The 56,695-nt window shown below is 64.5% G+C and carries 51 protein-coding genes (1 of these 51 cut by a window edge); 25 read left to right on the top strand and 26 right to left on the bottom strand.

Going from position 1 to position 56,695, the window contains the following annotated elements; genetic code table 11:
- The 3 genes from NTD88_RS23090 to NTD88_RS23080 form a co-directional block, all read right to left on the bottom strand.
- On the bottom strand, positions 1-180 hold the 5' end (the start) of the coding sequence (locus NTD88_RS23090) for a TonB-dependent siderophore receptor (protein ID WP_262154454.1). 2,238 nt of this gene lie to the left of the window's left edge; 180 of the gene's 2,418 nt are visible here — the first part of the coding sequence; its start codon is at positions 178-180; its stop codon lies beyond the left edge, outside the window.
- A gap of 81 nt (positions 181-261) precedes the next feature.
- Entirely contained in the window at positions 262-1,209 is a 948-nt protein-coding gene (locus NTD88_RS23085) for a FecR domain-containing protein (protein ID WP_262154455.1), read from the bottom strand.
- Positions 1,206-1,742: a sigma-70 family RNA polymerase sigma factor gene (locus NTD88_RS23080; protein WP_110968817.1), complete on the bottom strand. Its 537-nt coding sequence runs from the start codon at positions 1,740-1,742 to the stop codon at positions 1,206-1,208. Before NTD88_RS23080 ends, NTD88_RS23085 begins: the two co-directional genes overlap by 4 nt.
- A 197-nt stretch (positions 1,743-1,939) precedes the next feature.
- On the opposite strand from NTD88_RS23080, the gene NTD88_RS23075 reads away from it, so the two are divergent.
- The 4 genes from NTD88_RS23075 to NTD88_RS23060 all read left to right on the top strand — a co-directional run bounded on the left by NTD88_RS23075 (position 1,940) and on the right by NTD88_RS23060 (position 6,905).
- Positions 1,940-2,455, top strand: coding sequence for a sigma-70 family RNA polymerase sigma factor (locus NTD88_RS23075; protein WP_262154456.1), 516 nt, complete (start codon positions 1,940-1,942; stop codon positions 2,453-2,455).
- Positions 2,442-3,431 (top strand): FecR domain-containing protein, encoded by a 990-nt coding sequence (locus NTD88_RS23070; RefSeq protein ID WP_262154457.1) that lies wholly within the window; start codon positions 2,442-2,444, stop codon positions 3,429-3,431. The genes NTD88_RS23075 and NTD88_RS23070 overlap by 14 nt, the downstream gene beginning before the upstream one ends.
- A 120-nt stretch (positions 3,432-3,551) precedes the next feature.
- On the top strand, positions 3,552-5,963 hold the full coding sequence (locus NTD88_RS23065; protein ID WP_262154458.1) for a TonB-dependent siderophore receptor: 2,412 nt from the start codon (positions 3,552-3,554) through the stop codon (positions 5,961-5,963).
- Between the two features lie 279 nt (positions 5,964-6,242).
- Positions 6,243-6,905: an OmpA family protein gene (locus tag NTD88_RS23060; protein WP_262154459.1), complete on the top strand. Its 663-nt coding sequence runs from the start codon at positions 6,243-6,245 to the stop codon at positions 6,903-6,905.
- A 236-nt stretch (positions 6,906-7,141) separates the two neighbouring features.
- On the opposite strand, the gene NTD88_RS23055 is transcribed toward NTD88_RS23060, so the two are convergent.
- A complete protein-coding gene (locus NTD88_RS23055; protein WP_262154460.1) occupies positions 7,142-7,375 on the bottom strand; it encodes a hypothetical protein in 234 nt (77 codons plus the stop codon).
- Positions 7,376-7,520: 145 nt separating this feature from the next.
- On the opposite strand from NTD88_RS23055, the gene glsB reads away from it, so the two are divergent.
- On the top strand, positions 7,521-8,441 hold the full coding sequence (glsB, locus tag NTD88_RS23050; protein ID WP_095155306.1) for a glutaminase B: 921 nt from the start codon (positions 7,521-7,523) through the stop codon (positions 8,439-8,441).
- A gap of 59 nt (positions 8,442-8,500) precedes the next feature.
- On the opposite strand, the gene NTD88_RS23045 is transcribed toward glsB, so the two are convergent.
- Both NTD88_RS23045 and NTD88_RS23040 read right to left on the bottom strand, forming a co-directional pair.
- Positions 8,501-11,485 carry an autotransporter domain-containing protein gene (locus NTD88_RS23045; protein ID WP_262154461.1) on the bottom strand — a complete coding sequence of 995 codons (2,985 nt, stop codon included), beginning with the start codon at positions 11,483-11,485 and terminating at the stop codon, positions 8,501-8,503.
- Positions 11,486-11,578: 93 nt separating this feature from the next.
- Positions 11,579-12,490: a LysR substrate-binding domain-containing protein gene (locus NTD88_RS23040; RefSeq protein WP_262154462.1), complete on the bottom strand. Its 912-nt coding sequence runs from the start codon at positions 12,488-12,490 to the stop codon at positions 11,579-11,581.
- A 135-nt stretch (positions 12,491-12,625) separates the two neighbouring features.
- On the opposite strand from NTD88_RS23040, the gene NTD88_RS23035 reads away from it, so the two are divergent.
- The 3 genes from NTD88_RS23035 (at position 12,626) to NTD88_RS23025 (ending at position 16,435) form a co-directional block, all read left to right on the top strand.
- Positions 12,626-13,924 carry an NAD(P)/FAD-dependent oxidoreductase gene (locus NTD88_RS23035; RefSeq protein ID WP_262154490.1) on the top strand — a complete coding sequence of 433 codons (1,299 nt, stop codon included), beginning with the start codon at positions 12,626-12,628 and terminating at the stop codon, positions 13,922-13,924.
- A 46-nt stretch (positions 13,925-13,970) separates the two neighbouring features.
- Positions 13,971-15,059 carry a polyamine ABC transporter substrate-binding protein gene (locus tag NTD88_RS23030; protein ID WP_262154463.1) on the top strand — a complete coding sequence of 363 codons (1,089 nt, stop codon included), beginning with the start codon at positions 13,971-13,973 and terminating at the stop codon, positions 15,057-15,059.
- A 152-nt stretch (positions 15,060-15,211) separates the two neighbouring features.
- Positions 15,212-16,435, top strand: a complete 1,224-nt coding sequence (locus tag NTD88_RS23025) for a hypothetical protein (protein WP_262154464.1) — start codon at positions 15,212-15,214, stop codon at positions 16,433-16,435.
- A gap of 24 nt (positions 16,436-16,459) precedes the next feature.
- Here the strand turns inward: NTD88_RS23025 and NTD88_RS23020 are convergent, their stop codons facing one another.
- Positions 16,460-17,101: a DUF1109 domain-containing protein gene (locus NTD88_RS23020; protein WP_262154465.1), complete on the bottom strand. Its 642-nt coding sequence runs from the start codon at positions 17,099-17,101 to the stop codon at positions 16,460-16,462.
- Positions 17,088-17,675: a sigma-70 family RNA polymerase sigma factor gene (locus tag NTD88_RS23015; protein WP_262154466.1), complete on the bottom strand. Its 588-nt coding sequence runs from the start codon at positions 17,673-17,675 to the stop codon at positions 17,088-17,090. Before NTD88_RS23015 ends, NTD88_RS23020 begins: the two co-directional genes overlap by 14 nt.
- Before the next feature lie 213 nt (positions 17,676-17,888).
- Here NTD88_RS23015 and NTD88_RS23010 point away from each other — a divergent pair, with 213 nt between their 5' ends.
- From NTD88_RS23010 to NTD88_RS22965, 10 genes are all read left to right on the top strand, one after another.
- Positions 17,889-18,176 carry a DUF2282 domain-containing protein gene (locus tag NTD88_RS23010; RefSeq protein ID WP_095155313.1) on the top strand — a complete coding sequence of 96 codons (288 nt, stop codon included), beginning with the start codon at positions 17,889-17,891 and terminating at the stop codon, positions 18,174-18,176.
- Between the two features lie 16 nt (positions 18,177-18,192).
- On the top strand, positions 18,193-19,026 hold the full coding sequence (locus tag NTD88_RS23005) for a DUF692 domain-containing protein (RefSeq protein WP_410017307.1): 834 nt from the start codon (positions 18,193-18,195) through the stop codon (positions 19,024-19,026).
- Positions 19,023-19,778 carry a DNA-binding domain-containing protein gene (locus NTD88_RS23000; protein WP_262154467.1) on the top strand — a complete coding sequence of 252 codons (756 nt, stop codon included), beginning with the start codon at positions 19,023-19,025 and terminating at the stop codon, positions 19,776-19,778. Before NTD88_RS23005 ends, NTD88_RS23000 begins: the two co-directional genes overlap by 4 nt.
- Positions 19,779-19,787: 9 nt before the next feature.
- Positions 19,788-20,255, top strand: coding sequence for a DoxX family protein (locus NTD88_RS22995; RefSeq protein WP_262154468.1), 468 nt, complete (start codon positions 19,788-19,790; stop codon positions 20,253-20,255).
- Between the two features lie 113 nt (positions 20,256-20,368).
- The gene (locus NTD88_RS22990) at positions 20,369-20,791 is read left to right on the top strand and encodes a nuclear transport factor 2 family protein (RefSeq protein WP_262154469.1); all 423 of its coding nucleotides are present in this window, start codon (positions 20,369-20,371) and stop codon (positions 20,789-20,791) included.
- The gene (locus tag NTD88_RS22985; protein ID WP_095155318.1) at positions 20,788-21,540 is read left to right on the top strand and encodes an SDR family NAD(P)-dependent oxidoreductase; all 753 of its coding nucleotides are present in this window, start codon (positions 20,788-20,790) and stop codon (positions 21,538-21,540) included. The genes NTD88_RS22990 and NTD88_RS22985 overlap by 4 nt, the downstream gene beginning before the upstream one ends.
- Before the next feature lie 5 nt (positions 21,541-21,545).
- Positions 21,546-22,793: an NAD(P)/FAD-dependent oxidoreductase gene (locus NTD88_RS22980; RefSeq protein WP_262154470.1), complete on the top strand. Its 1,248-nt coding sequence runs from the start codon at positions 21,546-21,548 to the stop codon at positions 22,791-22,793.
- Positions 22,790-23,602, top strand: coding sequence for a DUF1365 domain-containing protein (locus NTD88_RS22975; protein ID WP_262154471.1), 813 nt, complete (start codon positions 22,790-22,792; stop codon positions 23,600-23,602). Before NTD88_RS22980 ends, NTD88_RS22975 begins: the two co-directional genes overlap by 4 nt.
- Positions 23,577-24,836, top strand: coding sequence for an SAM-dependent methyltransferase (locus tag NTD88_RS22970; protein WP_262154472.1), 1,260 nt, complete (start codon positions 23,577-23,579; stop codon positions 24,834-24,836). Before NTD88_RS22975 ends, NTD88_RS22970 begins: the two co-directional genes overlap by 26 nt.
- A 1-nt stretch (position 24,837) precedes the next feature.
- Positions 24,838-25,326 (top strand): DUF2878 domain-containing protein, encoded by a 489-nt coding sequence (locus NTD88_RS22965; protein ID WP_262154473.1) that lies wholly within the window; start codon positions 24,838-24,840, stop codon positions 25,324-25,326.
- Between the two features lie 5 nt (positions 25,327-25,331).
- Here the strand turns inward: NTD88_RS22965 and NTD88_RS22960 are convergent, their stop codons facing one another.
- From NTD88_RS22960 to NTD88_RS22925, 8 genes are all read right to left on the bottom strand, one after another.
- Positions 25,332-26,870, bottom strand: coding sequence for a cryptochrome/photolyase family protein (locus NTD88_RS22960; RefSeq protein ID WP_262154474.1), 1,539 nt, complete (start codon positions 26,868-26,870; stop codon positions 25,332-25,334).
- Complete coding sequence (locus tag NTD88_RS22955; RefSeq protein ID WP_095155324.1) at positions 26,863-27,405, bottom strand: DUF3833 domain-containing protein; 543 nt, start codon at positions 27,403-27,405, stop codon at positions 26,863-26,865. The genes NTD88_RS22960 and NTD88_RS22955 overlap by 8 nt, the downstream gene beginning before the upstream one ends.
- A 1-nt stretch (position 27,406) precedes the next feature.
- The gene (locus NTD88_RS22950; RefSeq protein WP_262154475.1) at positions 27,407-27,955 is read right to left on the bottom strand and encodes a chalcone isomerase family protein; all 549 of its coding nucleotides are present in this window, start codon (positions 27,953-27,955) and stop codon (positions 27,407-27,409) included.
- A gap of 226 nt (positions 27,956-28,181) precedes the next feature.
- Entirely contained in the window at positions 28,182-29,789 is a 1,608-nt protein-coding gene (locus tag NTD88_RS22945) for a GMC family oxidoreductase (RefSeq protein WP_262154476.1), read from the bottom strand.
- 54 nt (positions 29,790-29,843) lie between these two features.
- Positions 29,844-31,061 (bottom strand): mandelate racemase/muconate lactonizing enzyme family protein, encoded by a 1,218-nt coding sequence (locus NTD88_RS22940; RefSeq protein WP_262154477.1) that lies wholly within the window; start codon positions 31,059-31,061, stop codon positions 29,844-29,846.
- A gap of 1 nt (position 31,062) precedes the next feature.
- Positions 31,063-32,382 (bottom strand): MFS transporter, encoded by a 1,320-nt coding sequence (locus NTD88_RS22935; protein ID WP_262154478.1) that lies wholly within the window; start codon positions 32,380-32,382, stop codon positions 31,063-31,065.
- 109 nt (positions 32,383-32,491) lie between these two features.
- Entirely contained in the window at positions 32,492-33,916 is a 1,425-nt protein-coding gene (gene aldA, locus NTD88_RS22930; protein WP_262154479.1) for an aldehyde dehydrogenase, read from the bottom strand.
- Between the two features lie 183 nt (positions 33,917-34,099).
- A complete protein-coding gene (locus tag NTD88_RS22925) occupies positions 34,100-35,032 on the bottom strand; it encodes a LysR substrate-binding domain-containing protein (RefSeq protein ID WP_095155330.1) in 933 nt (310 codons plus the stop codon).
- A 195-nt stretch (positions 35,033-35,227) separates the two neighbouring features.
- Here NTD88_RS22925 and NTD88_RS22920 point away from each other — a divergent pair, with 195 nt between their 5' ends.
- Positions 35,228-36,406: a hypothetical protein gene (locus tag NTD88_RS22920; RefSeq protein WP_095155331.1), complete on the top strand. Its 1,179-nt coding sequence runs from the start codon at positions 35,228-35,230 to the stop codon at positions 36,404-36,406.
- A gap of 172 nt (positions 36,407-36,578) precedes the next feature.
- On the opposite strand, the gene NTD88_RS22915 is transcribed toward NTD88_RS22920, so the two are convergent.
- The 5 genes from NTD88_RS22915 to NTD88_RS22895 form a co-directional block, all read right to left on the bottom strand.
- Entirely contained in the window at positions 36,579-36,770 is a 192-nt protein-coding gene (locus NTD88_RS22915) for a DUF1737 domain-containing protein (RefSeq protein ID WP_262131012.1), read from the bottom strand.
- 45 nt (positions 36,771-36,815) lie between these two features.
- The gene (locus NTD88_RS22910) at positions 36,816-38,579 is read right to left on the bottom strand and encodes a glycoside hydrolase family 15 protein (RefSeq protein WP_262154492.1); all 1,764 of its coding nucleotides are present in this window, start codon (positions 38,577-38,579) and stop codon (positions 36,816-36,818) included.
- Positions 38,580-38,714: 135 nt separating this feature from the next.
- Positions 38,715-41,105: a TonB-dependent siderophore receptor gene (locus NTD88_RS22905; protein WP_262154481.1), complete on the bottom strand. Its 2,391-nt coding sequence runs from the start codon at positions 41,103-41,105 to the stop codon at positions 38,715-38,717.
- A gap of 85 nt (positions 41,106-41,190) precedes the next feature.
- Complete coding sequence (locus NTD88_RS22900; protein ID WP_262154482.1) at positions 41,191-42,108, bottom strand: FecR family protein; 918 nt, start codon at positions 42,106-42,108, stop codon at positions 41,191-41,193.
- Between the two features lie 5 nt (positions 42,109-42,113).
- The gene (locus NTD88_RS22895) at positions 42,114-42,620 is read right to left on the bottom strand and encodes an RNA polymerase sigma factor (RefSeq protein WP_256587713.1); all 507 of its coding nucleotides are present in this window, start codon (positions 42,618-42,620) and stop codon (positions 42,114-42,116) included.
- Positions 42,621-42,954: 334 nt separating this feature from the next.
- Between NTD88_RS22895 and NTD88_RS22890 the strand changes: the two genes are divergently transcribed.
- Genes NTD88_RS22890 through NTD88_RS22880 form a run of 3 tightly spaced genes read left to right on the top strand, consistent with a single transcriptional unit; the run spans position 42,955 to position 46,757 of the window.
- Positions 42,955-44,313 carry a glutamine synthetase family protein gene (locus NTD88_RS22890; protein WP_262154483.1) on the top strand — a complete coding sequence of 453 codons (1,359 nt, stop codon included), beginning with the start codon at positions 42,955-42,957 and terminating at the stop codon, positions 44,311-44,313.
- A 48-nt stretch (positions 44,314-44,361) separates the two neighbouring features.
- Entirely contained in the window at positions 44,362-45,447 is a 1,086-nt protein-coding gene (locus NTD88_RS22885; protein ID WP_262154484.1) for a polyamine ABC transporter substrate-binding protein, read from the top strand.
- Positions 45,448-45,461: 14 nt separating this feature from the next.
- Positions 45,462-46,757, top strand: coding sequence for an NAD(P)/FAD-dependent oxidoreductase (locus NTD88_RS22880; RefSeq protein WP_262154485.1), 1,296 nt, complete (start codon positions 45,462-45,464; stop codon positions 46,755-46,757).
- Positions 46,758-46,889: 132 nt separating this feature from the next.
- On the opposite strand, the gene NTD88_RS22875 is transcribed toward NTD88_RS22880, so the two are convergent.
- The 3 genes from NTD88_RS22875 to NTD88_RS22865 form a co-directional block, all read right to left on the bottom strand.
- Positions 46,890-49,367, bottom strand: coding sequence for a TonB-dependent siderophore receptor (locus tag NTD88_RS22875; protein WP_262154486.1), 2,478 nt, complete (start codon positions 49,365-49,367; stop codon positions 46,890-46,892).
- A 107-nt stretch (positions 49,368-49,474) separates the two neighbouring features.
- Positions 49,475-50,416, bottom strand: a complete 942-nt coding sequence (locus tag NTD88_RS22870; RefSeq protein ID WP_262131005.1) for a FecR domain-containing protein — start codon at positions 50,414-50,416, stop codon at positions 49,475-49,477.
- Between the two features lie 3 nt (positions 50,417-50,419).
- A complete protein-coding gene (locus NTD88_RS22865; RefSeq protein WP_095155341.1) occupies positions 50,420-50,929 on the bottom strand; it encodes a sigma-70 family RNA polymerase sigma factor in 510 nt (169 codons plus the stop codon).
- A gap of 271 nt (positions 50,930-51,200) precedes the next feature.
- On the opposite strand from NTD88_RS22865, the gene NTD88_RS22860 reads away from it, so the two are divergent.
- Positions 51,201-52,613, top strand: a complete 1,413-nt coding sequence (locus NTD88_RS22860) for a purine-cytosine permease family protein (RefSeq protein WP_262131004.1) — start codon at positions 51,201-51,203, stop codon at positions 52,611-52,613.
- 172 nt (positions 52,614-52,785) lie between these two features.
- Here NTD88_RS22860 and argE read toward each other — a convergent pair whose 3' ends face one another.
- Together argE and NTD88_RS22850 are read right to left on the bottom strand one after the other, a co-directional pair.
- Positions 52,786-53,949, bottom strand: a complete 1,164-nt coding sequence (argE, locus tag NTD88_RS22855) for an acetylornithine deacetylase (protein WP_262154487.1) — start codon at positions 53,947-53,949, stop codon at positions 52,786-52,788.
- Positions 53,942-54,619, bottom strand: coding sequence for a DUF1028 domain-containing protein (locus NTD88_RS22850; RefSeq protein WP_262154488.1), 678 nt, complete (start codon positions 54,617-54,619; stop codon positions 53,942-53,944). Before NTD88_RS22850 ends, argE begins: the two co-directional genes overlap by 8 nt.
- Positions 54,620-54,901: 282 nt before the next feature.
- On the opposite strand from NTD88_RS22850, the gene NTD88_RS22845 reads away from it, so the two are divergent.
- Entirely contained in the window at positions 54,902-56,221 is a 1,320-nt protein-coding gene (locus tag NTD88_RS22845; RefSeq protein WP_262154489.1) for a flavin-containing monooxygenase, read from the top strand.
- Positions 56,221-56,631, top strand: coding sequence for a RidA family protein (locus NTD88_RS22840; RefSeq protein WP_110970182.1), 411 nt, complete (start codon positions 56,221-56,223; stop codon positions 56,629-56,631). Before NTD88_RS22845 ends, NTD88_RS22840 begins: the two co-directional genes overlap by 1 nt.
- Positions 56,632-56,695 lie beyond the last annotated feature (64 nt).

Raw genomic sequence — 56,695 nt, 5'->3', positions numbered from 1 at the left:
GGCGAGGTTGATGCCCGCCGTCGCCGCGAAGCTCGAAAGTGCTTGCCCAAGCGGGCCCGCCGGGATGGAGAAATGCTGAGAAGACGCCGCCATCGACGCCGGGCTCGCGAGCACGCTCAGCGCCAGCGTGGCACCGCGCACCGCGCAGGCAAGGGAAGAATAACCAGATGAAAAACCCATGAACGCTCCGTATCGATAAGACCTGTTTGCTGAAAGGACACGCCAGCGTTGAAAAACAGGACAGGCGATACGAAACTTTTTTCAGACCGAACGGGGCTGCAGCGTGACCCAATAGCGCGTCCGGTACACCACACTGACCGGCAAGGCCCGGGCCACGGCGCTCAGCACCAGATCCGTATCACTCAATTGAAAGGCACCGCTGATAAGCAGGTCGGCAATCTGCGGATCACAGCGCACCCAACCGGGCCGGTAACGGTTCAGTTCCCGGGTGAACGTCGCAAGCGGCATGCGCTCTACCCGCAGCACGCCCATGCTCCAGCCATCACTGCCGGGCACGAGCGGCTGCGCAGCCATCACCTCCTGGCTGTCGAAACGGGCCTGGTTGCCGGCGGTCACGCGGGTGGCCTCGGCGCGGCTGTTCGGGCAGATGTCGACCGCGCCGCCAAACACGCAGACCAGACTGTCGTTATCCTCAAGGCGAACGCTGAAGCGTGTCCCGACGGGGTACACGTTGCCCTGCCCGGTCTGTACCCGCAGCGGCCGGTTGAGCGGATCCCGCCCCGTGGAAACCAGCACTTCTCCCGAGCGCAGGCGGATCAGCCGCTGCTGGGCATCGAAGACGATATCGACGGCGCTGCCGGTGTTCAGGTTCAGACGGGTGCCATCGGGAAGGTCGATCTGTCGCTGCTCGCCGACCAGGGTTCGCTCGTCCGCCGACCAGGCGCCATGGCGCCAGACCATCAGCGCGGCAGGCCCCGCAGTCATCAGCAGTATCAGGGCCTTGAGCCCGGCGCGGCGGCTCAGCCGGTCGGCGCGATCGAGCGTGCGCACCCCGACGCCTTCTGGAATCCCCTTCCACTGCTGGCTGACACGCTGGGCAAGCTGCCAGGCCCGCTCATGATCGGGGTGCTGGCTGCGCCACTGCTCGAAGCGCTTTCGTTGCGCGGCATCAGGCCCGACCTCGTGCAGGCGGATGAACCAGCGCGCCGCCTCGCGAACCACGCTTTGCTCCAGCGGTGCCTCGCTCATAACGCCTCGGTCATCGCCAGCACCATGCACTGCTCCATCGCCTGAGTCAGGTAACGCTGCACGGTCCGCACCGTGACATTCAGCATCTGCGCGATTTCGGCATAGGTATGGCCGTCGAGTTGCGACAACAGGAACGCGCGGCGCACCGCCGGCGGCAGACCGTGCAGCAGTGTGTCAACCGCCTGCAGCGCTTCCCGGATCAGCCATTGCTCCTCGACCGACAGCCCGGTTTGCTCGGTGTATTCAGCCAGCGTCTGCAACCAGGCCTCTTCGACAGAACGCCGCCGGTGCAGATTGAGCATGAGCCGCCTGGCCACCGTCGCCAGATAGGCTCGCGGCTGCCGCAGGTCCGGCGCCAGCGGCGTGGCTGACGTGCGAAACAGGCGCAGAAAGGTGTCCTGCGCCAGATCGGCGGCATCGCTGCGGCAGCGGATACGCCGATACAACCAGTTCTGCAGCCAGGAATGGTGATCGACATAGAGAACGGTGAAATCGCGATGCAATACCGACTCGCGCGACGATGCGCCATCCATTGGAAGACTTCCTGATATTTAGATGCAAGTGCAGACGGTAATGAGTCGCAATGTTAGCAACGTGCCCAAGCACTGACAACGGCCGGTGAGCAGGTCGGGCTGACCTCCGCAAACGCTGGGCACCGCGCATTTGCGTGACGCCTGTTGGCGTGAGTAGAATGCGAGTAATTATCAATCATGTACTTTTCGGGATGCCGATGCGCAGCGACGATACGCTAGGTACTGCAGATCTGGGGCTGCTCTATCGCACCCACCACTCGTGGTTACACGGCTGGCTAAGCCGACGCACTGGCTGTCGCGAAAACGCGGCGGACCTGGCGCAAGACACCTTCGTGCGTCTGCTCAAATCCCGTCAATCAAGCCCCTTGCGCGAACCCCGTGCCTATTTGAGCAGCATCGCCCGCGGGCTGATGATCGATCAGTATCGTCGTCGCGAACTCGAACGCGCCTACCTGGAAAGCGTCGCGTTGCTGCCTCAACAAGAGGTGCCCTCGGCAGAAAGCCGGCTGCTGATTCTCGATGCGCTCGAGCGCGTCGACCGCATGCTCGATCAGCTCAAGCCGAGAGTTCGCCAGGCATTTCTGTTGGCCCAGCTCGACGGTTTGAGCTGCACACAAATAGCCGCAAAGCTCGGTGTATCCCGCGCGACGGTGGAACGCGACCTGACCAAGGCCCTGCAACACTGCTACCGCTTGCGCTATGTCGAAGAGTGAGCCGCAGGCGCTGGATCCGGCGATTGTCGACCAGGCGATCCACTGGCTGGTGTGCCTTCGCTTCAATCAGGCAGATGAGCACACCCGGCGCACGTTCGAGCAGTGGCTGCTCGAGCGCCCGGAGCATCTGCTGGCGTGGCAGCGGGTGGAAACCCTTGGCGATGAATTCGCCGGCATTCCAGCCCAACTGGCCCGACAAACCCTCAATGGCACCCACCGTGGAATGCGTCGACGGCAAAGCCTGAAGCTGCTGGGCCTGCTAGCCACTGTCGGCGGCGCGGCCTGGCTCGGCCGGGATTACACGCCACTGCCGGCCATGCTTGCGCAACAGCACAGCAGCACCGGCGAGCAACGGCACGTCCATCTCGATGATGGCAGCCTTATCCAGCTCAATAGCGACAGCGCGGTCGACAGCGATTACGACGCCCAGCGGCGCCTGATCATTCTGCGCCGTGGCGAAATCATCGTGAATGTCGGCGCCGATGAACACTCGGCGCAAACGCGACCGTTCTGGGTACAAACACGCGACGGAATCATGCGCGCCCAGAGCACCCGCTTCCTCGCCCGCGAGCGTGACGACGGCACCCTGCTCGCTGTTCAGGGCGGAGCGGTCACGGTGTTTCCTGGCTCCAGCCACACCCTTGCCGGCAGCGGCAGCAGCAGCGTCCAGGCCGGACATCAACTGCTGTTCACCGCCAATGGCGCCCGTGAGTTCAGGGATAACGGCCTCGATGTATGGAGCTGGAGCGACGGGGTGATCAGCGCGCGCGATATGCGCCTCGGTGATTTTATCGGGGAGTTGTCGCGCTATCGCCCAGGCGTTTTGCGCTGCGCCGACGCGGTGGCTGATCGTCGGGTCTCCGGCACCTTTCAGCTCGCCGACAACGATCAGGTACTGGCATTGGTCGCACAGTCACTGCGTCTGCGCGTTGATTATCGGACCCGTTATTGGGTGACATTGAGCGCTGCCGGCTGAGTCCAACTGCTCCTTTCTCTTGGCTGAAAAAATAAATGAGGTGATTTCTCATTCTCGCTCGACCTGTAAGGAAGGCCGAAATAGAGGCCAATCAGCCGATACCTTCCATGGAGCGAGAAAATGAGTTCGTCCCCGGTTTCACAGCGCCATCCATTGAATCGTGCCTTACACGGCGCAATCCTGGGTTTGATTGTCAGCAGCCACGCATTGCCGTCGCTGGCGCAAGCGTCCAGCGCTGACCAGCACAATCAGGTCCAGCAGTGGAACATCGCCGCCGGCCCGCTGGCGCCGGCGCTTGACCGCTTTGCCCGCGAGGCTGGCATCAGCCTTTCCTTCGATGCGTCGAGGGTAGCCAACCGCACTACCCGGGGCGTGAACGGCACGTTCGATACCGCGACAGCACTGTCATCGTTGTTGCAGGGCAGCGAGCTGCAGATCGAGCAGCAAGGCCCGAATGCCTACCTTCTGACCCCTCAACCAAAGGCCGCCGGCCCGCTCGAACTCGGCGCCACCGACGTCGAGGACTTCCGCCTCGCGCCCCTGATCGTCAATGCCAAGGTCAAGGTCAATGCCGACGACGACACCAACTCGGTGGTCGCCAAGGAACTCTGGGTCGGCGGCAAAGTGGCGACCAGCATTCTCAACACGCCCGCATCCGTGTCGGTGGTTACCCGCAAGGAAATGGAGCAACGCAGCGTCAGCACCACGGAAGAAGCGTTGCTCTACACGCCCGGCGTGGTCAGCGACTTTTATGGCTCGGACGACCGCAACGACTACTTCCAGATCCGCGGCTTCCAGGCCACCACCTACCGCGACGGCTTGACCCTGAGTTCGATGCGCGGTGTACGCGAAGACCCTTTCGCCTATGAGCGCATCGAGATTCTGCGTGGCGCCAACTCCACGCTGTTCGGCCCGGCGGACCCGGGTGGCTCGGTGAACTTCGTGAGCAAACAGCCGCGCTTCGAGCAGTTTGGCCAGGGCTATGTGACCTACGGCTCCTTTGACCATATCGAGACAGGCGTCGATGTGGGCGATGCCCTGAACGACGATAAAACCGTGGCCGGCCGCTTCACCGCCAAAGTGCAAAACAGCGACCGCGAGTACGACCACTCGCAGGACGACAACAGGCTGGTGATGGGTGGCCTGACCTGGGCGCCCACCGATTACACCTCGGCCACCCTGGTCCTGGACTACCTGAAAACCGAAAGTTCGCCCAACAGCGGCGGCTATCCGCTGGACAAGGAATACGACCGCAGCGATTTCTATGGCGAGCCCAGCTACAACTTTCACGATGTCGAGCGCACCAGCCTCAGTGGCAACGTCACCCATGACTTCGACAACGGCTTCGTGCTGCGCAGCAACCTGCGTTACAGCGAGCTGACCGACGACTATGGCTACGTTTACCTGAGCGATAACGCCTCGCGTGTCGGCACGACGATTCCCCGCTACCTGCTGGGAACCGACAGCGACGCCAACCAGTTCAACGGCAACCTGATGCTGCAATACGATGCCCGCTTCGAGCACATCGACAGCAGCACCCTGGTGGGCGTGGAATATCTCGACTCGTCGACCAAGGAGCGCTCCGTCTACGACCTGGCGTCCTCGATCGACATTGCCAACCCGGTGTTCACTGGCGTTTCAAGCGCACTCACGCCGTATACCGCGAAAAAGAGCGAGGCGACCACCAAGGCGGTATTCCTCCAGCAGAACCTGTCGTTCTACGAGCGTTTCATCGTCACCGCCGGTGTGCGCAACGACTCGATGAAACTGTCCAGCAAGGGCTACAACCAGTTCTCCAGCCCTGTGCAATTTGATGATAAGGACAACTTCTCCGAGACCTCCTACCGCGGCGCGTTGACCTATATCGTCAACGATGAGGTTTCCACCTACGTGAGCATGGTGGAATCCGTCTCGCCGCCTCAGGTTGGCGTGACACCGCAGACGGGCAGGCAGTACGAAGTGGGCGTGAAGTATTCGCCCATGGGGATGGACGCGCTGTTCTCCGCAGCCATTTACGACCTGACCCAGGAAAACGTCACCATCGCCGTGGTGCTACCGAGCGGCATCATCGAGCAGCAAACGGTGGGCGAGTCGCGGGTCCGCGGCCTCGACCTGGAAGCCAAGGCGCAAGTGACGCAGAACGTCAGCCTGATCGGCGGCTACTCCTACATGGAGTCCGAAGTCCTGCGCGGCTCGTTGTACGACGGCAGTTCCCTCAAGGGCAACGAGTTCACCACCGCGCCGAAGCATTCCGCCTCGCTGTGGAGCTACTACAGCGTGCCCGGCACTGACGTCAGCGTTGGCCTCGGCGCGCGCTACGTCGGCGCCTATTACCTGAATGCCGCCAACACCAACAAAAGCGATGGCACCACGTTGTTCGACGCCGCCCTCAACTACCGGATTGCCAAAGGCACCGACCTGGCCGTGAATGTCAGCAACCTGCTGGATGAGCAACACGTGGTGGGTTCCGGCACGGCGAACTTCTACAACCCGGGTCGGGAGGTTACGGCCAAGGTGAGTTACAACTGGTAGGGTGTTTTCCCGGAAGGAAGTGGTGCCCGCTGAGTAGCGGGCACTGTCGGGTTGGCCTGACTGAAATGACACTGGGCGCTGATGACCTACTGCATAAGTCCCCAGCCCCTCTGCTGTCTAACTACTGCTTCAAAATTACAGGTGCCTGCGAACGCTGCCACCCTGACCGCTGAAATCCGATCTAAGCTGTATTCGAGACTAATGTCACCACCGGCCCAGCGCACCCTAACCGTTCCAACTGATCAGCGGCTGTATTGAAGAGACTGAAAGGAGATTGGCATGGAGGCTGAAACAATAAAATTCATAGTGCAGATTGCTGGTGTTGGCGGACTAGGGCTAGCTGTTTTTTTGATTATATTCAGAGAGGTAATTCGTAAGAATATATTCCCTCAACTTCAAAACGAGCACTCTTACCGAATAATACTTGCCATGCTGTCATTTACCTTCGTGATAGCCCTAGCCGGACTTGGATCGTGGGTCTGGATACAAACCAAACCCAATACCCCTGAAAAAAAGGTAAGTGAATGGGATCATTTTGACGGTGAATACAAGCTTATGCTCCTTGATCTCGCAAAAGAGGGTTGCTATTTTTTCAGATGGAATCGAAGCAATATCCTAGAATCTCCTGACTTCATTGAAGAAGCACAACATCAATATGCGGAAAACAAGATATCAACAGCAACAGCAGACGATCCATTACTAGTAGTTGGTTTCAAAGAAACTGGTGGACCATTAGCGTACGCACAAAAAGTGAGTGAGCGGCATGCGGTGACTGTAAAAAACTATCTAAGCAATGAGTTTGACCTCCCTTCAAATGCCATTTCAACTATAGGCATAGGTGCGGCAGGCAATCCGCCGCGCGTGGACAATTATTTCTGTGGAGCAAAACTCGTTTTAGAGTCTGAATACAAAACCATGACAAAATTTGAGCCCGTGAATTAATACATAGCTTAAAACCACGGAGTCCAAACCCAGATTGATCATTAGATAAAATCACCATTAGTGACATGGTCATGTGTGAAGGTTTCCGGGAAAGAGGTAAGCCAGGCTGGATTGGATGCGGCTCAGCGCTTGAATTTGACTCTTCTCATCAACGTAAAGCTGAGCCGACGTCAGGGCGCAGTCATATAAAATGTCGTAACCCACGATCAATAAATACGGCCGAGCGCCCTGCCGGCTCAGGCCTCAGGTATGCCTGCTTCACCGGGCCGTTGCTGGCAGTGAACGGTGGCCCCGCTGCTCACCAACCTCCACAGCGAAGTCGCTTCATCCCGCTCAATAACCCCCTGCGCTTCAAGCCGCTCAAGCGTGTCCACCGCCCGCTGATAACCAAACAACGCGATCCGCTGAACCATCGAGATGCCAAAAGTCTCATGCGCTTTCAGGCGCGCCAGAAGTTCCAGGTCGTTCATGGTTTCTGTCCTTTCATGAAGGGTGTAATCGTGGAATTGACCGAAGCCCTTCAAGGGGTCGATTTGCGTCAGCACCACCAACAATGTGCTCCACCCCCGCCCACCATCGTCTGAACCCACACCTCCGCACCCCAGGCATTTCCCGATGCAAGCACTGCTGCAAGACATCCTCGACCAGGTCCGCCCGCTGCTCAGCCAGGGCCAGGTGGCGCAATACATCCCTGCCCTCGCCCAGGTCGAACCCGACCAGTTGGGCATCGCCGTGCACGGCCTGGACGGTCAGGTGCATTGCGCGGGCGATGCGCACACGCCCTTCTCGATCCAGAGCATTTCCAAGGTGTTCAGCCTGGTCCAGGCGATCGGCCACAGCGGCGAGGCGATCTGGTCGCGGTTGGGCTACGAGCCTTCCGGGCAGGCGTTCAATTCGCTGGTGCAACTGGAAGTGGAAAAAGGTAAACCGCGCAATCCCTTCATCAACGCCGGGGCGCTGGTGATCTGCGATATCAACCAGTCCCGCTACGCCACGCCGACCCTGTCGATGCGCGACTTCGTCCGCCGTCTGGCGGGCAATCCGCGCATTGTCAGCGATGCGCTGGTCGCCGAGTCCGAATACCAGCACCGCGCGCGCAATGCCGCCATGGCCTACCTGATGCAGGCGTTCGGCAACTTCCATAACGAGGTCGAGGCGGTGCTGCGCAGCTACTTCCACCACTGCGCGCTGTCGATGAACTGCGTCGATGTGGCGCGCGCGTTTGCCTTCCTGGCCAACAGCGGTTACTGCCCGCACAGCGGCGAACAGGTGCTCAGCCCGCGCCAGGCGCAACAGGTCAACGCGATCATGGCCACCAGCGGGCTGTACGACGAGGCCGGCAATTTCGCCTACCGCGTCGGCTTGCCGGGCAAGAGCGGCGTGGGCGGCGGCATCGTCGCGGTGGTGCCGGGCCGCTACAGCATCTGTGTGTGGTCGCCCGCGCTCAACGCCTCGGGCAACTCGCTGGCGGGATTGCGCGCCCTGGAATTGCTGAGCGAACGCATGACCGGGTCGGTGTTTTCGGCGGTGCCTTGAGCGGCCGGGGCAGCGATCGATAGTGCCGCGAGGCGGGCCCCCGCGGCACGTTCGTCCGCTTAGAACTTCAGTTCCCACTGCCCCATCAGCGCATGGTTGCGGCTGTTGCTGCCCAGTTCGCCGCTGTAGCCCAGGCCGACGGACTGCCGCGCGCTCACGCCCAACGTCAGTCCGGCTTCGACCACCAGGCTGTCGCGGTCCAGCGCGCTGCCTTCGACGCTGAACGCGTCGCCGCCGGCGAGGAAGGCCTGGCGGGTGCGGGTGTCGAGGCTGCCGTAGGTGTGGCGCCAGCCGAGGCTGGCCCGCGGGGTCAGGCTCATGCCGTTGTCCAGTTGGCCGAGGTGGGCGATGCGCACGCCGAAGGTGCTGGTGAGGTTGTCCTGGGTGTCGGTATCCACTGCCAGCGCGGCGTTGCCGCCCTTTTCGCGGTAGCCGTCGCGGTGGTAGCGCTGGTAGCCGAGGTTGGCGAACGGCTCGGCGTTGAAGCGTCCGCTGCCTAGGGCATAACCCAATTCGGCGAAGGCTTGCTGGCTGTCGGCGTCGTAGTCGCCCTTGATCCGTTCGTTGAAACCGCTGAAGTCCAGGCTGCGCTTGCTGTCGCCGTCGTGGGCGCTGTAGGCGGCACCCAGGCGCAGGGCCAGCGGTCCGCTCTGACGCAAGGCGTAGACACCGGCGTGCCAGCTATTGACCTTGCCGTCCAGACCGGTGGCATCCAGGCGAGTGCGCGAGTAACCGCCCAGCACGCCGAGGCGCCAGTCGCTGCCGACCGCCCAATCGAGGCCGAGCACCAGGCCGCCGGTGCGTTGTTCCAGGGCGCTGCCGCCGTGGCTGCCATCGACCTTGCCGTAGCTGCCGAGGGCTTGGGTCCACAGCCGGCCGCGGGCGTTCGGGTCATTGAGATCACGCACGCCCTGCGGCAGGCCGGTGGCCGCCAGCACCGGGGTGTCTTGCTCATCGAGGCCGACCAACAGGCCCGCCGTGCTGCCCATCGATTGCATCGCACCGAGCATGCTGCCGCCGACCTGCGCGCTGCCGGCCAGGGTCGCGCCGGCAAGGTTGGCGGTGCTGCTGGCGCTCAGTTGCTCGATGGCGTTGCCCGCGGTGGCGGTGGAGGTATTGAGCAGCGCGTTGTACAGCGCGCTGTCGCTGCCGAGGCTGCCCAGCGCTCGGGCCGCGGCGCCGCCGTTGGCGCTTTGCGTGTACTGCGCGAACGATACGTCGTTGCGGGTGTAGTCCAGGCCAACCGAGGTGCCGCTGTAGCTCAGGTTCGGGGTGAGGAAGGCGTAGTCGCTCTCGACCTTGCCGAAGGTGCCTTGCACCGCGCCGGCGTTGAGCACGGTGTAATGGCTCTTCCACGGGTACTCGCCCGCCGCCGGCTGCACGTGCAGGGTCGCGCCGTTGAGGCGGGCGGTGCCGCCGACGCTGATCGGCGCGCTGCTGCCATCGGCATTGACGCCATACACCAGGCTCGCGCCGCTGCCGAAGTTGAGGTCGCCCTTGACCGTGGCCACGCCCAGCCCCTTGTTGGTCTGCAGGCTGCCGTTGACCGTCAGGCCGCCGACCGAGCCGCCACCGGCATAGACGCCACCGGCATCCACCACCAGCGCGCCGAGAATGCTGCCCTGGTTGACCAGGGTCGCACCCGCAGTGACGCTGCCGCCCTGGCTGAAATCGTTCTGGCTGCTGAGGGTCCAGCGACCGCCGCTGACCACCAGCTTCTCGAAGTTGGCGCTGTTGCCGAAGCTGCCACTACCGTCGAGGGTCAGGGTGTCGATCCCCGCCCCGCCGTCCACCAGGCCGTTGAAGACACCGCCGGTGGTGACGATCAGGTGGTCGTTGCCGCCGCCCATGCTCAGCGCCAGGCCATTGCCGCCGCTGAGGGTGCCGCCGTTGGTGACGGTATCGTCGTAGTCGCCGATCAACTTGACGGCGAAACCGCGCTCGCCTTCGATCCTGCCGTAGTTGGTGATGGTAGTCGCGGCGACGCCGGCGCCTTCCGCGCCGTCATCCACCAGGATGCCGTTGTCGACGCTGCGGATCACGCCCGTGGCGGTGTTGACGATACTGCCGCCGCCCATGGCGATGCCTTCGCTGCCGTTGGGCCGGCCGCCGCTGTCGACACCTTTGGCGCCCAGGCCCTGGATCGTGCCTTCGTTGTAGATGTGGCCGATCAGGTCGATGTCCACGCCGTCACCGTCGCCGTTGATCTTGCCGTCGGCAATGGCGCCGGTGATGACCCCGCCGGCGTAGTTGAACACGGTGCCGGAACCGTCGGAGCCGAAGCCCGAGCCGTTGCGCCCGGTGACAGCGCCATAGTTGTACAGGGTGGCGTCGGTCTTCAGGTCGATGCCGTGGCGGTCGGCGCTGACGGTGCCGTAGTTGTAGACGGTGACGCCAGTGGACTCGCCGATCTTGATGCCGTCGTATTTCTGGTCCTTGCCGTCCTTGTCCTGCGGCGCGGTGTCGGTGCGGATCAGGCCGTAGTTGGTAATCACCGCGTTGGAGCCGGTCTTGATCGCGTCGTTGCCCACCGAGTGGATCACGCCCGTGGCCTCGTTGGTCAGGGTGGTGGTGAACTTCGGAGTGTTCAGGGTTTCCAGGTCGATCGCCTGGCCATCCACGGTCGACTCGATGGTGCCGGCGTTGACGATCTTCAGGCTGCCGCCGGCAACCGGGTTGGTCTGGATCCGCAGGCCATCGTTGGTGCCCTGAATCAGCGCGCCGGCGCGGTTGTTGATGACGAAGTGGCTTTCGTCCTCGCCATCGCTCTTGGTGTCGAGGCCGCGGGCGACGGTGGAGCGGATGATCCCGGCGTTGTCCACGCTGACCGTGGTGCCGCTGGTTTGCTTGGGCAGGATCACGCCGTCATCGCTGCCGGCGACGATGCTGCCCTGGGCGGTGACCTTGAGGGTGTCGCCCTTCTTCAGTTCCAGCGTGTCGCGGGTGGCGCTGCTGATCAGGTAGTCCTTGGCGAAACCGGACGGGGCGAAAGAGGCACTGGCAAGTGCGACGCAGAGGGCAAGGCGATGCGGCGTGAAGAGCATGGTGAGCGACCGTTATCCTTATTGAAAGGCGCTCAATATGGCGGCGGGATATGACGGTTTGATTGATCGGCTCTATCGAACCGCACCGGTCAGTTAACCGTCCCGCGAGCCGGTCTGCTCCAGTTGCTCCTCGAACCAGCGCAGCACCGCCTGGCACCCCGGGTGCGCCGCGCCGCTGTCGCGCAGCCACAGCGCGTAGACACCTTCGGTCTTGAGCGGCTCGCCGAACGGCAGGATCAGGTCGCCGCGGGCCAGTGCGTCATGGGCGAGCATGCGGTCGGTCATGGCGACGCCGAGGCCACGGGCCGCCGCGTCGAGCGCCAGGTCATCGAGGTTAAATTGCAGGTGCTTGTAGCTGCGCGGCTGATGATCCGCCTGCGCCTGCAGCCACTGGGTCCATTCGTGGCGCGCGGTCGAGCCGTGGATCAGCGCATGGCCGGCCAGCTCGTCGAGGGAGCGCGGCGGCAACTGACCGTCGCCCAGCACGGGCGCGCAGACCGGAATCAGGTATTCGTCGAACAGCGGCGTCAGTGGGCGGCCGTCGAGGCCTTCGCGCAGGTACAGCACGTAGGCGTCACAGTCGCCGCTGGTGTCCACCACTTCGCCGCTGACCGTCTCTATGGACAGGCACAGCTCCGGGTTGGCCGCGTAGAACGAACTCAAGCGCGGCAACAGCCAGCGCACCGCCAGTGAAACGAAGATACGAATACGGAACGGCCGCTCCGACGACGGCGGCGCGAGCCGTTCGCCGAGGGCGCGCAGGTCCTTGAGGATCGCGCAGGACAACGCATACACCTCGCGCCCCGCTTCGGTCAGAGCGACCTTGCGGCTGGTGCGGTCGAACAGCGCCACCCGGTAATGCTCTTCCAGTTGCTGGATCTGCCGGCTGACCGCGCTCTGGGTCAGGTGCAACTGGCGGGCGGCCTCGGTAAAGCTGCTGCTGTCGGCGACGTGGACCAGCGCCTGCAGGGCCTGGAGCGAGGGTGTGCGAAAGAAGTTATCCATGCGTTTTGAGAATGCCTGAATGAATTTTTAACGTTAGAAGACCGCCGCCAACGCTCGTAAATTAAGGCTTGTCCAGCGTCTGGCGACATCACTTCCGATAAGCCAGGCGCATTGATTGTGGAGAGCCCGATGTCAATTGACAACCGCTGTGGATGGATCGCGCTGGCCGGCGAATCGCCGCCCCGGCAGCGCCTCGAGCGCAACCTGCAGGCCGACTGGCTGATTATCGGCGGCGGGATTACCGGCTTGTCGGCGGCGCACAGCCTGGCGGCGCGGTTCCCCGACCAGCGCATCGTCCTGCTGGACCGCCAGCGCGTGGCGCAAGGTGCTTCGGCGCGCAACTCGGGCTTTGCCGTCAGCCACGAATTGCCGGCGGCGAGCGAACTGCTCGGCACGCCCGGCTTCGCCGGTTATCAGGTCGCCTCGCGGATTGGCGTGGCGGCCGGCCAGGAACTGCGCCGGCGCATCCACGACCTGGGCATCGACTGCGAATTCGATGAAGGCGGCTATCACTTTGCGGTGCACCAGCCGGAGCACCTGCGCCACGCCGAAGCGGCCATCGAAACCCTCACCGCCGTCGGCGCCGACGCCCGTTACCTGGAAGGCGGCGCCTTGCACACCCGCCTGGGCAGTGAGTTCTACGCCCGCGCCATTCATTGCGCCGGCGGCAATGCGCTGCTGCAGCCGGCCCGCTATGTGCGCGGCCTGGCCGACAGCCTGCCGCCAAACGTGGAAGTGTTCGAGAACAGCGCGGTGCTCGACCTCCAGCGCAATGGCGGCCACTGGCACGCACGCCTCGAGGCCGGCGAGGTCCGGGCGACCCGGGTGCTCGGCTGTGTCGGCGCGTTCCTGAACCGGGTCGGCGTGCACCGCAGCGGCACCTTCCCGCTCGAACTGAGCGCCAGCATCACCCGGCCGCTGATCGAAGCCCGTTGGCAGAGCCTGTTTGCCGAGCGCACCTGGGGCGTGCTGTCGACCTTGCCGGGCGGCGCCACGGTGCGCCTGCTGCCGGGTCGGCGCCTGCTGATCCGCAATACCGTGGAATACCGCCAGGCCGACCTCGATCGCGCCGGCTTGCAACGCCGCCAGCACGAACACGTGCGGGGTTTGCAAAAACGCTTCCCCGGCCTCGACGCCAGGGACCTCGAATACACCTGGACCGGCCACCTGAGCGGCACGCGCTCCGGCGAGCCGTACTTCGCCCGGGTCGACCAGGACTTCTACGCCGTGTCTGGCTGCAACGGCTCGGGCGTGGCCCGCGGAACACTGTGGGGCCGCTTGCTCGCGGACATGGCGATCGGCGCCAGCTCGCCGCTGCTCAGCGATGTCCTCGGCCAGGCCCACCCCGGCTACCTGCCGCCACGCCCCTTCTTCGACGTCGGCGCGGTTGCGCGCATGGCCTGGGAAGTGCGCCGTGCCCGGCTGGAACGTTGACGAACCCGGCGCTCGCGCCCCTTGCAACAACAAAAGAGAGAGCAAGATGATCACACGTATCTGCCTGCTCGCCGCCTCGGCGGCGCTGCTCAGCCTCGCGGCGCATGCCGCCGACAGCGTCAATATCGCCAACTGGAGCGGCTATGTCGCCGAGGACACCCTCACCGAGTTCACCCGGCGCACCGGCATCCAGACCACCTACGACCTCATCGACAGCAACGAAACCACCGAAGCCAAACTGATGACCGGCGGCAGCGGCTACGATCTGGTCAGCCCGTCCAACCATTTCCTGCCACGGCTGATCAAGGCCGGCGCCATCCAGGAACTGGACCGCAGCAAGCTGCCCAACTGGAACAACCTCGATCCCAAGCTGATGAAGCTTTTGGAGAGCAGCGATCCGGGCAACCGCTATGCGATCCCGTACATGTGGGTCACCGTTGGCATCGGTTACAACGAGGACAAAATCAAGGCGATCTTCGGCAACACCGACGTCACCCAGTCCTGGCAACTGCTGTTCGACCCGGAAAATATCCGCAAGCTCAGTCAGTGCGGCGTGGCGTTCCTCGACAACCCGACGCAGATCCTGCCGATCACCCTGCGCACGCTGGGGCTCGACCCGCACAGCGAAAGCCCCGCCGACCTGAAAAAAGCCGAGGCTGCGCTGCTCGCGGTGCGTCCTTCGATCAGCTATTTCCATCAGTCCAAGTACGTCAGCGACCTGGCCAACGGCAATATCTGCGTGGCCATCGGCTTCAGCGGCGACGTGCTGCAGGCGATGAGCAGCGCGCAACACGCCAACAACGGCGTGCACCTGAACTACAGCATCCCCCGCGAAGGCTCGACCATCGCCGTGGACATGGTGGCCATCCCGAAAGCCGCGCCGCACCTGGCCGCTGCCTACGCCTACCTGAACTACCTGCTCGACCCCAAGGTGATGGCCAGCATCAGCAACGCGGTGCAATACCCCAACGGCAACGCGGCCTCGCTGCCGTACCTCGACCCGGCGCTGCGCGACAACCCGGCCGCCTACCCGCCACAAGCGGTGCTCGACACCCTGTTCCCGATCCAGACCCTGACGCCCTCGGGCATGCGCCTGAGCACACGGTTGTGGACGCGGGTCACCAGCGGCAAGTGAGTCAGCCGGCGCGTTCAGCCGCCCGCGTGGCGGCTGAACGCGCTCTTTATTACCCGCAACTGTAGGACCCTTCACATAATCGGCAATGAAACTTTACCGGCACCCGCCCTCTAAGCATGATCGACCGCCCGCACCCATGGAGGATCCTGCGCATGCTCGGCGCCCTGCTCGACAAAGTCTTCAACCGCCCCCTCACCCAGGACGGGTTCGCCCAAATATTCATCAAGGCCGCGCGCGACGCCGGCTTCAGTGGCCCACTCACTTATGCGCCGGACGACTTCCGGATCGAACACAGCGAGGGCGCCTACTTCAATCTGCACAACGCCTTCCGTGATTATCAGAACGCTGAGCGCCCGCAGCGGGCTGCTGCGCTTAACGGCTACATAGCGACCTTACTCAGAGCCCGCGACACCGGGCCGCGTTCGTTCGAGGAGGTCAGGTCGTTGTTGCGCCCGGTCGTTCGCAACCTCGGCATGCTTGAAGAGGTCCGCCTGCACACCGTCCGTACCGAAGGACTGGATGCGCCGTACAGCGTGGCCCAATTGCCGGTGGGCAAGGACTGCGTGGCGCTGCTGGCGGTCGACTCTCCCGAAGCCACCTCCACCCTGACCAAAGGCCCCGAGGAACACTGGGGCGTGAACATGGAACAGGCCATGGCGATTGCCATGGACAACCTGCGCGCAACCACTGCGGATGCCTTCGACGAGGTCGTGCCGGGGCTGTATGTCGGGCGCTGGGGGGACGGCTACGACACCAGCCGGGTGCTGCTGCCGGACGTGTTGCAGCGGGCGCCCGTCAAGGGCCGGCCGGTGTTCATGATCCCCACCACGGATGTCTTGCTGGTGGCGGGCGACAAGGACGAGGAGGCGATCCTGCACATGGTCGAAGTCAGCCAGAAAACCATGGAAAACGGCCGCACGCTGTCCAGCCAGGTCTACACCTACGACGATCAGCGCATCGTGCCCTTCCCGCCCGGCAACGAAGCTCTGGAAATACGCCGTGCAAGCCTGGAGCGCGTGCTGCTGCAAGGTGCCTATCACATGCAGAAGGAGTTGCTGGACAAGATCCATGAAGCGCACCAGCAGGACCTGTTCGTCGCGACCTACCAGCTTTTCCGTCAGTCCGAAGACGACGTCCGGACCTTCTCGGCGTGCAGCTGGACAGAAACCGTGGACACCCTGCTGCCGCGCACCGACCGCGTCGCGCTGGTGCAATTGCGCGACGACGGCACTGCCGACACCCGGGTGGTGGAATGGAATGATCTGGAAACCCACCTGAGCGAGTGGCTGCAACCGACGGGCACCTACCCGCCGCGCTACCGAACCCTTGGGTTCGCCACCGCGGAACAGTTGAGTCGGTTGACGCCGCTTAGCTGATTTCCATGCGCCCTGCTGCGCGGGTCACCAGCGCAGCAAGCGCGGCCCGAGCAGCGCGCCCAGCACCGTCGGCAACAACATCCCCAACAGATACCAGAGCCCCCAGAACGGCACGCCCATTTCCGGGCAATGCAGGCAGTAGACCAGCGTTGCCGTGGCGCCGGCCAGCAGTCCGCCGGCGGCACCCGCCTGGCGCAGGCGGGTCGGCGCCAGACCGCGCAGGGCCCAGAACACCGCGATGAAACTGGGTGCCGAGAGCAAGGCGATATTCAGCGGGCAGGTGCGCCAGGTGCGGCCGAAGATCAGGTCGGCGCGGGCCTCGACCGGGGCACCGGCCAGGCTGATCGCCGCCCCCGCCCAGACCAGCACCAGCGGCAGGCCAAGCAACGCCCAGAGTGCGCCGCCCTTGACGCCGGGCCGGGCCAGGCGCTGAGTCAAGCCGATGCCAAGCAGCGCCAGGCTGCCAGGCAAGCCGACCTTGGCCCAGAACAGCGGCGTGCGCGCGACCTCGGCCAGGTCGCCGCGCACGCCGTAAATGGCGATGGTCAGCAGCAACGCGCACGCCACGCCGCCAAGCAGCGCAAGTCCCAGACGCCTCGCCAGCGCATGGCGGTCCACCGGTCCTTCAGCGGCGGCCAACAGGGCAATCAGTTCATCGGTCTTCATCGTCGCCTTTACCTCGAATCAGCTTGGCGAGAGCCTTGAGCCCTCGGTGTATGCCCACCTTGACCGCAGAACCGGAAAGCCCGGTGAGACGCGCGGTTTCCTCGACCGACAGGCCCTCCAGCTTGACGTGGACGATGGGCAGGCGCTGGCGGTCCGGCAGTTGTCCGAGCAACTTGCCCAGGTCGCGACTGGCCTCGGCCGACGCCTCATCGCTGGCGGCGAACAGGTCGCTGTCGTCGTCCAGCACGTCGTGCAGCGAATCACGCCGCGCGTGACCGCGAAAGTGATCGGCCAGCTTATAGCGGGCGATCGCCTGCACCCAGGCGGTCAGCGGCTGTTGCGCCTGGTAGGTATGGCGGGCGTTGTGTACCGCCAGCAGCACTTCCTGCAGCAGGTCTTCGACTTCCGCCGGACGCTGCGCCAGGCGCCGCCGCAGCAAGCCGCGCACATGCACCGCCAATGCCGCGAGGAATTCGCGATAGGCCACGGCATCGCCCGCCAGCCCGTTCAGCAGCAACGTCTGCAGGTGGGACTCGCGTTCGTCCAGCACGTCCTGTGAGTTAGTTCGTTGCATTGGCCGCCAGGGTTACACCAGTGGGTTTCTTTTTTCATCGAAGCATCGCCGTCACCTGCGACGCAAGCGCGAGAAACAATTTCATCACTCCAGGGGCCACCGGAGAATGCTCAAAAAATATTTTCAGGGTGCTGTAACCCGATCGGCCAGCGCGGCGAATTACTCCATGAGCCGCCGGTAGATCACCACGGCACATCCCCTGGAGAAAGCACCATGAACAACTTCACTCGCCTCACCGCCGCCCTCGCCCTCGCTTCGCTGGCAGGTGCCGCCATGGCCGATGACACCACCAGCAAAGCCGCCAGCGGCGCCGCCATGGAGAAGTGCTACGGCGTCGCCATGGCTGGCAAGAACGATTGCAAGGCCGGTGCCGGCACCACCTGCGCCGGCAGTTCGAAGAAAGACTACGACGGCATGAGCTGGAAAAACGTCCCGGCCGGCACCTGCACCTCGATCAAGACGCCCACCGGCATGGGCTCGCTGACACCGACTCAGCACTAAGCGCAGGCCACCGACCATGAACGGGATCAACGCAATGGGCGCCGGACTCGGGCTCAAGGCCGAACACTACGCGCAAGCCCTGGCGTGCGAGGCTGACGGCCTGTGGTTCGAGGTCCATCCGGAAAACTACATGGTCGGTGGCCCACGCCTGGCGTGGCTGGAGCGGATCGCCGAACGGCATAAGCTCTCGCTGCACGGTGTTGCGCTGTCACTGGCAGCCGACGCCGAACCGGATGCGGCGCACCTGCGCCGCCTGCGGGCGTTGATCGACAGGGTCAGGCCGGCGCTGGTGTCGGAGCACCTGGCCTGGTCGACCTGGCGCGGCCAGTACCACCCAGACCTGCTGCCGTTTCCACGCAGCGACGAAGCACTGCAACGCATCACCGACAATATTCTGCGCACCCAGGACGCCCTGGGACGCTGCATCGCCATCGAAAACCCCAGCCATTACCTGCGCCTCGACGGCCACGACCGGGACGAAATCGACTTTCTCGGCGAACTGGTGCGGCGCACCGACTGCTCCTTGCTGCTGGACGTCAACAACGTCCACGTCAGCGCGCACAACCTCGGTTTCAGCGCGGCCGACTACCTCGCACGCTTTCCCGCCCAGGCCATCAGCGAATTGCACCTGGCCGGGCACAGCGAGGACGACCAGGGCGCCCTGTTGATCGACTCCCATGACGCCGCCATCGCCGAGCCGGTCTGGGCCCTGTACCGGCAACTGATCCAGCGCATCGGGCCACGCCCCACGCTGATCGAACGCGACGGCAATATCCCCGCGTTCAGCGAGCTGATCGGCGAACGCGATATCGCCCAGGCCATCCTCGACCAGAACGGAGCCACACCATGAACCTGACCCTCGGCCAGTTCCAGGATGCCTTCGTCGCCTCGCTCTATGGCAACCCCGCAGAGGAGTTGGCGGCACTCACCGAACAACCGGCCTTCGCGGTGTACCGCAATACCGTGCTGGCCGGCGCCGTCGACGCGCTGTGCGCCAACTTCCCCAGTGTCGAGCGGCTGGTCGGCTACGACTGGATGCACGGCGCCGCAGCCGCCTATGCGCAACTCTCGCCGCCGGGCGATCCACGGCTGATCCGGTATGGTGCCGGCTTCCCGGACTTTCTCGATGAGCAGACCGGCGCTCAAGGTACGCCCTGGCTGGCGGACGTTGCGCGCCTGGACTTCGACTGGGCGGCAGCCTTCAGCGCGCCCGTCGACCCCAGCCTCGACCTCACCGAGCTGGCCGGCATGAGCGCCGCCGACCTTGCCCGCTGCCACCTGCGCCCCCGCCGCGGTGTGCGCTGGCGCTGGTTCCCGCTGCACCCGGTATTCAGCCTCTGGCGCCACAACAGAGAGGGCCTCGACTGGCCGCCCGCACAACCGTGGATCGCCGAAGGCGCGTTGCTGACGGGCGGCGCCGAGGGCGTAGGTCACCACCCGCTGGACGCCGGCGGCTGCGCCTTTCTCGATGCCTGCGCTGCCGGCCATGCCCTCGAACAGGCCGCATTGCTCGCGGAAAAAACCCAACCCGACCTGGACTTCAACGACCTGCTTGGCCGGCTGCTCCAGGCCAGGGTCTTCCTGCCCCTCTCACTCGCCTGAGGTTTCACCATGGATATCACCCACCCCACCGCCACCAACCGCTCGCTGCGCCAGCGCTGGAACCGCATCGCCGACTACCTGCAGCACCTGCTGGGCGATAGCGTGTTGTGCCTGGTGGCGCGATTGGGCATCGCCTCGATCTTCTTCCTCTCCGGCCGAACCAAGGTCGAAGGGTTCCTGAGCATCACCGCCAGCACCTACGAACTGTTCCAGAGCGACTACGCCCTGCCGCTGGTCTCGCCGTGGCTGGCGGCGCATCTGGCGACCTACGCGGAACACCTGTTCCCGCTGCTGCTGGTACTTGGCCTGTTCACCCGTCTGTCGGCATTGGCGCTGCTGGGCATGACTCTGGTGATCGAAATTTTCGTGTACCCCGATGCCTGGCCGGTGCATTTGTCCTGGGCGGGGTTGCTCCTGCTGCTGGTCGCCCGCGGCGCGGGAGCAGTGTCGCTGGACCGGTTGTTGCGCGTGCGCTGAGCAGCGCGCGAGAAAAACTGTACAGGGAGTTTGACTTGTACAGTTTTAGTCATACTCTCTAGGTATACCTGTACAAGATTTGTATTTTGTACAAGATTGCCTCGGAGATGCGAATGTCCAGCTACCTGCAATCCTTTGCCAACCGCTTTGCCACGCTGGATGCGGGCAGCCTCTCGCGGCTGGATGAGTTGTACAGCGACACCATCGTGTTTCGCGATCCCCTGCACGAAATCAACGGCCTGCCAGCACTGCGGGCCTACTTCGACCAGCTCTACGCCAATGCGCAGGACATCCGCTACGACTTCCACGACCTGGACGAAGTCGGCGCCGGCCGCGGCTACCTGCGCTGGACCCTGCACTTTCGCCATCCGCGCCTGGAGGGCGGCAAGCTGATCAGCCTGGACGGTTGCAGCCACCTGCGCTGGACCGACCGGGTTCACTTTCACCGCGACTACTTCGATGCCGGCGCCCTGCTCTACGAACACCTTCCAGTGATGGGCAGCCTGATCGGCTGGCTCAAGGGCCGGCTGGCATGAGCCGCTGCTGGCTGACCGGTGCCAGCAGCGGCATCGGCGCCGCGTTGGCGCTGCGCCTGCTGGAGCAAGGCCATCAGGTGGCGCTCGGCGGTCGCAATGCCGAGACGCTGGAGCCGCTGGCCCTGCGCTTCCCCGGCCAGGTGCTGCTGGCCACCGGCGATGTCAGCGACCCGCAGCAGGTCGCGGCCATCGTCACCGAGATCGAACAGGCCTGGGGCGCACTCGACCAGGTGATTCTCAACGCCGGCACCTGCGAGTACCTCGAACCCGGCCATTTCGATGCTGCCCTGGTGGAACGGGTACTGCACACCAACCTGCTGGGCGTCAGCCATTGCCTGCAGGCCGCGCTGCCGCTGCTGCGACGCGGGCAACAGCCGCATCTGGTGGTGACCGGCAGCTCGGTGACCTGGCTGGCCTTGCCGCGGGCTGGCGCGTATGGCGCGTCCAAGGCAGCGCTGCGCTACCTGATCGAGTCGCTGCGCATCGAGCTGATCGCCGAAGGCATCGACGTCACCCTGGTCAATCCGGGCTTTGTCGACACCCCGCTGACCCAGCGCAACGACTTCCCCATGCCACAGATCTGGAGCGCCGAGCGTGCCGCGCGGCATATCGCCGAACGCTTGCCGCGGCGCCCGCTGGAAATCAATTTCCCGACCCTTTTCACCCTGGTGCTGCGTCTGCTCGGCGCACTGCCGGCCCGCTGGCGCCTGAAGCTGGGCCAGCGCCTGGCGCGCAACGAACAGGACTAGAACCCATGCGTATCGCCATCATCGGCAGCGGCATCGCCGGCCTGACCTGTGCCCACTTGCTGTCCCGGCGCCACGAAATCACGGTGTTCGAGGCCGCCGACTGGATCGGCGGCCACACCCACACCGTCGATGTGCAGTGGCAAGGCCAGCACTACGCGGTGGACACCGGTTTTATCGTGTTCAACGACTGGACCTACCCCAATTTCATTCGCCTGCTCGATCACCTCGGCGTGGCTTCGCGGCCGACCGAGATGAGCTTCTCGGTGCACGATCCGCAAACCGGCCTCGAATACAACGGCCACGACCTCGACAGCCTGTTCGCCCAGCGGAGCAACCTGCTGTCGCCGGGTTTCTGGGGCATGCTGCGCGACATCCTGCGCTTCAACCGCCAGGTGCTGGCCGACCTCGACAGCGGACGGATCGACGCCGCCACCACCCTCGGCGACTACCTGCGGGCGCAGCGCTACGGCCAGCGCTTCATCGACCACTATGTCGTGCCCATGGGCTCGGCGATCTGGTCGATGTCGCGCGCCGACATGCTCGGTTTCCCTCTGCAATTCTTCGTGCGTTTCTGCCGCAACCACGGCCTGTTGTCGGTGAGCAATCGCCCGCAGTGGCGGGTGGTCGAGGGCGGCTCGCGCGGCTATATCGAGCCGCTGTGCCGGAGGTTCGCCGAGCGTATCCGGCTGAGCTGCGCGGTAGCCCGGGTCAGCCGTGACGAAGGCGGCGTGACCCTCACCAGCAGCAACGGACCCGAGCGTTTCGACAGCGTGGTGTTCGCCTGCCACAGCGACCAGGCGCTGGCGCTACTCGACGCGCCCAGTGGCGCCGAACGCGAAGTGCTCGGCGCCTTGCGCTACGCCAGCAACGAGGTCGTCCTGCACACCGATACGCGCCTGCTGCCAAGGCGGCGCAAGGCCTGGGCCAGTTGGAACTATCGCCTCGGCGGTACGCAGCAGGCACCGGCCGCGCTGACCTACGACATGAACATCCTGCAGGGCATCGAGGCGCCGGTGACCTTCTGCGTCAGCCTCAACCAGACCGCGCAAATAGACCCGGCGCAGATACTCGCGCGGTTCGACTACGCCCATCCGCAATACAGCCTCGCGGCCGTGGCGGCGCAAGCGCGTCACGCCGAACTACAGGGCCAGCAACACAGCTTTTACTGCGGCGCCTACTGGGCCAACGGCTTCCATGAGGACGGCGTGACCAGCGCACTGCGGGTCGCGGAACACTTCGGAGAACACCTGTGAACAGCAGCCTGTGTCACGGCTGGGTCAGCCATCGCCGCCTGACCCCGCGGGTGCATGCGTTTCGCTACCGGGTCGGCATGCTCTACGTCGATCTGGACGAACAACCGCAACTGCTCGGCCTGTCACGCTGGCTCGGCACCTCGCTGCTGGCGCCGTTGAGCTGGCGCGAGCGCGACTTCCTGCCCGCCCTGACCCGGCAAGGCCAGTCGCTGGCCGATGCTGCGCGCACCCTGGTCGGCCAGGCCACCGGCGAAACGTCCGAAGGCGCCGTGCACCTGCTGACCCAGCCGCGCAGTTGGGGGTTGTCGTTCAACCCGGTGAGTTTCTATTTCTGCCATGACCGCGACGGGCGCCTGGCGGCGATCCTGCTCGAAGTACGCAACACGCCGTGGCGCGAGCGCTTCCACTACGTGCTGCCGGTGCAGGCCGGGCGACCCCGGCAGTTCGCGGTGGCCAAGGCCTTTCATGTCTCGCCGTTCATGCCGCTGGACATGGATTACCGCCTGCGCTTTTTCCTCGATGCGCAGCACATTCGCATCCACATGGAGAACTGGCGCGAGGGCCACAAGGTGTTCCAGGCCGACCTCACCCTCAGCCGCCAGGCACTCACGGCCACATCCCTGCGCCGCCATATCCTGGCGTTTCCGTGGATGAGCCTGCGCACGGTGACCTCGATCTACTGGCAGGCCCTGCGCCTGCTGTTCAAACGCACCCCACTGCATGACCACCACGCCAGCCAGGACAGCCTGGGACTTGGCCGACACACCCGCGAGGAGTCCGAGCATGTCCATTCCCACCCTGACCGTTAGCAAGTCCACCGGGTTGAGCCCGCTGCTCGGCAGCCTGGCCAGAACCGCGGTGCTCGCGCAACTGCGGCGCTTGCGCCAGGGTCACCTGCGCCTGACCTGCAATGACCGCCAATGGACGTTCGGCGATGCCGACAGTCCATTGCAGGCCGAGGTCGAGATCACCGACGAGGCAGCCTGGAGCCTGGTCGCCAGCAACGGTTCGATCGGCGCCGGCGAGGCGTACATTCACGGCTACTGGCGCAGCCCGGACCTGGCGGCGCTGACCCGCCTGTTCGTCGCCAACCTGGAGGTCCTCGACGCCCTCGAAAGCGGTCTGGCGCGCCTCGGCCGCCCGGCGCTGCGCCTGCTGCACCGGCTCAACCGCAACAGCCGCAGCGGTTCGCGGCGCAATATCCTCGCCCACTACGACCTCGGCAATGCGCTGTTCGAGCGCCTGCTCGACCCGACCATGATGTACTCGGCGGCGCAGTTCGAAAGCCCCGAACAAAGCCTTGAACAGGCGCAGTTGAACAAGCTCGACGGCATCTGCCGCAAGCTCGACCTGCAGGCCGATGAGCACCTGCTGGAAATCGGCACCGGCTGGGGCAGCCTGGCCATTCACGCGGCCACGCACTATGGCTGCCGGGTCACCACCACCACGCTCTCCGACGCCCAATACCAACACACGCAGGACCGCGTGCGAGCGCTGGGCCTGGAGCAACGCATCACGGTGCTGCGCGAGGACTACCGCGACTTGCGCGGAAGCTTCGACAAGCTGGTGTCGATCGAGATGATCGAGGCCGTCGGCCATCGCTACCTGCGCGCCTATTTCCGCCAATGCGCCGCGCGCCTGAAGGAAAACGGCCTGATGCTGCTGCAGGTGATCACCATCCGCGACCAGCGCTACGCCCAGGCGCGGCGCTCGGTGGATTTCATCCAGCGCTACATCTTTCCCGGCGGCGCCCTGCCCTCGCTGAGCGTGCTGCTGGACACCGCGAGCCGGCAGACCGCGCTGAACCTGATCCACATGGAAGACTTCGGCCAGGACTATGCGCGTACCCTGCGGCACTGGCGCGACAACCTGAACCAGTCACGGTCCGCGCTGCTGGAGCTGGGGTATGACGAAACCTTCCAGCGCCTGTGGGAGTTCTACCTGTGTTACTGCCAGGGCGGTTTCGAAGAGCGGGCAATTGGCGTCGCCCAGTTGCTGTGGGCCGGTCCGACTGCGCGGCGAGCGCCGCTGCCGGGCGCCTGAGGTGTCCCGCGCCTGGCTGCTCGGCAATGCCCTGTGGTTGCAGGCGGGTTGGTGGGGTTGCGTGCTCGGCGCGCAGCGGCCCTGGTTGTTGTTGCCAGTACTGATCGGCCTGTTGATTCATGTGCGCTATTGCGACAACCCGAAAGCCGAGTTGGCGGCGTTACTGCGGGTCGGCCTGGCGGGTTGCCTGCTGGACAGCGGACTGGGGGCGGCTGGCGTTTTCGCCTTCGACCAGACACCGCTACCACTGTGGCTGGCGCTGCTCTGGCTGGTGCTGGCCAGCGGCATGCGCCACAGCCTGGCGTGGGCCGCGCATCCACTCGGGTGGGGCGCGTTGCTGGGGTTGCTCGGCGCGCCGCCAGCCTACCTCGCCGGCGCCCGTCTTGCCGGTATCGAACTGCCGCTGGGCAACCTCAACACCGCACTGCTGCTGGCGCCGTTATGGGCGCTCTGGCTGCCATTGTGCTTGCGTCTCGCCGCATGGCGCTGAGCGCGTCATAGCGCATCCCCGGCATCCAGCCGCGCCAGCAGCGACTCGCCGCGCAGCCACAAGGCGTCACGACGGGCGCTGTCCATCGCGTCCAGGCCCCGATAGATCATGCTCAGGCGCGGGTTATCGGCCAGCGGCTGGCGGTGACGCATGAGGAAATGCCAGTACAGGGCGTTGAACGGACAAGCGTCCTCCTCCACCGCCCGCTCGACCCGGTAGCGACAGGCACCACAGTGGTCGGACATGCGCTGGATATAGCGCCCGCTGGCGCAGTAGGGCTTGGACCCGAGGTAGCCGCCGTCGGCATGCATGACCATGCCCAGGGTGTTGGGCAGTTCGACCCAATCGAAGGCGTCCAGATAGACCGCCAGATACCACTCGCAGATCGCCGACGGCACGATGCCGGCCAGCAACGCGAAATTGCCGGTGACCATCAGCCGCTGAATATGGTGGGCGTAGCCCAGCTCCAGGGTCTGGCCGATCACTCGCGACATGCAGCGCATGCCGGTCTGTCCGGTCCAGTAGAACTCGGGCAGGGCCCGCTGGTTATCGAAGGTATTGAGCTGCGCGTACTCGGGCATGCGCAGCCAGTAGATGCCGTGCACGTACTCGCGCCAGCCGATCAACTGGCGGATGAAACCCTCGGCCGCATTGAGCGGCACCCGCCCCTGGCGATAGGCGCTGTCGACGTCGGCGCACAGTTGGCGGACGTCCAGCAAACCGATGTTCAGCGCCGCGCTGATGCGCGCATGGAACAGAAACGGCTCGCCCTCGGCCATGGCGTCCTGGAAGTCGCCGAAGGCCGCCAGACCGAAGTCGAGAAAATGCTGCCACAGGGCCTGGGCCTGATCGTGGGTCACCGGGTAGTCGAAGGCTTCGACGCTGCCGTAGTGGTCACCGAAGCGCTCGCCCACCAGGGCGATGACCTCCTGGGTGATCGCGTCACGCTCGAAATGCGCCGGAAACGGTCCGCGCAGCCCACGGGGCAACGCCTTGCGGTTGTCGCTGTCGTAGTTCCAGGCGCCACCGGCCGGGCTGCCGTCGGGCTCGACCAGCAGGCCGCTGCGTTTGCGCATGCCGCGGTAGAAGTGCTCCATGCGCAACTGCGACTGACCCGCCGCCCAGCGGCCGAACGCCTGACGCGAACAGAGAAAACGCCGGTCCGCATGCCACACCAGCGGCAACCCGCTTTCGCGCAGGGCCTGCTCCAACCGCCATTCGCCGCACTCGGTCAGGTGCACTTCGTCCGCGCCGAACACCTCACGCCAGCGGCGCAGTTCGCCAGCGATGCTGCCGCTGTTGTCAGGGGCGTCCAGGCGCACGTACTGCACCCGCCAGCCTTGCTCACGCAGGGCCTCGGCGAAATGGCGCATGGCACTGAAGATCAGCACGATCTTCTGCGGGTGGTGCGGCACGTAGCGTGCTTCAGCGTCCACCTCGGCCATCAGCAGCACGTCGCGGGCGGGGTCGAGGGCACGCAGCGACGCCAGGTCGAACGACAACTGGTCACCCAGCACCAGGCCGAGCCGGGCAGCTTCAGTCACCCGCGTTCGCCTCCGGCAGGCGACGGAAGAACAGCGTCACCTGCCCCACTTCCACGCCAAATTTGCGCATGCTGGTGCGGTTGATCAGGGTGTCTTCGTCCATCAGGTACATCCAGTCGTCCATATCCAGCTCCCAGTGGCGACCATCGACCGGAACGTCCAAACGATAGCGCCAGTGCAGCGCGTTGCCGGCCACTTCGCCAACGGCCTCGCCGATCACATCGCCGGCCCGCCCGCGCCAGCGACCCTGGCCGTCCGGCGTCAGCGTCCAGGTACGTTGCTGGCGCGTGCCGTCGCTATAGACGAAACGTTCATCGAGGATCAGCCGTTCGCCTTCGCGGCGACTGTCGACGCGCACATGAAAACGCTTGGTCACTTCCCCGGAGCGGTTCTGCACCATGCCCCAGGCCTGGACCGGGCGGGAAAAGAACGCCACCAGGTTCAGGCCGGGTTGTTCCTTGGCATAGGTCTGCACATCGACGTTGCCGCAACTGCCCAGCAGCAGGCAGCCAAGCAGGATCAGGATTCTGCGCATGTCACTCTCCTCGATCGGCCTGCCCCAGCAGGCGCTGGCGCAGTTGTGGATCACGGGCCCGCGGGTCCAGCCAGATGGCGAAGAACGCACGGGCAAAGGCGGCGTCGTCAACCTCGCGGCGCAGCTCGCCGTCGACATAGAAACGGCAGCCACGTCCTGGTAGATACAAGCCGGTGATGCGCATGCCGGGGCGCACATCGACAAAGGCGCTGTTCATGGCCTCGGTCCAGCGGTCCAGGGTGGCGGCGTCCAGGGTCTTGTCGCCGAGGCGGCGCATTTCCTCGAGGCTGGCTTCGACCAGCGTGTCCCGGGATAGCGAGCGGTGGTAGATGAGTTCCAGGGCGAAGGGCTGCTGCAAGTCCGGCGGTGTGACCGGACTCCACAAGCGGGCGCTGTAGAGGCGCAGGCCAAACCAGGTGAATTCGCCGCTGCCCACCAGCCGGGCATCGGGCAATGCGGGCCGCCAGTCGGCGGCGGCATTGGCGGTCATTGCCAGCAACAGGCAAAGCGAAAGCAGGGTGCGTCGCCGGTGATAGCCTGTGCTGGGCATGTGAAAGAACCTCGAAAGCGCTGCGAAATATTGTACAAGTATATTCTCTTGTACAACTTTCGCTTGGGCAGGTTCATTTCTGTAGAGGTTTTCTTGCAGGCTGGCAGATGGTCGGTGTTTTCAGGAACGAGCGCCGCATAGGCGGCGCATCGCGAGCAAGCTCGCTCCTACAGCGTTTTGCACAGTAGGAGCGCGCTTGTCGGGGCGATGATCCGTCGCGAGGTGATCAGGCATCCGCCAACACCAGATCAGCCCCCTTCTCCGCCACCATCAACACCGCAGCATGGGTGTTGCCCGAGGTCACGTTGGGGAAGATCGACGCATCGATCACCCGCAGCCCATCAAGGCCATGCACTTTCAGGCGCTTGTCCACCACCGAGCTGGCTTCGTCGGCGCCCATGGCGCAGGTGCCGCACAGGTGGTAGATCGAGCCGCTGTTCTCGCGGAAGTACGCCAGCATCTGCTCGTCGCTGTCCACCGCCGGGCCCGGCAGCACTTCTTCGACGGTAATGCCCTTGAGCGCCGGGGCCTGCATGATCTTGCGCATCAGCCGGCTGCCCTGGATCACTTCGTCGATGTCTTTCTCGGTGCTCAGGTAGTTGGGGTCGATCAGCGCCGCATCGCGGGGGTTGCCCGAGGCGATTTCGACATGACCTCGGCTGGTCGGCCGGCACGGGTTAAAGCACAGCAGGAAGCCGGAGTACGGTTCGGGCTTGAGGCTGGCCTTGTTGTTCTTCGGGATCTGGTACGACAGCGGGTTGAAATACAACTGCAGGTTGGGGTTTTGCTCGCCCTCCTGACCACGGAAGAAGCCACCCGCCTGGTTGACGCTCATCGCCAGCGCGCCCTTGCGCGTGAACAGGTATTGCAGGCCCAGCTTGAGCTGGCCGAGCAACGAGCCGAGCTGGTCATTGAGGGTCGGGATATTGGCCTTGTAGTAGTAGCTGACGCACAGGTGATCCTGCAGATTGCGGCCCACCGCCGGCAGTTGCCTGACCTGCTTGATGCCGTGCTTGTCCAGCAGCGCGCGGTCGCCCACCCCGGACAGTTGCAGGATCTTCGGTGTATCCACGGCGCCGGCGCAGAGGATGACTTCCTTGCGCGCGATAAAGCTGCGGCTGACACCGTTCTGGCTGACCAGCACGCCACTGGCGCGCTCGCCTTCGAACAGCACCCGGTCGACCAGCGCATGATGTTCGATCGTCAGGTTCGCCCGGCTCAGCGCCGGGTGCAGATGGGCGAAGCTGCTGGAGCAGCGCTGGCCGTTGCGGGTGTTGACGTCGTAGATGCCGGCGCCTTCGAATTTCGGCCCGTTGAAGTCTTCGCTGCGCGGATAGCCCAGCTCTTCGCAGCCCTTGAGGAAGACGTCACAGATCGGGTGGGTCTGGCCTTTCATCGGGGTGATGCTGATCGGCCCGCTGCCGCCGTGATAGGCGCTGTCGCCCAGCGGGTGGTTCTCCAGCTTGCGGAAGTACGGCAGCACGTCCTTGAAGCCCCAGCCGTCGTTGCCGTTGGCCGCCCAGTCGTCGAAATCATGGGCCTGGCCGCGCACGTAGATCATCGCGTTGATCGAGCCCGAACCGCCCTGCACCTTGCCGCGCGGGGCGTAGATGGCGCGATTGGCGAGTTGCTGCTGCGGCTGGCTGTAGTACATCCAGTTGAAGGTCGGGTTGTAATACATCTTGGCGAAACCGACCGGGATCTTGAACCAGAACGAGTCGTCCTTGCCGCCCGCTTCCAGCAGCAGCACCGAGTGCTTGCCCGAGGCCGACAGCCGGTTGGCGAGGACGCAACCGGCAGCACCCGCGCCGGCGATGATGTAGTCGTAAGTCATGCAGTTACCGCGTAAGTCAGAGTGAGCGCCGCCCGTTGCCGGGCGAGCGTCGGGTCAGCCCTTGGCCGGCGAGGTGTCGCGCACGTCGGCCGGGGTCGGTGCCATTTGCAGGTGCAGGCGCTGGCCGGTGTAGGGCGTGTGCTTGCGCACCACGTCCATGTTCAGCTCGACACCCAGGCCCGGTTCGCTGGACGGGATGATGTAGCCGTCTTCCCATTGCAGCGGCCTGGTCAGCACTTCGGCATGGAAGCCGCCCCAGGTCTCGATGCTTTCCTGGATCAGGAAGTTCGGCGTGCAGGCCGCGAGCTGGAAGCTGGCCGCCGCGCCGATCGGACCGTTGTAGAGGTGCGGGGCGATCTGCGCGTAGTACACCTCGGCCAGGCTGGCGATCTTCTTCGCCTCCAGCAGGCCGCCGCAGCGCGCCACATTCATCTGCAGGATCGACGCACCGCCGGCCTGCAGCAGCTTGAAGAACTCGTACTTGGTGGTCAGCCGCTCGCCGGTGGCGATGGGGATGCTGGTCTTGCCGGCCACCTGGGCCATGGCGTCTTCCTGGCCCGGCGGGATCGGCTCTTCGAACCACAACGGGTCGTACTTCTCCAGGCGCTTGGCCAGGCGGATCGCCGAAGACGGCACCATTTGCCCGTGCGTGCCGAACAGCAGGTCGCACTTGTCGCCCACCGCCTCGCGGATCTTGCGGCAGAAGGTTTCGCAGCGCTCCAGCACTTCCAGGGAAATCTGGTGCCCGGAGTACGCGGTGTACGGGCCGGCCGGGTCGAACTTCACCGCGGTGAAGCCCTTGTTCATGTTCTGCACCGCGCATTCGGCGGCCAGGTCCGGGTCGTCGTAGTCGTACTCGCCCTGGCTGTTGACCGGGTACAGGTAGGTGTAGGAACGCAGGCGCTCATGCACCTTGCCGCCGAGCAGTTCGTAGACCGGCTTGTTCGCCGCCTTGCCGATGATGTCCCAGCAGGCCATTTCCAGGCCGCTGACCACGCCCATCATGGTCAGGTCCGGGCGCTGGGTGAAGCCGCTGGAATAGGCCTGACGGAAGAAACGCTCGATGTGGTGCGGGTCCTGGTCGAGCAGGTAGCGCTCGAACACGTCCTCGATGATCGGCAGCATGGCCTTGGGGCCGAAGGTGGCGGCGTAGATCTCGCCGACGCCTTCGATGCCGCAGGCGGTGCGCAGCTTGACGAACAGCCAGTACATGCCGCCGATGTACGGTGGCGGTACGGCGACGATATGGGTTTCGAGAGCGACGATTTTCATCTCAGGCACCTGTGTTCTGAAGTCGGTTGTTGCGCTTGACCCGGGCCCGCAGTGCCACCGCGGCCAGGGTGCCGATCAGGCCCACGGCGCCGATGTAGCTGAAGTACAGCTTGTAGCCCAGGGCGCCAGGGTAGTGTTCGGTGAGGTAACCGTTGATCAGCGGAATGAAGGTGTCGGGCAGGTAGCCGACCACCGAAACGATGCCGATCGCCAGGCCGGTGATGCGCAGCGGAATGGCGCAGGTATCGAGGATTGCCCAGTACAGGCCACGGATGGCGTAGGTCATCAGGCCGATGAAGATCACCGTGGCGATCAGCAGGCCGAGGCTGTTCAGCGCCGGGAAGACGATCAGGCCGAAGATGCCCAGGGTGGCCAGGAGCATGGCGACGATCAGCACCGAGACGTTGCTGAACTTGTCACCCAGCCAGCCGCCGCCGATGCCGCCGATGGGGCGCATCCACAGTTTGATGGTGGTGATGGTGCCGGCCATGACGGCGGTCATGCCGCTGCCTTGCAGGTAGTCGGAGAAACTGTAGGTGGCCCAGAAGATGTGGTAGCCGCAGAACACAATGGCGGTCACCAGCCACAGCTCGGGGATCCTGACCAGGGTCGCGAGGTCGCTCAGCAGGTTGAACTTGCCCTTCTCCACCGCCTCGGTGCTTTCCATGGACTTGGGGTCCTTGAGCAGCACCAGCACGCAGCCGATGGCGATACAGGTGAAGGAGTACAGGTAGACCACATGCTTGAAGCCTTCGGCGACCGATTCGCCGCGGGTTTCGGTGGCAAAGGCGAACAGCGCCAGGGCCACGGTGGCCAGCAGCGCTTCCACCAGGCCGCGACCGCCGTCGAGGATGCCGAAGAAACGGCCCTGCTCGGAGTGCCGGGCGATCATCTTGACCCGCTTGAGCACCGAGGCCCAGAAGGTCAGGCCGGTGGTCAGGCCCCAGCAGCCGAAGATGATCAGCAGGCCGGTCATCGACGGCGCGGTGGAATACCACAGGCCCAGCGCGCCGGTGGCCACCAGCGAGAAGAAGATCAGGAAACGCGGGGCGATGCGGTCAGCCAGCCAGCCGCTGGGCAGGTAGCTGAGCAGGAAGATGGTGCCGAGCATGGAGTACAGGTAACCCAGCTCGCTGTGGTTGATCTGGAATACCTCGAGCATGGTGGTCTGGTAGACCTGCCGCAGGTAGAGGATCGGGTAGATCGCGCCGGCAGCGAGCACCAGCAGCATCAGTTGGAAATAGCGACTTCCCTTGTCGCTGGCGTCCGCGACGGGGGCGGCGGAACCCTGGACAGCAGCATTGGCAGCATGCTTGGACATGGATGAAACCTCTGTTGTTCTTATTAGGGGAACGGCACGCTGCAAGCACCTGGCGGCAAGTCGCCGTACAACACGGACGCCTTGCCACGGGTAGCTTGCGACTTAAAACTCAGTACTTCATGACCACCAGTCGGGTCTGGGTGAATTCGAGCATTCCGTGCTTGCCGTCATCACCGCCCAGGCCCGAGCGTTTCCAGCCGGCGTGGAAGCCCTGGTAGGGGTCGGCCGGGGTGCGATTGACGTAAAGCTCACCGGCCTCGATGGCGGCGGCGACCTTCATGGTGGTGCGGTAGTTTTCGGTGTAGAGCACCGACGACAGGCCGAACTGGTGGTCGTTGGCCATATCCAGCGCTTGGTCGATGCTGTGGTAGCGCAGCAGCGCCAGCACCGGGCCGAAGGTTTCTTCCTGGACGATTTCCATGTCCTGGCGGCAGTGGCTGAGCAGGGTCGGCGGGTAGAAATGACCCGGGCCCTGCGGAATGAAACCGCCGGTCTCCAGCATCGCGCCGACCGCGACCGCGCGCTCGACCATGGCGTGGATGTTGCGCCGGGAGGCGGCGTTGACCAGCGGCCCCATCCGCTGCGGATCCTCGGCACGGTCGCCGAAACGCACCGCGGCGAATTTCTCCTTGAGCAGCGCCAGCAGGCGGTCGTGCACGCTTTCGTGGGCGTAGACCCGCTCCACCGCCGTGCACAACTGGCCGCAGTGGGTGGTCTTGGAACCGACGATATCGTTGGCGGCCTTTTCCAGGTCAGCGTCGGCTTCGACGATCACCGGGGTCTTGCCGCCCAGTTCCAGGGACGGCTTGGCGATGTTTTCCTTGCAGTAATCGAGGACGATGCGCCCGGCGTTGACGCTGCCGGTCAGGGTGATCAGGCCCACGGCCTTGTGGGTGCAGAGGCTGGCGGCGGTGGCGTGGTCCATGGTCAGGATGTTCAGCACGCCCGCTGGCAGGCCGGCCTGTTGTGCGGCGCGGGCAATTTCGAAGGCCGACAGCGGTGTGTTGTTGCTCGGCCGCACCACCACGGTATTGCCGGCGATCAGCGCCGGGGCGACTTTGCGCAGCAGGGTGTAGACCGGGTAGTTGAACGGAATCAGGCAGGCCACCACGCCGATCGGCTCGCGGTGCAGGAACAGGCGTTCGTCGGGGGTGTCGCTGGGGATGATCTCGCCTTCGATGCGCCGCGCCCACTCGGCGTGGTAGCGGGTGATTTGCGCCGCGTAGCGGGCCTCGTTGCTGGCGTCTTCCAGGCTCTTGCCGGACTCGGCGGCCAGCGCCTCGCCGATCTGCACGGCATGGGCGTCGAGGGCGTCGGCGAAGGCGCGCAGATGCTCGCCGCGCTCGATGCTGGTCAGCTTGCCCCAGGTTTTCTGCGCCACGGCAGCGGCGTCGACAGCGGCGATGGCCTCTTCCACGGTGGCCGCCGCGACCTGGCCGACCACGCTTTCCGTGGCCGGGTCCTGCACCGCAATCAGTGCCGCGCCGGCAGGCTCGATGAAGTGGCCATCAACAAAATTTCGCTCGATTCGCATCGTGGGTTGCCCATCGTTGTCACGTTGTTATTGACGGGCAGTGTTGTGATTCGGGGGCGGATGGACAAACGATTAATAGCGCAGGGGAACATTCGAAAAAGGCATGTTAGTGGTATTTTCCAAGGCCTCATCGCTGCGGCCCGGCGCACCGACACGCCAGCGATGAGGCCCCAGAAAGTCATCTCAAACAGCCGGACTAGACGGCTCCAACTGCCGCTGCGCCAGCCAGATTTCCTCCTGCAGCCACTGGCTGAACAACTGCAACTGCGGCGCATCGCGCTGTTCCGGGCGGGTCACCAGCCAGTAGGACTGATGCCCGTCCACATGCACGTTGAGCACCTGGGTCAGCCGTCCGCCGGCCAGTTCGGGAGCGACCATGTGCCAGTCGGCGATGGTGATGCCCAGGCCATCCACCGCAGCACGGATGGCCAGGTCCAGCAGGTCGAACTCATAGCCGCCCTGGGTATCCACACCGCTGATGCGGGCGGCGTCCAGCCAGTGTTTCCAGGTGAGGTAGCGCTGGTCTTCGCGGGCCAGCACATGCAGCAACGTCATGCGGTTCAGGTCGATGCCCTGTTCGTCTTCCTCCCGGGCATACAACGACGGCGCGCACACGGCGATATGCCGCTCCTGAATCAGCAACGAGCTGTCCAGGCCATCCCACTCGCCATTGCCGAAGCGGATCGCGCAATCAAGGGTGGCGGTTTCCGCGAGGCTGTCCTGCAACCGCGTGGTAATGCTCAGTTCCAGCTCCGGGTGGCGCTCGCGCAGGCGCCCCAGCCGTGGCATCAGCCAGCGGCTGGTAAAGGTCGGCGGGGCATTGAGGTGCAGGCGGTTGGAATGGGTTTTCTGCTGGATGCTGCGCACGGTCATCTCGATCTTGTCGAACGACTGGTGCAGCGCCCGCAGCAGCACGCGCCCGGCATTGGTCAGCTCAAGGTGATGATGCCGGCGTTGCAGCAGGTGCTCGCCCAGTTGCTCCTCCAGTTGCCGCACCTGACGGCTGACCGCGCTCTGGGTGACGTTGAGCAACTCGGCGGCGCGGGTGAAGCTGCCGGTGCTACCGGCCACCTCGAAGGCTTTGAGTGCGTTGAGACCTGGCATTTTGCGTTTCATGGAAGGCGCTCGTAAGACGGCTGACAAGGTTTGCAGTATTCCACGCGGCAAGGACTCTTCCTACAAAGCCGACAAAATTCTCAGGCAGTAACCTGCGTTAAACGCAGGTTTGTCTCTCGATTTAATCGTTTGTCCCGCAAACGCCTGATGGCAACACTGCGCGCGTCTCACATAACAATAAACGAGAGCCGCCACATGCCCTTCACCGCTTCCCTGCGCTTGCAGTCCGTTTGTCTTGCCGCCTTGTCCAGCCTCGCCGTCCCGGCCATGGCGGTGCAGGTCACCGACCACCTCGACCTCGGTGGTGCCGTGCGCGCCCGTTGGGACTACGACCCGGACCGCGACATCCAGAAGTTCAACTTCGACACTGCCTTCCTCACTGCCAAATACACCTCCGACACCTGGATCGGCGCCGCCAAGTACCGCTTCTACGGGCGCGCTTACCCGTACAAGTACACCAACAATGTCGGCGACGTGGCGTTCGCCGAAACCGCCTGGGTCGGCTATCGCTTCAACCCGGACCAGCAGATCCAGGTCGGCCTCAACCAGATTCCGTTCGGCCTGCAGCCGTACTTCGGCAGCACCTTCTTCGAAACCCTGGGCAACGTCATCGGCCTGGAGGATGTCGAGCAGATCGGCGCCAAGTACATTCAGCAGGTCGGCGACTGGAATATCCAGGCCGGCTACTACCTGCGCCCGGCCTGGCAAGGCAAAGGCACCAGCAATGGCCGCACCTACTCCACCGTGGTGTCCTCGGCCGACAGCTACGTCGAGGACGGCAGCGACAACCGCGAGCGCAACACTGCAGTGCTGCGCCTGGCCAAGGCCGTGCAGCTGGGCGACTGGAAATCCGAGGTCGGTGTGTCGGGCATGACTTCCACGCTGAAGAACAACGACACCGGCGACGACGGCCGGCGCAATGCCGTGGCGGTGCACTACCTGGGCAAGAACGGCCCGTGGGGCGTGCAGTTGATGGCGGCGCGGCAACAGATGTCACCGCGTAATGAAGGCACCGATGAAGTGGTCACCTTCGGCGGCTACGACGGCACGTTCAACGTCGCCAGCCGCGGCAACTTCTACGTTGCCGACCTCAGCTACGACGTCGACGGCAAATACCTGTTCGACCAGCTCAGCGGGATCAAGCTGTACGCCAACTACAGCGCCTTCGACAAATCAGCCTCGGGCTTCGACACCTCCGAGCGGCTGATTCTTGGCTCGTCGTTCTCACTGAGCAAATTGTGGATCGCCACCGAATGGCTGATCGGCAAGAACGATCCCTACATTGGTGGCAGCAGCTATGCGCAGAGCCTGGGCGCTGGCGGTAGTGATCAGTGGGAGAACCAGGTTTACGTGAATATTGGTTACTACTTCTAGAAGCGCTGGAGCGGAGCTGCCAAACACATGCTCTATTTTGGCGCATCGCGAGCAAGCTCGCTCCTACAGGGGCATTCGCCGGTTCAGTGACCTGTAGGAGCGAGCTTGCTCGCGAAGCGCCGGATCAACCAAGACCGACACATGCCGTGCTCATCCGCTCTCATAACCCCAACTACCGCCCCGGCCACACCACCGCCTGAGCCGCGATCACATGATGCTTGCTCGCATCGAAGGTGATGCTGGGCGAGCCATGCAACGCATAACCCAGCGCAAGCATTTCGGAAATGCGCTGGCAAAACGCGGAATCGTCGCGGCCGGTGATCAGGCGATAGACCGGCAGGCCATTAGGTGGAGTCGAGTTCATGGGTCTTCCTTGCGGGCCAGTGGATCAGGCCCGCGATCATAGCATTCAGCTATTTCCCCGGTGATCGCCTTCCCCGCCAATCGCCCGCGCCGCCCGTATCAGCGACAGATGCGTCAGCCCTTGCGGCAGGTTGCCCAGGTACTGGCCGCTGTCAGGATCGACCATCTCGGCGTAGATTCCCACGCCGAGCCCCAAGCCCTCCACTGCCTTGTCGAACGCGTCCTCGGCCCGCGCCTGCCGGCCGAGCAAGGCCCAGGCCTCAATCAGCCAGAACGTGCAGGCAAGGAAGCAACCTTCCTCCTGTTCGACCTGACTGTAACGGTAGTGAAAAGCCCCCCGCCCCAACTCCCGCTGCACCGCCTCCAGAGTGCTGCGCAGACGCTCCCGCTCGGGGTAGCCGAAGCGCACCGCGAGGGCGATCGAGGCGTCCAGCCGCTCGCTGTCCGGATAGAACTGATAGCCCTGCAGCGTCTCGCTCCAGCAATGGGCCTCGACCCAGGCGTGAATACGCTGGCGTTCGCGGTCCCAGCGATCGCGGCAAGTGGTGGGCAGATGGCCGTGATCGGCCAGTTCCACGGCGTGGGTGAGGGCCTGCCAGCAACTGATTTTCGAGGTGGTGTACTGGCGAATCTCCGGTAATTCCCAGATGCCCGAGTCGGGCTGGCGCCAGGTGTCGGCGCATTGGTCGGCGATGCCGCAGAGGAGCTTGGCGCTGCGGGCATCGAGGACGGCGCCGCACGCGATGAAACTGCGCACCGTCTCGAAGATATCGCCGTAGATGCCGTGCTGGATTTGCCCGGTGGCATTGTTGCCGACCACCGGCGGCGAGTATTTGTAGCCGGGCAACGGCAACGCACGGGCGCCCTCGCCCACCTCGCCTTGCAGCGTGTAGAACACCCGCACGCCGTGTTCGCTCAGGCGGTGCAGCAGCCAGGTCAGCGCCGCCTTGGCTTCCGGCTGAGCGCCCATGGTGAGGAAGGCTTCGATGATGTAGCCGGCGTCCCGCACCCAGGCGAAACGGTAGTCGTAGTTCTTGGTGCCACCGATGCGCTCGGGCAGCGAGGTGGTGGCCGCGGCCATGATCGCCCCGGTCGGCGAGGACAGCAGCAACTTCAGCGCCAGGGCGCTACGCACTACCAGTGTCTGGTACGGACCGTCATAGCTCAGGCATTCGCTCCATTGCAGCCACTCGCGGTGCGAACCGTCGATACGCGCGTCGATCAGTTCCAGGCTCGGCACCACCAGCGGTTCGTCGCGCCCGCTGACGATGGCCATGACCACCTTTTCGCCGGCCGCCACGCGCACCTCGGCGCGCACGCCAAGGTCGTCCTTGCGCTGGATCTGCAATTGCTCGCTGTAGATGAACATGCCGAGGATATGCCCGGCGTGAAACACGCAGCCGTTGCCGGTCGGGGCGAGAAACGGCGAGACGGTGTCGGCCTGGGTGCCGAAGTCGATCTTCACAGTGAAGTCGACGTGCCCTTCCACACCCTCCAGGCGCCGCCCCAGCTCACCCCAGGGCAGACGCCCGGCCGGGCCGCTGTTGAGCGACTCGACCAGGCGCACGCGGCCACTGTCGGTGATGAACAGGGTTTCCAGCACGTTGCTGCCCGGCAGGTAACGACGCTCGACGCGGTACGCCTGCTTCGGCGTGATCGCGAAATAGCCGCCGTGCTGCGGCGCCAGCAGGCGATCGAACAACGGCGGCGAGTCCATGTGCGGCACGCACCACCAGTCGATTGACCCGTCCCAGCCCACCAGCGCCACCGAGCGCCCGTCGCCGAGCGCCGCATAGCCTTCAAGCGGCAGCCAGCCACCGGCGTCGCGTTGCGGTTCGCCATGCTGGATGCCTTGTATCACGCGGTCTTCCACGGGGTCGCTCCGAAGTGGGGGGTGTTTCCTTCGGACCGGTGGAGCCGCCGGCAAGTTCGCCTGGATCGCGCCTCAGAACTTCGCCCGCAACGCCACGTTGAAATTGCGTGGCTCGCCGTAGAAGTTCCAGTAGTTGTCGTTGCCGATGGTCTGGATGTACTTCTTGTCGAAGACGTTATCCAGGTTGTACTGCAGCTCCAGGTGCTCGTTCAGCTCGTAGATCGCGTGCAGGCTGGTCAGGGCATAGCCGCGCTGCTGGATATGGTAATTGGCCTCGCGGTTGGTGATCTTGCTCTGGGCGTACACGCTGCCGCCCACCCGCGCCTTGTTCAGCACACCCGGCAGGCGATAGTCGGTGGCGATCTTGAACAGGTGCCGTGGCGCCAGCGACGAGTAATCCTCGCCCTTCTGCTCGCCGCCGATGTACTTGGACTGGACGTAGGTGTAGCCCGCCGACAGGTTCCATTCCTCGGTCAGGGCCCCGTTCACTTCCAGTTCCACGCCGCGATTGCGGACTTTCTCCGACGGCTCGTAGCAGTTGCACGGCAGCAGGTATTCGGCGCGGCCGGTCTGGTCCGCCTGGAACAACGCGACGCTGGCGTTCAGGCGCTTGTCGTAGAACTCGCCCTTGAGCCCCAGCTCGTAGTTGCTGCCGGTCATGGGGTCGAGGATCGAGCCGCTGGCGTCCAGGTTCGCCTGCGGCTTGAAGATTTCCGTGTAGCTGGCGTAGGCGGACAAGTTGTCGCTCAGTTCCTGCACCAGGCCGGCGTAGGGCGTGATCTCGCGGTTTTTCGCGTACTCGGTGTTGCGCGGGATGCCGGTGGTGTTGGTCATGTTCTCGGTCTTGAACCAACTGACCCGGCTGCCGACGATGAACTTCGTGCTGTCGGTCAGGCTGAAGCGCGCCGCGCCGTAGACTCCGGATTGCTCCTGGGTGATGTTGTACTTCCACAGGTTGGCGTTGAGCCCGGTCGGCTTGGGCGGGTTGAAGCCGGACAGGTCGTTCATGTCGAACTGATAGCCGTAACCGGCATCGCGGCCGCCGTGGTAGTCGAAATCGTCCTTGCGCACGTTGGCGCCCAGCACCAGTTCATGGCGCCGGCCCAGCAGCTCGAACGGGCCGGTGGCATAGCCGTCGACGCTGGTCTGGGTGTCGTCGTAGAAGAAGTGCCGCGGGTTGAGGCTGAAGCGGTCGCCGCTGACGCGCCAGGTGTAGTTGCCGAGAAAGTCCGACTTGGCCTTGATGTGGTTGGCGGCGACGATCAGTTTCCAGTCATTGTCGAAGCTGTGCTGGATGTCGGCGAAGAAGGTGGTGTTGTTCTTGTTCAGCTTGTTCCACTTGCCGGTGAGGTTGGTCGAGCGCGACAGCGGGTAGAAGGCGCCGTCCTTGGCCGTTGGCAGGGCCGACCAGTCATAACCGGAGTTGCGGTCCTTCTGGTAGGAGAAACCCAGCGTCGCCATGGTGCTCGCCGACAGGTCCATTTCGACGATGCCGTAGAACAACTGGTTTTCTTTTTTCACGTTGTCCATGTAGCTGTTGGCGTCGTTGTAGCTGATGACCGTGCGCCCGCGCAGTGTGCCCTGCTCGTTCAGCGCCGACGACAGATCGACCAGGGTGCGGTAGTTGTCCCACGAGCCCACCGAGGTTTCCACCAGCGCCTGGGGTTCGGCGGTCGGCCGCTTGCGCACCAGGTTGATCGCCGCCGATGGCGTGCCCGCGCCTTCGGTCAGACCTGTGGCGCCGCGCACCACTTCGACACGGTCGTAGATGTCGGTGGCCGGTTTGGAGATGGCGTCCATCGAATAGGCGTTGCCAACGTTGGTGGGCACGCCGTCGATCTGCAGGCTGTCCACCAACTGGCCGCGGGCCTGGTACAGCGAGCGCTCGCCGCCGTTCTTGATGACGATCACGCCGGTGGTGTTTTGCAGCACGTCGTCCAGGTCTTTCATGTTCTGGTCGTCCATGCGCTGGCGGGTGACCACGGTCACCGACTGCGGGGTTTCGCGCTGGGTCATGTTCAGCCGCGTCGCGGTGGTGGTCGGGCCACGGGTGGCATACGAGGTGCTGCCCTCGGTGACACTCCCCGCCACCGCGCCGGTCACGGACGTGGCGCCGAGTTGCACGGCATCCTCTTGCACCGCGGCTTTTTCCAGCATGACGCTGCCAGCGCCGGTGGCGTGCCAGATCAGCCCGCTGCCCTGCAGCAAACGCTGCAACGCCGCCTCCGGTTCCTGACTGCCGCGCACCGCCGGGCTGCTCAGGCCCTGCACCAGCTCGCCGTTGTAAATCACCTGCAAACCGCTCTGCTCGGCCAGTTGATTGAGCGCCGACCCCAGCGACTGCGCGGGGATATCAAAAGCAACCGGCTCGGCCCAGGCCAGCGCGGGCAACAGGCCCATCAGCAGCGTGGCGCGGCGCAAGGCAACGACGAGAGGACGGATACCGGTGGTGACGTGACGCATGTAAATCTCCCTAGCGAATGCAACGTATTATCGTTTTCGCCAAGGAAGACGGGTGACACGCGCAGACCCGTAAAAAATTTTCGCTTCAGCGTGGCTGCATCACCAGCACGTAGTCGGTGTAGCGCTGGATGGTCATGGGGAACGCCTGTTCCAGGGTGGTCAGGGCGTCATCGAGGCGGTCGACGCGGAAGGTGCCGCTGACCCGCAATCCGCGCAGGCTGTCGTCGCCGATCAGCAGGTAGCCGGGACGGTAGCGCTGCAATTCGGCGAGCACGTCCGCCAGCGGGGTCATGTCGAACACCAGCCGGCCATGCTGCCAGGCCAGGGCCTTGGCGGTATCGACCGGCTGCTTCGCCAGCAGTGCCCCGCCCTGCCAGGTGACCTGTTCGCCGCCCGCCAGGGTGACGGCCGCAGCGTCGCCCTGCACCGCCACCCGACCCTGGGCGACGGTGACCCGCACGCCATTGTCCTGCTTGCGCACCGCGTAGACCGTGCCCAGCGCCGTGGCACTCAAGTCACCGGCGGCGACGCGGAACGGCCGTTGTGGATCGTGGGCAACCTCGAACAGCGCTTCGCCTCTGCGCAGGACGATCTCGCGGCGGTCATCGCGCAGGGTGACATCAAGCGCCGAATCGGCGTCGAGGAAGATCCGCGAACCGTCGGCCAGGGTGATGCGCTGCTGTTCACCGCGGGCGGTGCGGTAGTCGGCATCCCAGGCCTGCTGCCGGGCCAGGCCGAGGCTCACGCCGATCACCAGCACTGCCGCCGTTGCCCAGTGCCAAATTCGCGGTGACCGGGGTCGCTCGACCGCAACCTCGACCTGCCCCGCGAGTTGCCACAGCCGCCGGGCCTCGACAAACGCCTGCTGGTGCTCCGGGTGCTCCTGACACCAGGCGCGCGCGGCCTCGACGTCGGCCGGACTGGCGTCACCCGAAGTCAGGCGCACCACCCAGGCATGGGCAGTGGCGTGCAGTTGGTGGTGGGGATCGTGGCTATCGGACATGGCGGTCAACGCTGAAGACTTCGGCGCAAAAAGTCCAGCGCACCGGCGAGGCTTTTCTCCACCGTGCTCAGGGAAACGCCCAGCTCGCGGGCGACGTCCTTGTGCGCCATGCCCTGCAGCCGGCACATCAGGAAGATGCTTTTCGCCGGTTCGTCCATGCGCTGCCAAGCCGCGTTCAGCGCTTCCAGCTCCTGGCTGGCGGCGACCGTGTCGATGAGTTCGGGGCTTTCGCCGGTGACTTCGAAGAGATAGGCCAGGCCCTGGTCGTGACGCTCGCGGGACGCCCGGCTGCGCACGTGGTCGATGACCAGATTGCGGCCGATGCGGAAAATGAAGGCGCGCAGATTGTCCACCGGCTTGCGTGGTCGCTGGCTGAGCATGCGCAGGTAGGTTTCCTGGGCGAGGTCGGCGGCGGTCTCGGTGCTTTGCAGTTGCCGATAAAGAAACACTCGCAACTCACGCGCATGCGCCTTGAAGGCCCGCTCCAGTTCTTCGGTGGTCATGCTCGACATGGCGGCCCATTGTCACTGCGGTGCGAGGGCGCAGACTTTATCGAGAACCATTCGCAAATTCAATCTCTTCGTCGGCGGCGTTTTTCTTTCTGGGCGGTGGCGTGAGGTCGCGGCACTTCGCGAGCAAGCGCGCTCCTACAAGGCTCGCCTCACCCGGTAGGAGCGAGCTTGCTCGCGAAGACAGGCAACTACCGGCTGGTGCAGGCACCCGCATTCCTGCACAAAACGGATAGAACCGCCCCCCGCCTCCAGCGAACACTAGCCCCGTCGGCACCGACCACCCACTCGGTCGCCTGCCTTCGAGTGCCTAAACAACTACCCGCTAGAGGTTTGCATGAACACCCCCGCGCATCAGCTGGCCACCTGGCTGAAGCAACACCAGATCACCGAAGTCGAATGCATTGTCAGTGACCTCACCGGCATCGCCCGCGGCAAGATTTCCCCCACCAACAAGTTCCTCGGCGAAGGCGGCATGCGCCTCCCGGAAAGCGTGCTGCTGCAGACGGTCACCGGCGATTTCGTCGATGACGACATCTACTACAGCCTGCTGGACGAGGCGGATATCGACATGTTCTGCCGCCCCGATGCCGACGCGGTGTTCCTGGTGCCCTGGGCCATCGAGCCCACCGCGATGGTGATTCACGACACCTACGACAAGCAGGGCAACCCGGTCGAGCTGTCGCCGCGCAACGTGCTCAAGCGCGTGCTGCAGCTCTACAAGGACAAGGGCTGGACGCCGATCGTCGCACCGGAAATGGAGTTCTACCTGACCAAACGCAGCAGCGACCCGGACTTCCCGCTGGAAGCGCCGATCGGCCGTTCCGGACGTCCGGAAAGTGGCCGGCAGAGTTTCTCGATCGATGCCGCCAACGAATTCGATCCGCTGTTCGAGGACGTCTACGACTGGTGCGAAGCCCAGGGCCTGGACCTCGACACGCTGATCCACGAAGACGGCCCGGCGCAAATGGAGATCAACTTCCGCCACGGCGACGCGCTGTCGCTGGCCGACCAGATCACCGTGTTCAAGCGCACCATGCGCGAGGCGGCGCTCAAGCACAACGTGGCGGCGACCTTCATGGCCAAGCCGATCACCGACGAGCCGGGCAGCGCCATGCACATCCACCAGAGCGTGGTGGACAGCGAATCGGGCCGCAATATCTTCGTCAATGAAGACGGCTCGATGAGCGAGCTGTTCCTGCACTACATCGGCGGCCTGCAGAAGTACATTCCCAAGGTGCTGCCGATGTTCGCGCCGAACGTGAACTCGTTCCGCCGCTTCCTGCCGGACACTTCGGCGCCGGTCAACGTCGAGTGGGGCGAAGAGAACCGCACCGCCGGCCTGCGTGTGCCGCCCTCCTCGCCGGAAGCCATGCGCGTGGAAAACCGCCTGCCCGGCGCCGACGCCAACCCGTACCTGGCCATCGCCGCCAGCCTGCTGTGCGGCTATCTCGGCATGGTCGAGCGGATCGAGCCCAGCGCGCCGGTCCAGGGCCGCGCCTACGAGCGCCGCAGCCTGCGCCTGCCGGTCACCATCGAGGACGCGCTGGCGGCCATGGAAGAGTGCCAGATGCTGGAGCAATACCTCGGGCGCAAGTTCGTCCAGGGTTACGTCGCGGTCAAGCGCACCGAGCACGAGAACTTCAAACGCGTGATCAGCTCCTGGGAGCGGGAATTCCTGCTGCTGAGCGTCTGACCCGACCACGCGCCGTCGAAAATAAAAACAGGATGGACAGGAGCCGCTATGAATCTGTTGAAACGCCTTGCGCCCTTCGCCTTGCTGGCGCTGCCGCTGGCTGCCCAGGCGCAGCCGAGCGTGAGCATCTACAACTGGACCGACTACATCGCGCCCGACACGCTGACCGGTTTCCAGAGCAGCACCGGGATCAAGCCGGTGTACGACGTGTTCGATTCCAACGAGACCCTGGAAGGCAAGTTGCTGGCGGGCAAGACCGGCTATGACGTGGTCGTGCCTTCCAACCACTTCCTCACCCGCCAGGTAGACGCCGGGGTGTTCCTGGAACTGGACCGCAGCAAGCTGCCCAACTGGAAACACATGGACCCGGCCCTGCTCAAGCTGCTGGAGCAGAACGATCCCGGCAACCGGCATTCGGTGCCCTATCTGTGGGGCACCAACGGCATCGGCTACAACGTCGAGAAGGTCAAGGAAGTGCTCGGCGTCGACCATATCGACTCCTGGTCTGTCCTGTATGAACCGGAGAACCTGAAGAAGCTGCAGAAATGCGGCGTGGCCTTCATGGACTCCGCCGACGAGCTGATCCCGTCCATCCTCAACTACCTGGGGCTCGATCCCAACAGCACCAACGCGGCCGACTACGCCAAGGCCGAAAAACGGCTGCTGGAGCTGCGTCCATACGTGACCTATTTCCATTCGTCCAAGTACATCTCGGACCTGGCCAACGGCAATATCTGCGCGGCGTTCGGCTTCTCCGGCGACGTGCTGCAGGCCGCCAACCGAGCCAAGGAAGCGAAGAATGGCATCCAGATCGCGTACAGCATTCCCAAGGAAGGCAGCAACCTGTGGTTCGACCTGATCGCGATTCCCGCCGACGCGAAAAACCCCGACCAGGCCCACGCGTTCATCAACTACGTGCTTGAGCCCAAGGTCATCGCCGAGGTCAGCGACTACGTCGGCTACCCCAATGCCAACGTCGACTCCAAGGCCTTCATCGACCCCGAGACACTGAACAATCCCGAGGTCTATCCGCCGCAGGCCGTGCTCGACAAGCTGTACATCTCCAATGCGCCATCGCCGAAGATCATGCGGCTGATGACCCGTAGCTGGAGCAAGGTCAAGTTCAACCAATGAGCCGGGACACCGTGATGAATCGAACCGGCGAACATGCCGCGTCGTACTACGCCGCCACCGCGCGCGACCGCCACACCTACCCGACGCTGGAGGGCGAAATTCGCGCCGACGTGTGTGTGATCGGCGGCGGCCTGACCGGCGTCAACACCGCGCTGGAACTGGCGCTGCGCGGTCATTCGGTGGTGCTGCTGGAAGGCCGGCGCATCGGCTGGGGCGCCAGCGGGCGCAATGGCGGCCAGTTGATCCGCGGCATCGGCCATGACGTCAGCAGCTTCGCCAGGTACGTCGGCGAAGACGGTGTGCGTTACCTGCAACGCGCCGGCGAAGACTCGGTCACCCTGGTGGCCGAGCGCATCGCCGAATTCGCCATCGATTGCGACCTGCGCTGGGGCTTCTGCGAGCTGGCCAACACCCCGGCGCAATTTGCCGCGATGGTCGATGAGCAGAAGGCCTTGCGCGCCTCGGGTTATCCCCATCCCATCGAACTGGTGGAACCCGGGCGGATGCACGAGGTGGTGGCCAGCGACTGCTATGCCGGGGGCCTGATCGACATGGGCTCCGGGCATTTGCACCCGCTGGACCTTGTCACTGGCGAGGCCCGGGCCGCGAGCCGGCTCGGGGTCCAGGTCTTCGAGCAGAGCCCGGTACTGCGCATCGAGCATGGCAATCAGGTGACGGTGCATTGCGCCCGCGGCCGGGTACGGGCGGACAGCCTGGTGCTCGGCTGCAACGCGCACCTGGACGAACTGGAACCGAAGCTGAGCGGCAAGGTGCTGCCGGCGGGCAGCTACGTCATCGTCACCGAGCCGTTGCCGGAAGCAGTAGCAGCGCAGTTGATCCCGCGCAACCTGGCGCTGTGCGACCAGAAAGTCGGGCTGGATTACTACCGCCTGACCGCCGACCGCCGCCTGCTGTTCGGCGGTGCCTGCCACTACTCCGGTTCCGACCCGAAAGACATCGGCGCCTACATGCGGCCGAAGATGCTCAAGGTGTTCCCGCAACTGGTTGACGTGCGCATCGACTACCAGTGGGGCGGGATGATCGGCATCACCGCCAACCGCTTCCCGCAGGTTGGCCGGCTGAGCCAGCACCCGAATGTGTACTTTGCCCAGGGCTATTCCGGGCATGGACTGAACGTCACCCACTGGACGGCGAAGTTGCTGGCGGAAGGGATTTCCGTGGGGCAAAGCACCGGGCTGGATGTGTTCAGCGCGGTGCCGCACCTGACGTTCCCGGGCGGGAAACTGTTGAGGTCGCCATTGTTGGCGTTGGGGATGCTCTGGTATCGGATGCGGGAGGTGATGGGCTAACTGCGGGTTGGCAATTGAAGCGCCCTCAAGATCGAATATCGCCTGCGCGGTGCTCGATCCTGAGGTCGATGAAGAGAGGGAGGCAGGCACCTCACGCGACCACAGCCCCCCTCACTGCGTCTTCCCTTTCAATCACCAGTCATACGTCATCTGCACCGAAGCCACACGCTCCTGCCCGTAATAGCAGCCAAACGCGTAGTTGCAGTCCGACACATACTCGCGATCAAACAGGTTCTGCACGTTCAAGCTGGCCTGCAAACCACGCAGGCTCGGATCGAAGCGGCTCAGGTCGTAGCGCACGGTGGCGTCATACACGACCCACGCCGGCACGTCGAAGGAGTTCGCCGAATCGCCCGGCTTGCGCCCGGTGTAACGCGCACCCGCGCCCACGGTCAGGCCGTCGACGCCGACGCCGGTGAAGTGGTAATCCGCCCACAGGCTGGCCGACACCGGTGCCTGGGACTCGTTGCGGTTGCCTTGATCGCCGTAGGTGCTCTTGGTGTAGAACGAGTCGATGTAGGTCGCCGCCGCCAGCAGGTCGATGTTGTCGATGCTGGATTTCACTTCCAGCTCCACCCCGCGTGAACGGACTTCGCCACTTTGCGCCTGGTACTGCGGGTATTCGGTGTCGCCCGTGAGGACGTTCTTCTGCTTGACCTGGAACACCGACGCGGTGATCAGGGTCTTCTCCAGCGGCTGGTATTTCAGCCCCACTTCGTACTGCTCGCCCTCGGTCGGTTCGAAGGCTTTGCCACCCCGCTCCGGCGCGGCGGTGCCGATGGTTGGCAGGAAGGATTGCGAGTAGCTGACATAAGGCGCCAGGCCGAACTCGGTGACGTAGGTCAGGCCGACACGCCCGGTGAATTTGTTGTCACGCTGCGAGGCGATGGAGTGGGCCAGCAGGTCCTTGTTGTCGATCTCGGCCCAGTCCTGGCGACCACCCAGAGTCAGGATCCACTGGTCGAGGCGGATCTGGTCCTGGAAGTACAGGCCGGTCTGGCGCACGGTGTTGTCCCACTGGGTGTCGAGCACCGGGGTGACGCTGGAGCTGTCGAAGTTGTTCTTGCCGTAGAGGTTCACCGGCAACACGTTGTAGGCGTTGTAGCCATCGTACTGGCGGGTGAAGTGACGGTAGTCGACGCCGGTCAGGGTGGTGTGCTGCAAGGCACCGGTGGCGAACTTGTACTCCAGGTTGTTATCGACCGTGTAGGCGATGTTGTGCTGGCGCCAGTCGAGCTTGACCCGATTGGCCTGGGTGTAGTCGGTCACGTTGTTGGCGTCGGTGACGAAACTGCGCAGGTAGAAGCCCTTGTAGCGGTCGCGCACGTCGGTGTAGCGAGCGGTGGAGCGGAAGCTCAGGTCGTCGCTGAAGGCGTGGCTGAAGTCATAGCCAGCGATGTACTGGTTGCGTTTGTAGTCGTTGTAGTGCGAGTCGCCAGAGAAGAAATTGCGGTCGATGCGCTCGCCATTCGGGCCGCGATCAAGGGAGCCGATGCGCGGCAGCGACTGGTAGTCGGCCAGACCGTCATCGCGCTGGACCTGCGCCAGCAGTGTCAGCGAGGTGCTGTCATTCGGCGTCCAGGTCAGGCTGGGCGCCAGCAGCAGGCGTTCAGCATGAGTGTGGTCGACCTGGTCGTTGCCCTTGCTGCTCAGGCCGATCAGCCGATAGCTGAAGGCGCCCTGCTCGTCCAGCGGACCGCTGCTGTCGAAGGCACCGTTGACCCGGTTGTAGCTGCCGGCACCGAGCTTGATCTGATTGCGCGCTTCGCGGGTCGGGCGCTTGGACACCAGGTTGATCAGGCCACCCGGCTGGTTCTGGCCGAACAGCACCGAGGACGGGCCCTTGAGCACTTCGATGCGCTCCAGGGTGTACGGGTCGATCTGCGGCGCGCCGCCCAGGCTGCCGGCATACGGCACATAGGCGCCGTCGAAATACAGCGGGGTCGGCGCGAAGCCACGGCTGGTGATTTCGTCGGCGATCGCGTTGCGGTCAGTGAAGCCGCCGGTGCTCAGGCCCGGGGTGTAGCGCAGGGCCTGGGTCAGGTTGCGCGCGCCCTGGTTCTGCACCTGCTCGGCGGTGACCACGTTGATCGCCTGGGGGATTTCCAGGATCGGCGTGTCGGTCTTGGTGGCGGTGGCGCTGCGGGTGGCGACATAGCCGTCCACCGGGCCCCAGGCCGACTCGACCGCAGTGCTGTTGATGCTGGTGCTGTCCAGTTGCAGGGAACCGTCGCTGACCGCCGGCAACAGCGAGTAGCTGCCGTTGGCCTGGCGCACCACTTGCAGGCGACTGCCCGCCAGCAACTGGCGCAGGCCGGCGTCGACGTCGTAGCGGCCGCGCAGGCCCGGCGATTTCAGCCCGCGCGCATGAGCCGGATCGAAGGACACGGTGATGCCAGCGGTGGCGGCAAATTGAGTCAGCGCGGCGTCCAGCGATCCGGCCGGAATATCGAAGGCGGCTTCGGTGCGGCTTTCAGCCATGGCCGGCGCGACGCCCACCAGCATCACCGCTGGCGTGGCCAATGCGGCGCCCAGCAGCGCGCCATGAATGGCCCGGCTCAGCGCGGAAGTTTTCGGTGCAGCGGAAGTGCGGTCAGTGGAACGGGACATGCGGTTTCCTTTCGCCCTGTGGCAGTGATGAACGGCGTCTCTGTGGCGCCTCTACCTACAAGTCGAAGCTGGATGAGAATCGATAACCCCCTGAGTGAAAATAATTCTCAGGCCGCCTCGACCCGCGTCCAGAACCGGCTGAAACGGCGGATACGCACCGGCAAGGTGGTGGTCAGGTTATCGAGGACGATATCGGTGTCCGCCAGGTGGAAGGCCCCGGAAATGCGCAAGTCGCCAATCGCCTCGGTGCAGCCCAGATGCCCCGGTCGATAGCGCTGCAACTCGGTGATGAAGTCGCCCAACCGCCAGTCGTTGGCCACCAGCATGCCGCGGGTCCAGGCGTCGACCTGGGATGGCGCCGGTTGCAGATCACCCATCTGCGCGGCGCTGAAGCTGAGTTGCTGACCCGCCTCCACCCGCACCGCGACCTGCGCATCGGCGCAACGCACTTCCACCGCGTGCTCCAGCACACAGACCCGCGTGCGCTCACCCTCGCGGCGGACAATGAACCGCGTGCCCAACGCCCGCACACTGCCCTGCGCGGTGTGCACGACGAAAGGCCGCGACAGCGTATCTCGAGCAGTTTCGATGAGAATTTCGCCGTCCAGCAGGTTCACCTGACGCAGTTGCGCGCTGTAGCGGATGTCCACGGCACTGGCGGTGTTGAGCTGCAACTGGCTGCCGTCGTCCAGACGTAGCGAGCGGCGTTCGCCCGTGCCGGTGCGTTGGTCGGCCAGCAACGTCTGCATCGGCGTGCTGCGCCAGGCCAGGCTGCCCGCCCCGCCCGCCGCCAGCAGGATCGACAGGACTTTGAGCACCTCGCGGCGCCTGGCCCTGGCCCCGGCCAGCGTGGTGCGGGCCAGTTGCGGCGAAACCTGCTCGAACTTGCCTTGCAGACGTCCCAGCCGTTCCCACGCCTGCTGATGCAGCGGGTCGCTGAGCAGCCAGTGCTGGTGCGCGGCGCGGGTCGCCGCGTCCGGCTCGCAGCGCAACTCCACGTACCAGTGGGCGGCGGCTTCGAGGATGTTGCGCTCCAGCACAGCGGCCATGGCCTACTCCTCCACCAGCAGCAGGCAATGGGTCAGGGCGCGCACGGCGTGTTTCTTCACCGTAGTCACCGAGAGGTCCTGGCGCCGGGCGATCTCGACGTAGCTCAGGCCGTCGAGCTGGGCCATCAGGAAGATTTCGCGGGTGCGGGCGCCGAGGCCGTCGAGCAGACGGTCGATGTCCATCAGCGTCTCGATGATCTGCAGGCGGGTTTCCGGCGAAATATCCACCGGTTCCGGGCGCGCCGCCAGGGCATCAAGGTACGCCTGCTCCAGCGCACGACGACGGAACATGTCGATCATCAGGCTGCGCGCCACCGTACTCAGGTACGCCCGCGGCTCGCGCAGGTCGGCGGCCTTGCGCAAGGTGAGCACGCGCATGAAGGTGTCCTGGGCCAGGTCCGCCGCGTGGTCGACACAACCCAGCCGGTTGCGCAGCCAGCCGCACAGCCAGGAATGATGATCCTCGTACAGCGAGTGCACGGCTTTTTGCAGCGAGAGGTCGACGGAAGACATGGCAGGAAACCAGGCGGTAACAAGTGGTAATGAATCTCATTTAACAGGAATAATATTACCCTTGGCAACCCTGGTGTCATTCCTCGCTTGCGTCGACCGGTCGCCCTCACCCGACGCGCTACCCCAGTTTTTTTAAGGCCTGAGAGCACATATTTACTAATTTATCCCGCGCCCGGCACCGCTCAAGATCCGCTCCAACAAGAAAAGGCACCGGCCTCGCCGATGCCAACCGAAGTACCGCAGCGTACTCATCCTTGCCTTGGAGTCCGTCATGACCAACGCAGCGTCACCCGCACCGCTTATCGAAAAACACACGATCGGCTACGTGCCGCCCGAAGATCGCCATGGAAAGGTCCGGGATCTGTTCACCCTCTGGTTCGGCGGCAACATCGCGCCGCTGCCGATCGTCACCGGGGCCCTCGGGGTCCAGTTGTTCCACCTCAATCTGGTCTGGGGCATCGTCGCCATCCTTGTCGGCCACCTGGTCGGCGGCGTGCTGATGGCCTTGCACTCGGCGCAGGGCCCGCAGATGGGCATTCCGCAGATGATCCAGAGCCGCGCCCAATTCGGATCCCTCGGCGCCCTGCTTGTCGTGGTGATCGCCGGGGTGATGTACATCGGCTTCTTCGCCTCCAACATCGTCCTCGCCGGCAAATCACTGCATGGCGTGGTGGACAGCGTGCCGGTGCCGGTGGGCATCGTCATCGGCGCCCTCGGTTCGGGGATCATCGGCATCATCGGCTACCGCTTCATCCACGTGCTCAACCGCATCGGCACCTGGGTGCTGGGGATCGGCATCGTGCTGGGCTTCGGCTACATCCTCACCCACATCCAGACCGACGACTTCCTCACCCGCGGCGGTTTCAACCTCTCCGGCTGGCTGGCCACGGTGTCCCTGGCGGCGCTCTGGCAGATCGCCTTCGCGCCCTATGTTTCGGACTACTCGCGCTACCTGCCGGCCGACGTGCCGGTGGCGGCGACGTTCTGGACCACCTACCTGGGTTCGGCGCTGGGCTCGAGCCTGTCGTTCGTGTTCGGCGCGGTGGCCGTGCTGGCGACTCCGGCGGGCATGGACACCATGGATGCGGTGAAACTCGCCACCGGCGCCATCGGCCCGCTGATGCTGGTGCTGTTCCTGCTCAGCGTGATCAGCCACAACGCCCTCAACCTGTATGGCGCGGTGCTGTCACTGATCACCCTGGTGCAGACCTTCGCCTGGCGCTGGATCCCCACCGCCAAGAGCCGTGCGGTGCTGTCGGTGATCGTGTTGCTCGGTTGCAGCATCGTCGCGGTGTTCGCCTCGAAAGACTTCATCGGCCACTTCGTCGACATGGTGCTGGTGCTGCTGGTGGTCCTGGTGCCGTGGACCGCGATCAACCTGATCGACTTCTACGCGATCCACAAAGGTGACTACGACATTCAGTCGATCTTCAAGGTCGACGGCGGCATCTATGGGCGCTACAACCCGCAGGCGCTGCTGGCCTATGCGATCGGTATCGCGGTGCAGATTCCGTTCATGAACACGCCGCTGTACGTCGGGCCTGTGTCTGCGCATATCAACGGGGCTGATCTGTCGTGGCTGGTGGGATTGGTGGTGACTTCGCCGCTCTACTACTGGCTGGCGAACCGCGACAGCGCGTACCGGCGGCGGCAGGTGAGCGCGAAGCTGGCGGCCGGGGTTTGAGTCAGGTCGTCAGGAGGTAAAAGCACCCGCCCTCCGTGATGGAGGGCGGGTGTTTTTTTGTGGGGCGCCCTTCGCGAGCAAGCTCGCTCCTACAGACTCTGTAGGAGCGAGCTTGCTCGCGAAGGGCCGTTCAGTCGGAGCAAAAAAAGCGCCGCAAGCGGCGCTTTATCCTTCAAGCAGGCTGTCGCAAATACCCCACCAGCCTCATCAACATCGCATCGCACCCTTGCAACTGCTCCAGGCTGACAAACTCATCCGGCTTGTGCCCCTGGTCCATGCTGCCCGGCCCGCAGACCACCGTGGGGATCCCCGCCTGGTCGAACAGTCCGCCTTCGGTGCCGAAAGCCACGGTGCCGAATTCACTGGATCCGCTGAGCAGCGCCAACACCCGCGCCGCTTCACTGTCAGCCGGCGTAGCCAACCCCGGATAAGCACTCAACGGCTGCAACCGCACCGCCGTTTCCGCCTGCACGGCGCGCATCTTCGGCAACAGTTCGGCCTCGGCATAAGCGCCCAGTTCGTCCGCGACGGTCTGCGCATCGAAGCCCGGCAAGGCCCGGACTTCGAAGTCGAATTCACACTCCGCCGGCACGATGTTCAACGCCCTGCCGCCTTTGATCACCCCGGTCTGCACCGTGGAGAATGGCGGGTCGAAACGCGCGTCATGCAGCTCGGGACGCGCCAGTCGTTCGCCGATCTCGCCGAGTTTGCCGATCAGCCGCGCCGCGTATTCGATAGCGTTCACGCCATAGGGCGCATAAGCCGAATGGCAGGCCGCGCCGTGCACCTGGCAACGCATCGCCAGCTTGCCCTTGTGGCCGAGGACCGGCTTGAGTTCGGTGGGTTCGCCGATCAGGCACATGAGCGGCTTGTGCGGGCGCTGTTCCAGCGCGGCGAGCATGGAGCGCACGCCGAGGCAGCCGACTTCTTCGTCATAGGAAAACGCCAGGTGCACGGGAATCTGCAACGGCTCGGCGAGAAATGCCGGCACCGCCGCCAGCACCGAGGCGATAAAGCCCTTCATGTCGGCGGCGCCGCGGCCATACAGGCGGCCTTCGCGCTCGGTCATGGCGAACGGGTCCACCGTCCAGGCCTGGCCGTCCACCGGCACCACGTCGGTATGCCCGGACAGCACGACGCCACCCCGGTCCCGCGGACCGAGGGTGGCGAACAGGTTGGCTTTGGTGCCTTCGGCGTTGTGGAACAGTTCGCTGTCCACGCCATGCCCGGCCAGGTAATCGCGAATGAACGCGATCAATTCGAGGTTGGACTCGCGGCTGACCGTGGCGAAACCGATCAGCCGGCCCAACAGCTCGCGGCTGCTGGTGTCACTCATCGCCCGGCACTCCGTAGCTGGGCGCGGTGGTGGGGTCGAGGGCGCGGGTGACGTAATCCTGCATCTGTGGCCGGTAGGCCTGCCAAAGTGCGTCGAGCTGGCCGATCGGGTCTTCGTCGGCCCAGTCGACCCGCAAGTCCACCAGCGGCCAGGTCAGTTCGCCCGCCACTTTCAGCGCCGCCGAATGCACCGGCCCGGCCTCGCCGCCCGCCGCCATCGCCGCGTGCATGGCCGCCAGCAGGCGGTCGGCGAGCAGGCCGTGGCTGTTTTCGAAAGCCGTGACCATCGCCTCGATCACCTCGCGGCTGGTCAGCAGATTGCCCGCCGCCGCGCACTGTTCGCCAGCCACGGCGTTGTGCACGCCGAGGGCTTCCTGACCGGTGAACAGCGCCACCTGGCCATTGCTGTCGATCACCGTGACCTGGCGATATTCGCTCCAGCCGTTGGTCCCCAACACCCGCTCCAGGGCAATGCCCGGCGCGAGTTGCTGGCCCTCCAGCAGGTCGAGAATCTGTGGGCCGAGCGCCGGCAGGGTGATGTTCTGCGTCGACACCGCGCCCACGCCCGCGCGTACCCACGGGCAACGCGCGCCGACAGCGATGCTGGAAGAACTGATGGCGATGCCGAGCTGCCCGGATTCCGCGCAGCGTCCGATGATGGAAAAGGTCATGTGTGCTCCTTGAGGGCCGCCCGCGCGGCCGCTGGTTACGGCTGTTCGAGCAGATGGTGCGGGACCTCCGGCTACAGGAAAACGATTAAAAATATGCTCCGGGCATAGGAAAAACCTGCCTAGCCCGCCGCAAGGCCCGTAGCGCCGGGCCTTCGCTTTTTTGTCGGCAATCCCTCGCTAATTACTATTTTCGCGAAAAACCGCCCGTCCCTAGTCTGGCCCCAGGCAACGGCGGTTCGACGACCGCCCTGGACAACAACGTCTCGAAGACAGGGCTTGAAAATGACTTTGAACAACCTCGAAATCGATACCCTCGTGGTCGGCGCCGGCCAGGCCGGCGTGGCCATGAGCGAACACCTGAGCAAGCTCGGCGTGCCGCACCTGGTGCTGGAGCGCAACCGCATCGCCGAAGCCTGGCGCACCGGGCGCTGGGACTCGCTGGTGGCCAACGGTCCAGTCTGGCACGACCGCTTCCCGGGCCTTGAATTCGACCTCGACCCGGACGCCTTCGCCGGCAAGGATCAAGTCGCCGATTACTTCGAAGCCTATGTGCGCAAGTTCGACCTGCCGATCCGCACCGGGGTGGAGGTGAAATCCGTGGTGCGCAATGCCGACCGTCCGGGCTTCACCATCGACACCAGCGAAGGCGTGATCCGCGCCAACCGCGTGGTCGCCGCCACCGGGCCGTTCCAGCGGCCGGTGATCCCGCCGATCGCGCCGAAAGACGCCGGCCTGCACCAGATCCACTCCGCCGCCTACTACAACCCAGAGCAGTTGCCCGAAGGCGCCGTGCTGGTGGTGGGCGCCGGCTCATCCGGCGTGCAGATCGCCGACGAACTGATGCGCGCCGGGCGCAAAGTCTACCTCTCCGTCGGTGCCCACGACCGGCCGCCGCGCAGCTACCGCAACCGTGATTTCTGCTGGTGGCTGGGCGTGCTGGGCGAGTGGGACGCGGAGATCGCCAAACCCGGCCGCGAGCACGTGACCATCGCCGTCAGCGGCGCCCGCGGCGGCCACACCGTGGACTTCCGCGCCCTCGCCCACCAAGGCATGAACCTCGTCGGCCTGACCCGCTCGTTCGACAACGGCGTGGTGCGCTTCGAAGACAACCTGGCCGACAACATCCGCCGTGGCGACGAAAACTACCTGGCCCTGCTGGATGCCGCCGACGCCTACGTCGAGCGCAACGGCCTGGACCTGCCGCTGGAGCCGGAAGCCCGTCGCCGCCTGGCCGACCCCGAGTGCGTGACGGCGCCGACTCTCGAACTGGATCTGGCCGCCGCCGGCGTCACCTCGATCATCTGGGCCACCGGCTACGCCGTGGATTTCAACTGGCTGAAAGTCGATGCCTTCGACGCCAACGGCAAGCCGAAACACCAGCGCGGCGTGTCCGCCGAGCCGGGCGTGTACTTCGTCGGCCTGCCGTGGCTGTCGCGTCGCGGCTCTTCGTTCATCTGGGGCGTGTGGCACGACGCCAAGCATGTTGCCGGACACATCGCCACCCAACGCACCTACCTGGCCTACCGCGACCGCGACCAGCGCCAGAGCACTGAAACCACCGAATCCTCCGCTGCCAAAGCCGACCTCATGGGAGTCAACTGATGCCTACTCACACCCGCGTGCGCATGTTCAACACCAAGGAAACCTACCCCAACCAGACTCTGGACAATGACCTGTGCCAGGCCGTGCGGGCCGGCAACACCGTCTATGTTCGCGGCCAGGTCGGCACCGACTTCGAAGGCCGCCTGGTGGGCCTCGGCGACCCTCAAGCGCAAGCCGAACAAGCGATGAAGAACGTCAAGCAACTGCTTGAAGAAGCGGGCTCGGACCTGTCGCATATCGTCAAGACCACCACCTACATCACCGACCCGCGTTTCCGCGAGCCGGTCTACCGCGAAGTGGGCAAATGGCTGAAAGGTGTGTTCCCGATTTCCACCGGGCTGGTGGTGGCGGGGTTGGCGCAGGCGGAGTGGCTGATGGAGATTGATGTGATTGCAGTAATTCCGGAGTAACCATTTATTGGGGGCTGCTTTGTGATCCATCGCGAGCAAGCTCGCTCCTACAGTGCGTGCTGTG

The sequence above is a fragment of the Pseudomonas sp. 20P_3.2_Bac5 genome (assembly GCF_025466035.1).
Taxonomy (GTDB): domain Bacteria; phylum Pseudomonadota; class Gammaproteobacteria; order Pseudomonadales; family Pseudomonadaceae; genus Aquipseudomonas.
This window is presented reverse-complemented; position numbering and strand designations above follow the sequence as displayed.

Excerpts from the sequence above, each read along its gene's own strand:
- NTD88_RS23030 (WP_262154463.1), top strand. The coding sequence starts at position 13,971 with ATGATCACACGTATCTGCCTGCTCGCCGCCTCGGCGGCGCTGCTCAGC.
- NTD88_RS22860 (WP_262131004.1), top strand. The coding sequence starts at position 51,201 with ATGACCAACGCAGCGTCACCCGCACCGCTTATCGAAAAACACACGATC.
- NTD88_RS22950 (WP_262154475.1), bottom strand. The coding sequence starts at position 27,955 with ATGCCCAGCACAGGCTATCACCGGCGACGCACCCTGCTTTCGCTTTGC.
- NTD88_RS23010 (WP_095155313.1), top strand. The coding sequence starts at position 17,889 with ATGAACAACTTCACTCGCCTCACCGCCGCCCTCGCCCTCGCTTCGCTG.
- argE (WP_262154487.1), bottom strand. The coding sequence starts at position 53,949 with ATGAGTGACACCAGCAGCCGCGAGCTGTTGGGCCGGCTGATCGGTTTC.
- NTD88_RS23085 (WP_262154455.1), bottom strand. The coding sequence starts at position 1,209 with ATGAGCGAGGCACCGCTGGAGCAAAGCGTGGTTCGCGAGGCGGCGCGC.
- NTD88_RS22880 (WP_262154485.1), top strand. The coding sequence starts at position 45,462 with ATGAATCGAACCGGCGAACATGCCGCGTCGTACTACGCCGCCACCGCG.
- NTD88_RS22940 (WP_262154477.1), bottom strand. The coding sequence starts at position 31,061 with ATGAAAATCGTCGCTCTCGAAACCCATATCGTCGCCGTACCGCCACCG.
- NTD88_RS22945 (WP_262154476.1), bottom strand. The coding sequence starts at position 29,789 with ATGACTTACGACTACATCATCGCCGGCGCGGGTGCTGCCGGTTGCGTC.
- NTD88_RS23075 (WP_262154456.1), top strand. The coding sequence starts at position 1,940 with ATGCGCAGCGACGATACGCTAGGTACTGCAGATCTGGGGCTGCTCTAT.
- NTD88_RS22955 (WP_095155324.1), bottom strand. The coding sequence starts at position 27,405 with ATGCGCAGAATCCTGATCCTGCTTGGCTGCCTGCTGCTGGGCAGTTGC.
- NTD88_RS23055 (WP_262154460.1), bottom strand. The coding sequence starts at position 7,375 with ATGAACGACCTGGAACTTCTGGCGCGCCTGAAAGCGCATGAGACTTTT.
- NTD88_RS22850 (WP_262154488.1), bottom strand. The coding sequence starts at position 54,619 with ATGACCTTTTCCATCATCGGACGCTGCGCGGAATCCGGGCAGCTCGGC.
- NTD88_RS22885 (WP_262154484.1), top strand. The coding sequence starts at position 44,362 with ATGAATCTGTTGAAACGCCTTGCGCCCTTCGCCTTGCTGGCGCTGCCG.
- NTD88_RS22905 (WP_262154481.1), bottom strand. The coding sequence starts at position 41,105 with ATGCGTCACGTCACCACCGGTATCCGTCCTCTCGTCGTTGCCTTGCGC.
- NTD88_RS22900 (WP_262154482.1), bottom strand. The coding sequence starts at position 42,108 with ATGTCCGATAGCCACGATCCCCACCACCAACTGCACGCCACTGCCCAT.
- NTD88_RS22980 (WP_262154470.1), top strand. The coding sequence starts at position 21,546 with ATGCGTATCGCCATCATCGGCAGCGGCATCGCCGGCCTGACCTGTGCC.
- NTD88_RS23045 (WP_262154461.1), bottom strand. The coding sequence starts at position 11,485 with ATGCTCTTCACGCCGCATCGCCTTGCCCTCTGCGTCGCACTTGCCAGT.
- NTD88_RS22870 (WP_262131005.1), bottom strand. The coding sequence starts at position 50,416 with ATGGCCGCTGTGCTGGAGCGCAACATCCTCGAAGCCGCCGCCCACTGG.
- NTD88_RS22840 (WP_110970182.1), top strand. The coding sequence starts at position 56,221 with ATGCCTACTCACACCCGCGTGCGCATGTTCAACACCAAGGAAACCTAC.
- NTD88_RS23005 (WP_410017307.1), top strand. The coding sequence starts at position 18,193 with ATGAACGGGATCAACGCAATGGGCGCCGGACTCGGGCTCAAGGCCGAA.
- NTD88_RS22915 (WP_262131012.1), bottom strand. The coding sequence starts at position 36,770 with ATGAACTCGACTCCACCTAATGGCCTGCCGGTCTATCGCCTGATCACC.
- NTD88_RS23025 (WP_262154464.1), top strand. The coding sequence starts at position 15,212 with ATGCTCGGCGCCCTGCTCGACAAAGTCTTCAACCGCCCCCTCACCCAG.
- NTD88_RS22920 (WP_095155331.1), top strand. The coding sequence starts at position 35,228 with ATGCCCTTCACCGCTTCCCTGCGCTTGCAGTCCGTTTGTCTTGCCGCC.
- NTD88_RS22890 (WP_262154483.1), top strand. The coding sequence starts at position 42,955 with ATGAACACCCCCGCGCATCAGCTGGCCACCTGGCTGAAGCAACACCAG.
- NTD88_RS23060 (WP_262154459.1), top strand. The coding sequence starts at position 6,243 with ATGGAGGCTGAAACAATAAAATTCATAGTGCAGATTGCTGGTGTTGGC.
- NTD88_RS22865 (WP_095155341.1), bottom strand. The coding sequence starts at position 50,929 with ATGTCTTCCGTCGACCTCTCGCTGCAAAAAGCCGTGCACTCGCTGTAC.
- NTD88_RS22875 (WP_262154486.1), bottom strand. The coding sequence starts at position 49,367 with ATGTCCCGTTCCACTGACCGCACTTCCGCTGCACCGAAAACTTCCGCG.
- NTD88_RS22895 (WP_256587713.1), bottom strand. The coding sequence starts at position 42,620 with ATGTCGAGCATGACCACCGAAGAACTGGAGCGGGCCTTCAAGGCGCAT.
- NTD88_RS22925 (WP_095155330.1), bottom strand. The coding sequence starts at position 35,032 with ATGAAACGCAAAATGCCAGGTCTCAACGCACTCAAAGCCTTCGAGGTG.
- NTD88_RS22990 (WP_262154469.1), top strand. The coding sequence starts at position 20,369 with ATGTCCAGCTACCTGCAATCCTTTGCCAACCGCTTTGCCACGCTGGAT.
- NTD88_RS23065 (WP_262154458.1), top strand. The coding sequence starts at position 3,552 with ATGAGTTCGTCCCCGGTTTCACAGCGCCATCCATTGAATCGTGCCTTA.
- NTD88_RS22995 (WP_262154468.1), top strand. The coding sequence starts at position 19,788 with ATGGATATCACCCACCCCACCGCCACCAACCGCTCGCTGCGCCAGCGC.
- NTD88_RS23070 (WP_262154457.1), top strand. The coding sequence starts at position 2,442 with ATGTCGAAGAGTGAGCCGCAGGCGCTGGATCCGGCGATTGTCGACCAG.
- NTD88_RS23020 (WP_262154465.1), bottom strand. The coding sequence starts at position 17,101 with ATGAAGACCGATGAACTGATTGCCCTGTTGGCCGCCGCTGAAGGACCG.
- NTD88_RS23080 (WP_110968817.1), bottom strand. The coding sequence starts at position 1,742 with ATGGATGGCGCATCGTCGCGCGAGTCGGTATTGCATCGCGATTTCACC.
- NTD88_RS22970 (WP_262154472.1), top strand. The coding sequence starts at position 23,577 with ATGTCCATTCCCACCCTGACCGTTAGCAAGTCCACCGGGTTGAGCCCG.
- aldA (WP_262154479.1), bottom strand. The coding sequence starts at position 33,916 with ATGCGAATCGAGCGAAATTTTGTTGATGGCCACTTCATCGAGCCTGCC.
- NTD88_RS22845 (WP_262154489.1), top strand. The coding sequence starts at position 54,902 with ATGACTTTGAACAACCTCGAAATCGATACCCTCGTGGTCGGCGCCGGC.
- NTD88_RS23040 (WP_262154462.1), bottom strand. The coding sequence starts at position 12,490 with ATGGATAACTTCTTTCGCACACCCTCGCTCCAGGCCCTGCAGGCGCTG.
- glsB (WP_095155306.1), top strand. The coding sequence starts at position 7,521 with ATGCAAGCACTGCTGCAAGACATCCTCGACCAGGTCCGCCCGCTGCTC.
- NTD88_RS23015 (WP_262154466.1), bottom strand. The coding sequence starts at position 17,675 with ATGCAACGAACTAACTCACAGGACGTGCTGGACGAACGCGAGTCCCAC.
- NTD88_RS22935 (WP_262154478.1), bottom strand. The coding sequence starts at position 32,382 with ATGTCCAAGCATGCTGCCAATGCTGCTGTCCAGGGTTCCGCCGCCCCC.
- NTD88_RS23000 (WP_262154467.1), top strand. The coding sequence starts at position 19,023 with ATGAACCTGACCCTCGGCCAGTTCCAGGATGCCTTCGTCGCCTCGCTC.
- NTD88_RS22985 (WP_095155318.1), top strand. The coding sequence starts at position 20,788 with ATGAGCCGCTGCTGGCTGACCGGTGCCAGCAGCGGCATCGGCGCCGCG.